Consider the following 49962-nt stretch of genomic DNA (forward strand, 5'->3'; position numbering starts at 1 on the left):
AGGACGACGGCCGGTCGGCACCAAACCCAGCCCATCCGACGACCAAGAACGCCGCCCGACCGACCCCACACTCAGCCCCATCCGACGGTCGAGGACAACGGCCGGTCGGCACCACACCCAGCCCGTCCGGCGATTGAGGACGAGGCCGTTCAGGCCGAAGTGGGGGGCGGGGGGCGGCAGCCCCCGAGTGGGGGGGCGAAGGGGGGTGCCCCCCTGGAGGATGGGACGGGTAGGGGCGGCGGGGGCGGGGAAAGCTACGCCGGTGGCGCGGCGTACGGGCCGTCCTCGTACGGGGGCTCCGGATCCCGTGGACCGAACAGCGCCATCAGCCCGAGGTGCACCACCAGCGCCGACAACGACCACGCCAGCAACGCCCCCTTCGCCCCGAGCTTCAGCGGCGCGGAGAACGTCACCCCCTTGCCCACCGCCTTCGCGTGAGCGATCACGTCGGACTCCGGCCCCAGCCACATCCCGAGCCGCCAGGCCAGCAACGACGCCAGCAGCCCCCCGGCCCCCAGCGCCACCACCAGCGGCACGCCCCCACGCCGCCGCCACAGAAACACCACCACCGCGCTCACGACCCCGAACGCCAGCGCCAGCAACGTGAACGTGCCGTCCACCCCGGCCGCCTGCTCCCCCTCGCTGTCCTTGAGGTAGACCGCCCAGTTCTTGCCGGACTGCTCCCCCACCAGCGGCACGTGCGGCGCCAGCCACAGCCACAGAAACCCGAGCAGCACCCCGCTCACGGCCACCGCGACGGCGATCACGGCGCCCTCCCGCAGCTCGGTCTTCATCCCTGGACCGTCCTGTCCGTACTCCCCCGCGGCCGCGCCGTCGGGCGGCGGAGCCTGCCAGGCCTGGTGCGGGGACTGGTCGTGCGGCGGCGGAGGCGGCGTCAACGGTGCGGTCACGATGCCATCGTGCCAGGTCGGCCTGTGGGGCGCGTCACCGGACGGCGGCCCTGCGGTACGCCCACGTGGCGACGGCCAGCGAGACGACTCCCACCCCGGCGCACACCCCCAGGTCAGCGAGGACGACGGCCCAGTCAGGCCGCGCCCCGAAGGTCCGGGCGTAGGCCTCGACGCCGTACGTCGACGGCAGCAGGTCGCGGGCGAACTGGATGATCCCCGGCATCCGGTCCGGCGGCAGCACGCCGAGCAGCAGCGCCGCCGACATGCCCAGCTGCCCGAGCAGCGTGGCGAGTTCGGGACGCGGCGCGAGCAGCCCGCAGGCCGCGCCCAGCCCCGCCAGGGCGGCCCCGGCGAGCGGGATCACCGCGACGAGGATCCACAGGTTCGCGAGCGGCAGCCCGAACAGCACGCATCCGAAGACGGCCGTGACCAGCGTCCCCGGCACGGTGAAGGAGGCGTACGCCGCGGCCGCCCCGAGCACCACCGAGGCCGGTGGCACGGGCAGCGTGGCGTAGTGGTCCAGTCCGCCGCTCGCCCGCAGCTGCCCGAAGTACTGCGCGAGCAGGTTCAGCGCCACGTAGGCGACGACGACCACCGACGAGCCCGCCACCACGGACTGGGCCTCGCCGCGGGAGTCCACCACCCCGCGCATCATGACCATGATGCCGACGGACTGGAAGGTCGCGACGAACAGCAGCGGGATCCGCGCCACCCTGGCCCGGGACAGCTGCGCGCGGTAGACGGCCACCAGCGACGGCCACAGCCGCGCCCGCGGGCCCAGCTCGGCCGCCGCGCCGCCCGGCGCGGTCTCCCCCACGGCCAGGGCACCGCCCGGCAGAACCTCAGCGGGTACGACACTCACGTCGCGCTGCTCCCTTTCCGTGCGGCACCTGCGGCCCGTACCGCCGCCGCGTCTTTCCGTACGCGCCCGGCCGCCGTCCTGTTCATCCTCACGCCCGCCGTCACGCCTTCACCAGCCCCTGCCGTGCGGCTCCGCCCAGCGCCAGGTAGACGTCCTCCAGGCTGGGCGTGGCGAGGGTGAAGTCGTCCAGGGCGGCGAAGGCGGCCCCGCCGGTCACCGTGGCGACGACGGCACGCGCCTCCTCGGGTGCGAGCCGCAGCGTCCAGCGCCGGCCGGACTCGGCCGCGCGCTCTCGCAGGACGGCCACCTCGGGGACCTCCAGCGGCGCGCGGTCGCGCCACACGAGCTCGACCCGCACCTCGCCGGCGACCCGCTCCTTGAGCCCGGCGGGGGTGTCGCAGGCGATGACCCGCCCCTGGTCGAGGACGGCGACCCGGTCGAGGACCGTCTCGGCCTCGATGACGTTGTGGGTGACGAGCACCACGGTGGCGCCCTGTTCGGCCCGCCGCCGGTCCACCGCGGCCCACACGGCCCGCCGGGCCACGGGGTCCATCCCGGTCGTCGGTTCGTCGAGCACGAGCAGCGGCCGCTCGCCGACCAGCGCGGCGGCGAAGCAGGCGAGCCGCCGCTGTCCGCCGGAGAGCTTCTTGAGCGCCCGTCCGGCGATCGGCGTCAGGCCCAGCTCGTCGAGGACGGCGTCGCGCTCGCGTCGCGCCTCGCGCACGTCCAGACCGCGCAGCCGCCCGGTGGTCTCGGCCGCGAGGGACACGGTCAGCTCGTCGAGGGCGCTGGACTCCTGCCCGAGGTAGGCGAGGATGCGCGCGGCCCGCTCCGGGTGCCGCACGATGTCGTGCCCGAGGATCTCGACACTGCCCGCGTCGGGCCGCAGCAGCCCGGTGAGCTGCCGTACGAGCGTCGACTTGCCGGCCCCGTTCGGTCCGAGCAGCCCGAAGATCTCCCCGCGCCGGACGTCCAGCTCCACCCCGTCGGTGGCCCGCACCTCGGGCACGGCGGGGGCGCCCCGCCGCCCTTTGACCGCGGCGTAGGTCTTGGTCAGCCCACGCACGGCACACACGACATCACCCTGCCGCCGAAGTGCCCGACCCACGCCCGTACTCACAAGGAACGAGACTACGGGGTCGGGCCCCTTTACTCACCGTTGGGGCAGCCGGCGCCCCGACGGGGCGCGGGGAACTGCGCGAACAACCCCCACCGGCCCGCAGCCGGAATCATCCCTCCGCGCCCCCTCGGTCACTCCGCCGACGCATGCTCCCCGGCCCCTGCCGGCACATCGAACTCTCTCCAGAACCCCGCCCGAATGGCGTACCGGTCGTGCTCGTCGATCTGGTCGTCCTTGTGGGCCAGCAGCCCGAACCGCGCCGCGTACCGCAGCAGCTCCCCGTCGATCCGGTGCGGAATCCGCGGATACATCCCGGACAGCTTGTGCAGATGGCTCTGGTCCCCGAGCCGTGACATCCACCGCTTGGCGAACACCTGCCCGACCTCGTACGGATCCCCGCCGACGGTCGTGATGTCCTCCTCCCGGTCGGCCCACCGCTGCTCCGCGGTGGTCAGCTGCGCCAGCGTCGGCATGGAGGCCGCCTCCGCCGGCTCCGCCGCCACCCCGGGCCGGTCCACCCACCCCTTGTCGGAGGACCACCGCAGGGTGGCCGTGGTCGCCGGGTGCTGGACCGGCTGCGCGCCCGGCGCCCGCAGCGCGGCGAGGTCCTTGGGCGTCGGCACCCCCTTCGGCGCCGGCACCCGTTCCACCGCCCCGTTCTCCACCGCGCTCACCGCGGGCGCCCGCTCCGTGTCCTCGGTCCCCGGGTCGGGGGCCGCCGCCAGCGACGACTCGGGCAGCGGCGCCGAGAGGATGGCGGCGATCTCCGGCCGCGGCACCGGCGGCGGCGCGCAGACCGCGGTCAGCTCCTTGGCCCGGACCGCCTGGGTGATCCACGCCCGGTCCAGCACCCGCCGCTCGTCGGCCTCGGCGACCAGGTCCTCGGACTGGTTGTAGTCGCCGTCGGCGGCCTGCACCGCCCACAGGTGCACGGCGACCCCGTGCTCCTTGGCGGCCATCATGCCCGGCAGCAGGTCCCCGTCGCCGGTCACGAGGACGACGTCGGAGCACGCCCTGTTCCTGGCCAGCTCGGTCAGCTCGGCGTGCATGGCCGCGTCCACGCCCTTCTGCGCCCAGCGCCCGTCGCTGCGGGTCAGCGCGCCGAGCCGGACGGTCACCCGGGGCATCACGCGCAGCCGTCGGTGTTCCGGCTGGGGGACGCGGTCGGGGGCGCCGTCGAACCAGTAGATGCGCAGCAGGGGACGCTCGGTGTCGGACTCCGCGCGGTCGCGCAGCGCCTGGATCAGCGCGGCGTGGTCGACGGTGATGCGGGATCGGGAGGGCTCACCGGCGAGGAGACTGGCGGCGGCACCCAGCAGATACCCGGCGTCCACCAGGACGATGCAGCGGTCCACGCGACTCACCCTCTTTCCGGGAGGTTTGCTTTCGGGGCTTCCTTCGAGTCTGCCCGACCACGCGGGGGTTAACGGCCCGAACTCGATCTTCGGCGTGGCGTTTCGGGCCCTTGCTCTCCGACAAGCCCTGTTACAGACGGTAATTATCCGAAATGCGTCCGTTGTCAGCCTATGTGAATCTGAATTCGGCCCCTAGATCCCCCACAGGAGGCAGATCACCATGGCCAAGAACAAGAATCGCAAGGGTGGCTCCCAGAACCGCACCCCGCAGAGCGAGCAGACCCACGAGCAGCACGGGCAGCGTACGTCGGGCGAGTCGCAGGACTCGCCGGTGTCGCACATCCAGGGCAGCCCGGCGGACGTCGCCCGCAAGAAGCAGAAGAGCTTCGGCCACAACTGAGCGGACCGACCAGGTCCCTGCGGTTGTTGAAGCCCAGGCACGCAGGAGGGGCGCACCCGTCGCGGGTGCGCCCCTTCCGCGTGTGTACCGGCGGGCGGGCCGGCAGCCGGGGCCTATCCGGCCAGGCAGGACGGGCCGAGCAGCACCTTGAGGTCGCCGAAGAGCGCCGGGTCCGGCTTCACCCGGTGCCGGTCCAGGCGGAGCACGGTCGTCTTGGTCGGGCCCTGGAGCTTGATCCGGACCTCGCTGTCGCCCTTGTGGTGGCTGAGGATCTCGCCGAGCCGGCTGACCATCGGCGGGGTGACCCTGGTGGCGGGGATGGTGAGGATCACGGGTGCGTTGGTGCCCGCGTTGGACAGGTCTGGGACCGCCAGCTCCATCGCCACCAGGCGCGGCACGTCCTCGCGCTTGTCGAGCCGGCCCTTGACGAACACGACGGCGTCCTCGACGAGTTGGGTCGAGATCAGCTGGTAGGTGGCCGGGAAGAACATGCACTCGATGGAGCCCGCGAGGTCCTCCACGGTGGCGATCGCCCAGGCGTTGCCCTGCTTGGTCATCTTGCGCTGGAGACCCGAGATGATGCCGCCGATGGTGACCACCGCGCCGTCCGCGTGCTCGCCGCCGGTGAGCTGGGCGATGCCCGCGTCGGCCTTGTCGGACAGCACGTGCTCCAGGCCGAAGAGCGGGTGGTCGGAGACGTACAGGCCGAGCATCTCCCGCTCCTGGGCGAGCAGGTAGGTCTTGTCCCACTCGTCCTCGGTGAACTGCACGTCGAGTCCGAAGCCGGGCTCGTTGCTCTCCTCCTCGCCCATCCCGCCGAAGAGGTCGAACTGGCCCTCGGCCTCCTTGCGCTTGACCGCGACCACGTTGTCGATCATCGGCTCGTACTGCGCGGTGAGGCCCTTGCGGGTGTGCCCCAGGGTGTCGAAGGCGCCCGCCTTGATCAGCGACTCCGTGGTGCGCTTGTTGCAGGCGACCGCCTCGACCTTGTCGAGGTAGTCGGGGAAGGAGGCGTACTTGCCCTTCGCCTTGCGGCTCTTGATGATCGACTCGACCACGTTGGTGCCGACGTTGCGGACGGCCTCCAGGCCGAACAGGATCACGTCGTCGCCCTGGGCGGCGAAGTTGTGCACCGACTCGTTGACGTTCGGCGGGAGCACCTTGATGCCCATGCGCCGGCATTCGTTGAGGTAGATCGCCGACTTGTCCTTGTCGTCCTTGACGGAGGTCAGCAGGGCGGCCATGTACTCGGCGGGGTAGTTGGCCTTGAGGTAGGCGGTCCAGTAGGAGACCAGGCCGTACGCGGCCGAGTGCGCCTTGTTGAACGCGTAGCCGGCGAACGGGACCAGCACGTCCCACAGGGCCTGGATCGCCTCGTCGCTGTAGCCGTTCTTCTTGGCGCCGGCCTGGAAGATGGTGAAGTTCTTGGCCAGTTCGTCGGGCTTCTTCTTGCCCATCACGCGCCGGAGGATGTCGGCCTCGCCGAGGGAGTAGCCGGCGATGATCTGGGCGGCCTTCTGCACCTGCTCCTGGTAGACGATCAGGCCGTAGGTGACCGCGAGGACCTCTTCGAGGGGCTCCTCCAGCTCCTTGTGGATCGGGGTGATCTCCTGGAGCTTGTTCTTGCGCAGCGCGTAGTTCGTGTGCGAGTCCATGCCCATCGGGCCCGGACGGTACAGCGCCGACACGGCGGAGATGTCCTCGAAGTTGTCGGGCTTCATCAGGCGCAGCAGGGAGCGCATGGGGCCGCCGTCGAACTGGAAGACGCCGAGGGTGTCGCCGCGCTGGAGCAGTTCGAAGGTCGTCGGGTCGTCCAGCGGGAGCGCCAGGAGGTCGATGTCGACGCCCTTGTTGGACTTCACCATCTTGACGGCGTCGTCCATGATCGTGAGGTTGCGCAGGCCCAGGAAGTCCATCTTCAGCAGGCCGAGCGACTCGCAGCTCGGGTAGTCCCACTGCGTGATGGTCACGCCGTCGGTGTGCCGCACCCACACCGGGACGTGCTCGGTGATGGTCTCGCTGGACATGATCACGCCGGCGGCGTGCACACCCATCTGCCGGACCAGGCCCTCGACGCCCTTGGCGGTGTCGATGACCTTCTTCACGTCCGGTTCGTTCTCGTACATCCCCCGGACCTCGCCCGCCTCGTTGTAGCGGGGGTGCGCGGAGTTGGTGATGCCGTCCAGGTCGATGCCCTTGCCGAGGACGTCGGCGGGCATGGCCTTGGTGATGCGGTCGCCCATCGCATACGGGTAGCCGAGCACGCGCGCGGAGTCCTTGATCGCGTTCTTGGCCTTGATCTTGCCGTAGGTGCCGATCATGGCGACCTTGTCGGCGCCGTACTTCTCGGTCACGTACCTGATCACCTCGACGCGCCGGCGCTCGTCGAAGTCGATGTCGACGTCGGGCATGGAGACGCGCTCGGGGTTGAGGAACCGCTCGAAGATCAGGCCGTGCGGGATCGGGTCGAGGTCGGTGATGCCCATGGCGTAGGCGACGATCGAGCCGGCCGCGGAGCCTCGGCCGGGGCCGACCGCGATGCCGTTGTTCTTGGCCCACATGATGAAGTCGGCGACGACGAGGAAGTAGCCCGGGAACCCCATCTGGATGATGACGTCCATCTCGTACTCGACCTGCTTCTGCCGGTCGTCCGGGACGCCGCCGGGGAAGCGGCGGTCCATGCCCCGGCGGACCTCCTCCTTGAACCAGGTGACCTCGGTGTAGCCGTCGGGGATGTCGAACTTCGGCATGAGGTTCCTGGCCTCGAACATGCCGGTGGTGTCGACCATCTCGGCGACCAGGAGGGTGTTGGCGCAGCCCTCCTGCCAGGCGTCCGAGGAGTCGATGGCGTACATCTCCTCCGTGGACTTCAGGTAGTAGCCGGTGCCGTCGAACTTGAAGCGGTCCGGGTCGGAGAGGTTCTTGCCGGTCTGGATGCACAGCAGGGCGTCGTGGGCGGTCGCCTCGTGCGCGTACGTGTAGTGCGAGTCGTTCGTCACCAGCGGCGGGATGCCGAGCTTCCTGCCGATCTCCAGCAGGCCGTCGCGGACCCGGTGCTCGATGTCGATGCCGTGGTCCATCAGCTCCAGGAAGTAGCGGTCCTTGCCGAAGATGTCCTGGTAGTCGGCGGCCGCCTTCAGTGCCTCGTCGTACTGGCCGAGGCGCAGCCGGGTCTGGAGCTCGCCGGAGGGGCAGCCGGTGGAGGCCACGATCCCCTCGGACCACTGGGCGATGGTCTCCTTGTCCATGCGGGGCCACTTCTGCAGCCAGCCCTCGGCGTACGCGTCCGAGGAGAGCCGGAAGAGGTTGTGCAGGCCCGTGCTGTTCACGGCCCACATCGTCTTGTGGGTGTAACCGCCGGAGCCGGAGACGTCGTCCCGCTTCTGGTGCGGCTGGCCCCACTGGATCTTGCGCTTGTTGCGCCGGGACTCGGGGGCCACATAGGCCTCGATCCCGATGATCGGGGTGACCCCGGCCTTCTTCGCGGTGTGGAAGAAGTCGTACGCCCCGTGCAGGTTGCCGTGGTCGGACATGGCGATGTGCGTCATGCCCATCTCGTTGCAGGCGTTGAACATGTCCTTGAGCCGCGCGGCACCGTCCAGGAGCGAGTACTGGGTGTGGACGTGCAGGTGCGTGAAGGGCGGCTTTGACACGGTTTCGGCCTCCGAATTGAAACAAGTGCGGCGCGAAGCGCCTCGTTGAGGGGCGGTGGTCGGGTGACGGGTGGGCGGGCGTCGACGATCTCCCCACCGGCTGCGGACAGTCTGGTGGGACAGCGGAATCCTATGCCTCGGCACTGACACCGGGCGGGCTGCCCCGCGTACCTTCATGCCGGGAGAGCGGGCACTCCCGGGGCCCCTCGCACGTTGGTCCGGGCGAGAGATCCGCGCCACATGTCAGGCATCACACGCACCAGGAGGCACCCAGCGATGTCGGTCCCCCAGCTCAACGACGAGCAGCGCGGCGAGGAGATCCTCGCCGTCTTCGACACCGCCTTCGGCGAGCTCCTGGCCGCCGACCCGGCCGCGTTCCGCGTGAAGTTCCGGAAGATGGCGGCCTCCGCCTTCGCCTTCTACCGGGGCACGGCCGCGCTCTTCTACCACGACCTGGACGCGGAGCACGCCGGCCCGGGCGGCGGGCGCGTGTTCACCGGGCCGTACCTGGACGAGCGCACCTCGCGCGTGTGGATCCACGGCGACCTGCACGCGGAGAACTTCGGCACGTACATGGACTCCAACGGCCGCCTGGTCTTCAACGTCAACGACTTCGACGAGGCCTACGTCGGCCCGTTCACCTGGGACCTGAAGCGCTTCGCCGCCTCCATCGCGCTCGTCGGCTACGCGAAGGCGCTCAGCGACGAGCAGATCACCGAGCTGGTCGAGGTGTACGCGGACGCGTACCGCGAGCGCATCCACGCGCTGGCGACGGGGGCGAAGAGCGACGAGGTGCCGCCGTTCACCCTGGACACCGCCGAGGGCCCGCTGCTCGGCGCGCTGCGCGCGGCCCGCTCGCTGACCCGTTTCGAGCTGCTGGACTCGATGACGGAGATCCGTGACTGGGAGCGCCGCTTCGCCTCCGGCGGCGGCTCCATAGAGCTGGACGCGGCCACCCGCTACAAGGTCCTCGCCGCCTTCGACGGCTACCTGGAGACGCTCCCGGAGGCCTCGCTGTCCCGTCCGGACTCCTACCGCGTCAAGGACGTCGTGGGCCGCCGCGGGATCGGCATCGGCTCGGCCGGCCTGCCGTCGTACAACATCCTCCTGGAGGGTGCCACGGACGCCCTGGAGAACGACGTCGTGATCTACATCAAGCAGGCCCAGACCCCGGCCGTCTCCCGGCACGTCACGGACCCGGCGATCCGGGACTACTTCCGGCACGAGGGCCACCGCACCGTGATCTCGCAGCGCGCCCTGCAGGCGCACGCCGACCCGTGGCTGGGCTGGACCGAGCTGGACGGCGCGGGTCAGCTCGTCGCCGAGGTGTCGCCGTACGCGGTGGACCTGGACTGGAGCGACATCGACGACCCGGAGGAGATCGCGGCGGTCGTCGCGGACCTCGGCCGGGCCACGGCCTCCATGCACTCGGCGGCCGACGACACCTCCGGCGAGTCCCTGGTGCCGTTCTCCACCGAGCGGGCCATCGACGCGGCGATCGCGGCCGACGAGGACGGTTTCGCGGGTCTGCTCACCGAGTTCGCGCACAGCTACGGCGCCCGCGCGCGTGCCGACCACCAGATCTTCGTCGACCTGTTCCGCAACGGCCGCATTCCAGGGCTGTAACCTTCGCCGATTCTCAGGTCCCTTTTAGGGGTCCCTTACATGAGTACGTGACAGACTCTCCACCGCTATGGACATATCCGGGACCCAGCTCAGAGCCGTGCGCGCGGCGCTGTTCACGGCCTTCGTCGTGACGCTCAGCACCGCGTCGCACGTGCTGCTGTCCCGGGCCCCGCTGCCGTTCACGACGGTGGCCGCGGTCGCCGCCGGCGTGTTCGGCACGGCGTACGCGCTGGCGGGCCGCGAGCGCGGCTTCGGCCGGATAGCGGCCCTGCTGATCCCGCTGGAACTGGCCGCCGACACGGTCTTCACCACCGGCCAGCACGCCTGCTACGGCCGGGCGGGCGGCCCCATCGCCGGTCCGCTGCGCGCGGTCGGCTTCGACGTGCTGTGCCACGGTGGCACGGTCGGTACCCCGCTGGCCCGGATGACCGGCGGGTCCCGCACCGCCGTGGCGCTCGCGCACGCCGACCCGGCCGCCGCCTGGCTGCTGCTCGCCGCGCACGTCGGCGTCGGCCTGCTCGCCGCCGCCTGGCTGCGCCGCGGCGAGCGCGCCCTGACCCAGCTGCTGCGCGCCGTGGCCGCCACCACCTTCCGCCCGCTGCTCCTCGCGGCCGCCGCGGGCACCGCCCGGCCGGCCCCGGTACGACGGCTGCCGCGCCCGGCACCGCGCCCGGCCGCCGTCCGCGACCTGCTGCTCGCGCACTCCCTGGGACGCCGCGGACCGCCGTGCTCCGGGGCGCTCGCCCTGTCCTGCGCCTGAGCGCCCCGCCCGCCCGAGCACGCCCCTCGTCCGAGTACCTCGAGCACTCCGAGTACGACGAGTCCCCCATACGTATCCCGCGTACGACATGTGCGCGTCCCCTATGGAGATCACCAACATGAGCAAGCGGAACAGCGCAGCTGCCAAGAACGCGGCCCGGGAACGGCTGCGCGCCGAGCGCGAGAAGCAGGCCAAGCGCGCCAAGGTCAGGCGGCAGCTCATCGTGGCCTGCTCGGTCGTGGCCGTGCTGGCCGCGGCGGGCGGCATAGGCTACGCCGTCGTCCAGGCCAACAAGCCCGGCCACTGGGAGGCCGTGAAGGACGAGAAGGTCGTCGCCCCGGCCAACACCACGGGCACCGACGGCACCACCGTCGTCATCGGCAAGTCCACGGCCAAGAAGACCCTCAAGGTCTACGAGGACCCGCGCTGCCCGGTGTGCGCCCAGTTCGAGCAGACCGTCGGTGCCACCTTCAAGAAGGACATCGCCGACGGCGAGTTCAAGTTCCAGTACGTCGGTGCCACGTTCATCGACAACAAGGACAACGGCGAGGGCTCCAAGAACGCACTGAGCGCGCTGGGCGCCGCGCTGAACGTCAGCGACCAGGCCTTCCTCGACTACAAGACCGCGCTGTACTCGACGAAGTGGCACCCGGACGAGACGACCGACAAGTTCAAGGACGACAGCTACCTCATCAAGGTCGCCCAGACCGTGCCGGCGCTGAAGGACAACACGAAGTTCCAGGACGCCGTCAAGAAGGGCACCTACGACGCCTGGGCGATGGCCATGTCGAAGCAGTTCGACGACAACAAGGACGGCGTGACGGGCACGCCGGGCTTCGTCATGGACGGCAAGCAGCTCAACGGCGGCTCCCCGCTCCTGACGGTGGCCGACTTCGACAAGGTGGTGGGCGAGGCGCTCAAGGCCTGACCCGAGGACCGGCCGCGAGCCCCGGCCGCCGGCCACGAGAAGAAGAGCGGGCGAACTTCACCGGTTCGCCCGCTCCTGTTCATACCGGTCAGTAACCTGGTCCTTCGTGACCAGTCGATTCCGAGCCGACGACGGCTCCAACTCGCTTACGCCCCGCCGCCGTACGGTCGTCAAGGCCGCGGCGGCGACCGCTGTCCTGGCGGCACCGCTGGCCGCCGCGCTGCCGGCCCGCGCCGCCTCGGACGCGCCCGCCTTCCTGCACGGCGTCGCCTCCGGCGACCCGCTGCCCGACGGCATCCTGCTGTGGACGCGGGTGACGCCGACCGCCGACGCGACGCCGGGCTCGGGGGTCGGCCCGGACACCGAGGTCAGCTGGGTGGTCGCCACCGACAAGGCGCTGACGAACGTCGTCTCCAGGGGCTCCACCACCGCGACCGCCGCCTCCGACCACACCGTCAAGGCCGACATACGCGGCCTCGCCCCGGCCACCGACTACTGGTTCCGCTTCTCGGCCGGCGGCACGGACTCCCCGGCGGCGCGCACCCGCACCGCGCCCGCCGCCGACGCCACCGTCTCCGGTCTGCGCTTCGGCGTGGTCTCCTGCGCCAACTGGGAGGCCGGCTATTTCGCCTCCTACCGGCACCTGGCCGCGCGCAGCGACCTCGACGCCTGGCTGCACCTCGGCGACTACATCTACGAGTACGGCACCGGCGAGTATGGCACCCGCGACACCGTGGTCCGGCAGCACGCGCCCACCCACGAGATCATCACGCTCGCCGACTACCGCACACGGCACGGCACATACAAGACCGACACCGACCTCCAGGCCCTGCACGCCAAGGCGCCGGTCATCGCCATCTGGGACGACCACGAGTTCGCCAACGACTCCTGGTCCGGCGGTGCCGAGAACCACACCGAGGGCGCCGAAGGCACCTGGACGGCCCGTCAGGCCGCCGCCAAGCAGGCCTACTTCGAGTGGATGCCGGTCCGCCCGGCCATCGCCGGCACCACCTACCGCCGGCTGCGCTTCGGCAAGCTCGCCGACCTCTCCCTCCTCGACCTGCGCTCCTTCCGCTCCCAGCAGGTGTCCACGGGCAGCGGCTCGGTCGACGACCCGGACCGGACCATCACGGGCCGCGCCCAGCTCGACTGGCTCAAGGCCGGCCTGAAGGCCTCCGACACCACCTGGCGGCTGGTCGGCAACTCGGTGATGATCTCGCCGTTCGCCATCGGGTCGCTCTCCGCCGACCTGTTCAAACCGCTCGCCAAGCTGCTCGGCCTGCCCCAGGACGGCATCGCCCTCAACACCGACCAGTGGGACGGCTACACCGACGACCGCCGGGAGCTGCTGGCCCACCTGCGCTCCAACGCGATCACCAACACGGTGTTCCTCACCGGCGACATCCACATGGCCTGGGCCAACGACGTCCCCGTGGACGCCGGGACCTACCCGCTCTCCGCCTCGGCCGCCACCGAGTTCGTCGTCACCTCGGTGACCTCCGACAACCTCGACGACATCCTCAAGGTCTCCCCCGGCGTCGTCTCCGCCGTCGCCGCCCCGGTCATCCAGCTGGCCAACCGCCACGTGCACTGGGTCGACACCGACCGGCACGGCTACGGCATCCTGGACATCACGGCCGCGCGGGCGCAGATGGACTACTACGTCCTCTCCGACAAGACGAAGGCCGACGCCACCTCGTCCTGGGAGCGGTCGTACCGCACCCGCACGGGCACGCAGAAGGTGGAGCGGACCTACGACCCGGTGTAGTTCCGGCGGGCGGCCACCCGTCAATAAATAGATCGATTGTTCGGTAACTCCTTGGTAGCTTGATCGAGTTGACGGGCCATCATGCCGGTGGCCCGTCAGAAACCGATCACGATTGGAGACACATGGCCACCCCCCAGCGCGCCATGAAGAAGTCCGCCGTACTCCTGGCCACCATGGCCCTCGCCGGTCTCGCGACCGTCGCTCAGGCACAGGAGGCATCGGCGGCACCGGCATTCGTCAACCTGACCGTGCTGGACACCCACGGGGCTCCCATCTACGCCCAGCCCACTTCCTCGTCGACCCGGTACCGCGTGGACGCGTTCAAGACGGTCGAGCGCATCCAGTGCTCGACCACCAAGACCCCCTCGGGGGAACGGTGGTTCCGGATATACGACTCCCAGCCGACGGCCTGGGTGTGGTCCGGGCACTTCGCGTCGCTGGTGAACCCGCCCAAGGAGTGCTTCCCCGGCTGAGTGAGGCCACCGGCACACCGCAACGACGGTAGACATGCCTGACGAACCGGCCCCGGTCGCGGCTTCATGCGAACAGGCGGCCGAGGCCGGTCACAGCGTGTCGAGGAAGCCGAGCGCCACCCGCCAGGTGGCCTCGGCGGCCTCCTCGTCGTAGTCCGGCAGACCGGGGTCGGTGTAGAGGTGGCCGGCCCCCGGGTACCGGTAGATCTCCACGTCGGCGCCGACCCGGCCCATCTGCAGGTACCAGGCGCTCAGCCAGTCGTCCGTCTCGAAGGCGTCCGGCTCGGCCACGTGCAGCTGCACCGGCAGCTCGTCCACCGAGGCGCTGGGCGCGATGTCCGACGTGCCGTGCAGGAGCAGCAGCCCCCGGGCCCGCTCGTCGCCCAGCGCCAGCGTCTGCGCGATCGAGGCCCCCAGCGAGAACCCCGCGTACACCAGCCCGCGCCCCGAGTACGGCGCCGCCGCCAGCACGGCCCGCTTCAGCAGCTCGTCCTTGCCGATCGACTCGTTGAACTCCATGCCCTCCTCGACCGTGTCGAACGTGCGGCCCTCGAAGAGGTCCGGCGTCCACACCTCGTGCCCCGCGGCACGCAGCCGGTCCGCGGCCTCGCGCACCGCGGGCCTGAGCCCATAGGTCGAGTGAAAGAGCATGATGTTCATGAACCCATGGTGCCAGCCCGCAGGGTGACGCCTGTCACCCCCTTCGCGTCGATCAGCATGTTCAGGATCCCGCCGGAGCGGTTACGTTCGGAGCCATGGAGATGGAGAACGTACTCCGCCCGCTGATCGTGGTCGGCGGCGCCGTCGTCCTCACCCTGCTGATCGGCTGGGCGACCGACCTGCTGCTGCGCAAGGCCGACGCACGGCACAGCGAGACACCCCTGTGGGGCCTGCTGCGGCGCGGCCGCATCCCCTATCAGCTGGTGCTGTGCACGGCCCTGCTCAGAGGCTCCTACAACCAGGCCGAGCTGATCCTGGAGCACCGGGTCGCCGTCGGCCAGATCCTGACCCTGGTCCTGATCGGGTCGGCCGCCTGGCTGGTGGTGCGGATCGCGGCGGCGATCGTCGACACGTCGTACACCCGCTACGCCCGCGGCCACACCGACGCGGCCCGGGTGCGCCGGGTGCGCACCCAGGTGTCGCTGATCATGCGGGTGGTGACGGCGGTCGTCGGCGTGGTGGCCGTGGCGGCGATGCTGCTGACCTTCCCGGCGATGCGCGCGGCCGGTGCCTCGCTGCTGGCCTCCGCCGGGATCCTCGGCATCGTCGCCGGTGTGGCCGCCCAGTCCACCCTGGCGAACATGTTCGCCGGCCTGCAGATCGCCTTCGGCGACATGGTGCGCCTCGGCGACACGGTCGTGGTCGACGGCGAGTGGGGCACGGTCGAGGAGATCACCCTGACCTTTCTGACGGTACGGACCTGGGACGAGCGCCGGATCACCATGCCGGTGTCGTACTTCACCTCCAAACCCTTCGAGAACTGGTCGCGGGGCACCCCGCAGATGACCGGGATCGTCTACTGGCACGTCGACCACTCGGCGCCGGTCGAGGCCATGCGGGACAAGCTCCAGGACATCCTGCGCGGGTGCCCGGCCTGGGACGGGCGGTCCTACGGCCTGGTGGTCACCGACTCCACGCCGAACACCATGCAGGTGCGGGCGCTGGTGACCGCCAAGGACGCGGACGACATCTGGACGGTCCGGGTGACCGTCCGGGAGCAGATGATCACCTGGCTGTGCGCGGAGCACCCGTACGCCCTGCCCCGGGTCAACACGGCCGACGCGGTCCTGCCACCCGGCGGGATCATCCCCTCCCAGGACGGCGCGGCAGCCGGCCGGCGCCTGCACGAGCCGCCCCGCACCGGCCGCGGCTGAGTCCTGAGTCCTCGGTCAGTGGCCGCGTTCGGCGCCGCCGTTGACCTGGATGACCTGCGAGGTGACGTGCCCGGCGGCGGGGGAGGCCAGCCAGTGCAGGGTCGCGGCGACGTCACCGGGTGTGCCGGCCCGCCCGGTGGACGTCTCGGCGACGAGCCGCTCCCGCCGGGCCTGCGCCACCGGGCCGCCGAAGAAGTCGGTGTCCTCGATGTACCCGGGCGCGACCACGTTCACGGTGACCCCGCGGGGGCCGAGCTCCCGGGCCAGGTCGTGGGCGTACGGGTGCAGGGCCGCCTTGGAGGCGGCGTAGGACCCGCTCCCCGAGCCCCGGTAGGCCGCTATGGAGCTGATGAACAGCACCCGGCCGCCGGGGTCGGCGAGCCGCTCCTTCAGCGCCTCCGTGAGCAGCACGGCGGTCAGCGTGTTCTGCCGGAAGTTGCCGGTCCAGACGCGGGCGGCGGCGTCGAGGGGGTCGCCGCTCTCCGCGTCGGGCGCGCGCGCCGCGTTCCCGCCGGCGCTGTGGACGAGCACGTCCACGGCCCCGAACTCCTCCGCGACGAACCGCGCGACCGCGCGCACCTGCCCGGGTTCGGCCAGATCGGCGGCGTACACCTCCGCCCCGGGCACCCCCGCCCTCTCCAGCACCTCCCTGCGCCGCCCGAGCAGCAGCACCCGATCCCCGTCCCCGGCGAACACCCGCGCCGCGGCGAGTCCGATCCCGGTTCCTCCACCACTGATCACAATGTTCCGAGCCATGATCCGAGACTACGAGCGCCGGGCCGACCGCGCCTGTGACTGTCCACAGGCGCCATGTACTTGTATGACCGCCACCGTCCGGTGTCCCCGACGGGGCGCTGGGGGTACCCCCGGCCGAAGGCTGGGGGAGGAACCGCGCGACCAGCCACGACCGAGCCGCAGACGAACGACGGCACATCACGGCACCCCCGGCGGAGCGTCAGCGCAGGCTGCGGACGTCCAGGTGCCGCAGCACCCGGTCCACGATCTCCGGATCCGCCCCCGGCTCGCTGCGCGCCGCCAGCACCTCGTGCCGTGCCGCGCTCAGCATCTCCTGCTGGATCCGCCGCAACCGCTTCGCCCGCCGCATCCGCTTGTCGTGGCCCTCGCGCCGCTCGTCCTCCACCACGTCGGGACTGATCCGGAACCCGATCTCGAAGGCGCGCCGCAGCATCTGCTCCGTCACGTCCTCCGGCAACTCCTCGACCTGCTCGATCTCCTTCAGGCGCCGCCGTGCCGCCTTCGCCGCCCGTACCGCCAGCTCCTTCTCGATCTCCTTCTCGCGGTCGGTGTCGGCCCGTACCCCCAGCCGTTTCACCAGCCACGGCAGGGTCAGCCCCTGGAGGACCAGCGTCGCCATGATCACCCCGAAGGCGATGAAGACGATCTCGTCACGGTCCGGGAAGGCGGAGCCGTCGTCCGTCTTCAGGGGGATGGCCAGGGCCAGCGCCACCGACGCCACCCCGCGCATCCCGGACCACCACATCACGATGGTCTCCCGCCAGCTGGTCGGGATCTCCTCGTCGTAGTCCCGCCGGGCGTGCAGCCGCTTGGTCAGCCAGGTGGCCGGCAGCAGCCAGACCAGCCGTACCACGACCACCACGCCGACGATCGCGGCCGCCCAGCCGAGCAGCTCGCCCCAGCGGCCGGACGCCGTGCGGATCGCGTTGTGCAGTTCCAGGCCGATCAGCCCGAACGCGACACCGGTGACGAGCGTGTCGACGATGTCCCAGAAGGTGTATCCGGCGAGCCGGGTCATGACGTCGTCGGCGTCGGTGGCGTACTCGGCGATGAACAGCGCGGTGGTGAGGACCGCGAGGACCCCGGAGCCGTGCAGTTCCTCGGCGATCACGTAGGAGGCGTAGGGAACGATCAGGGTCAGGCCGATCTGCAGGGTGGCGTCGCCGAGCACGTCCATCAGCTTGTTCGCGCCCCAGCCGAGCACCAGCCCCACCACGACCGCGACCACGGCGGACAGCAGGAAGTCCAGCCCGGCCCGCCACGGGGAGAAGGTGTGGCTGACCACGGCCGCGATGGCCACGTGGTAGAGCACGATGGCCGTGACGTCGTTGAAGAGCCCCTCGCCCTCCAGGATCGACACCAGCCGGCGCGGCAGCCCGAGCTGCCCGGCGACGGCGGTCGCGGCGACCGGGTCGGGCGGGGCGACCAGCGCGCCCAGGGCGATCGCGGCGGCGATCGGCAGCCCGGGCACGATCGCGTTGGCGACGACGGCCACGCACAGCGTGGTGACGAAGACCAGGGCCACGGCGAGCAGGAAGATCGGCCGTTTGTTGGCCGTGAACTGCCGCCAGGAGGTCCGTCGGACGGCGGCGTAGAGCAGCGGCGGCAGCAGGCCGGGCAGGATCAGCTCGGGCGGGATGTTCACGTTCGGCACGAAGTCGGCGACCGCGAGGACGATCCCGAACAACGTCATCAGAACGGGCGCCGGCAGTCCGAACCGGTCCCCCACCGGAACACTGACGAGGGCCCCGAGCAGCAGCACGAACAACAGGGCCAACTGATCCACGGCCAGCGCTCCGGGTGTAGACGATCACACAGCGGGACACCAGCGTGCCATGCCGGCTACAGAACCCTGCGCATCCCCCGGTGCGGGATGCCGGCCTCCTCGTACTCCACGCCGTACGGCTCGTAGCCCAGCCGCTCGTAGAAGCCCAGCGCGTGGGCCTGCGCGTGCAGGTCCACCGCGGCCAGGCCACGCGCGCGTGCGGCCTCCTCGATGGCGCGCACCAGGGCGACGCCGATGCCCAGGCCGCGGGCCTCCGCGGAGACCGCGAGCCGGCCCAGGGAGCCGAGGGCCGGGTCACCGCCGGTCTTGGCCGCGGCCACCGCGCCGTACAGCAGCCGGCCGGTGCCGAGCGGTACGCCGTCCTCGCGGACCGCCAGGACGTGCACGGCGACGGGGTCGTACGCGTCGTACTCCAGGTCCTCGGGGACGCCCTGCTCGGCCACGAAGACCTGCTTGCGCACCGCGAAGCACGCCTCCAGGTCGGCGGGATCCTCGGCGACCCGCACCGTGTACGCGCGTGTGCTCATCCGTAGGTCTCCTCACGGACCTGGTCGAGCGCCTGCTGCAGGTCGGCCGGGTAGTCGCTGGCGAACTCGACCCACTCGCCGTCCCCCGGGTGCTCGAAGCCGAGGCGGACGGCGTGCAGCCACTGGCGGGTCAGGCGCAGCCGCTTGGCGAGCGTCGGGTCGGCACCGTACGTCAGGTCGCCGACGCAGGGGTGGCGGTGGGCGGCCATGTGGACGCGGATCTGGTGGGTGCGGCCGGTCTCCAGCTTCACGTCGAGCAGGGAGGCCGCGCGGAACGCCTCGATGAGGTCGTAGTGGGTCACGGAGGGCTTGCCCTCGGCCGTGACCGCCCACTTGTAGTCATGCTGCGGGTGGCGGCCGATCGGGGCGTCGATGGTGCCGCTGGTCGGGTCGGGGTGGCCCTGCACGAGGGTGTGGTAGCGCTTGTCGACCGTGCGCTCCTTGAACTGGCGCTTCAGCGACGTGTACGCCCGCTCCGACTTGGCGACCACCATCAGGCCCGAGGTGCCGACGTCGAGGCGGTGCACGATGCCCTGGCGCTCGGCGGCGCCGGAGGTGGAGATGCGGTAGCCGGCGGCGGCGAGACCGCCGATCACGGTCGGGCCGGTCCAGCCCGGCGAGGGGTGCGCGGCCACACCGACCGGCTTGACGATCACGACCACGTCCTCGTCGTCGTGCACGATCTCCATGCCCTCGACGGGCTCCGCGACGATCTGCACGGGGGCGGGCGCCCCCGGCATCTCGACCTCCAGCCAGGCCCCGCCGTGCACCCGCTCGGACTTGCCGACCACCGAGCCGTCGACCTGCACCTTGCCCGCCGCGGCCAGCTCGGCCGCCTTGGTGCGGGAGAAGCCGAACATGCGGGAGATGGCGGCGTCGACGCGCTCGCCCTCCAGGCCGTCCGGCACGGGCAGGGTTCGGATCTCGGGAATCGTGCTCACCCGTCGAGTATGCCGGACACCGCCGACACCCCCGTACGCAAGCCCCCGCGGACCCCGGTGGGCCCCTGCCGCCCCCGTCAGTCCTTGTGGACGGTCCCGTCCGGGTCCAGGCCTCGGAAGGAGAGCAGCACGATCAGGATGCCGCCGCAGACGATCGCGGAGTCGGCCAGGTTGAACACCGCGAAGTCCCTGGGCGCGATGAAGTCGACGACCTGGCCCTCGAAGATCCCGGGCGAGCGGAAGATCCGGTCGGTGAGGTTGCCGAGCGCGCCGCCGAGCAGCAGGCCGAGCGCGACCGCCCAGGGGAAGCTGTACAGCTTGCGCGCCAGCCGGAAGATCACGACGATCACGGCCGCCGCGATCAGCGTGAAGATGATCGTGAAGGCGCCGCCGAATCCGAAGGCCGCGCCCGGGTTGCGGATCGCGTGGAACTCCAGCCAGTCGCCGATGACCTCGATCGGGGCGTGGTGCTCCAGCTTCGCGACCACGATCATCTTGCTGACCAGGTCGAGGGCGTACGCGAAGGCGGCCACCGCGAACAGCACGGCGATCCGGCGCCCGCGGCCGGGCCGCGGGTCCGCGGTGGACTGCTGATCCGCACCGGACGCGTCGGACGCGCCGGGCGCCGCCGTCCGCTCGCCGCCGTCGTCCGGGGTGCCCGGCGTACCGATGATGCGTTCCGCCTCTGCCACGTGAGTCCCTCAACCTAGGTGCCTGCCTCGGGACGAGACTACGGCACGCCCCAGGAGACCCCGATGCTCAGTAGCGGCGTTCCTGCTTCTGCTTGCACTCCACGCACAGGGTGGCCCTCGGGAAGGCCTGCATCCGGGCCTTGCCGATGGGGTTCCCGCAGTTCTCGCAGAGGCCGTAGGTGCCCGCGTCGAGCTTCTGCAGGGCGCGCTCGGTCTGCTCGAGCATCTCGCGCGCGTTGGCGGCCAGCGCCAGTTCGTGCTCGCGGGTGATGTTCTTGGTGCCGGTGTCGGCCTGGTCGTCACCCGCGCCGTCCCCGGAGTCGCGCATCAGCCCGGCCAGGGCGCTCTCGGACGCGTCGAGCTCCGCGCGCAGCCGCTTCGCCTCGGCCGTCAGCTCGGTGCGCGCCTCCTCGACCTCCTCCGGTGTCCACGGGTCCTCGCCGGGACGCACCGCGAGTTCACCCGGAACCGCCGTGGCGATCCGCGCCTTGGGGAGGGCGGTGTCCGCCGCCGTGGAAGTGCCAGGAGTCTTCTTCGCAACCACCGTCGTGGCTCCCGTCTGCTTCGCGGCCCGCGCCGCGCCCGCTTTCTTGGCCGTGCTCTTCTTGGCCGTGCTCTTCGCCGCCGCGGTCCCCGTCGCCGCGGCCCTGGACGCGCTCTTCTCCGCCTTCGCCGACTTCGCCCCGTCGGCCTTCTTCGCGACGGCCTTCTTCGCCGCCGTCTTCCTCACGGGCGTCTTCTTCGCGGCCTCTTTCCCGACGGAGGCCTCTTCACCCCGCGTGTTCCCGGCGGACGCCTCTTCACCCCGCGCCTTCCCGGAAGGGGCCGCCGCTGTCGCGTCCGTGCCCTGCTTTCCGCGGCCCCCTTCGGTGTCGCCGCCGGAGGCGGCCGCGCCCCTGGACCGGCCGGACACCGGCTGCTGTACGGCGGTCTTCTTCGCCACCATGGCCGCAGCCCCTTCACATATTGTGATTTTGCACGCGAATCGTGCTGGGACGATAAATCGACTCGAGTCCCGCGGCAACGGGGCACGCCGCCCGATCCACCTGCCCCGCACCCCCCTCGCAGCAGGTATGCATGCGTTGTGCCCAGCTCCCCGCGCGGTAATCCGCCGAGCCGGACATCCCAGGATGCGAACACGCGTACCGCGCCATTCGGGTCATCTCGGCGGGCGGGCCACCCGGGCCCGGCGGCCTCCGGAAAACGGGTCGGCCGCTGTCCGTGCGGCGCCGTACACTGGGCGGAGCGAGAAGCGTGGATGGGGACGAGTAGCGGCGTACGCAGCCCAGAGCGACCCGGGGACGGTGGGAGCCCGGGGGTGAGCGCGACGTGAAGATCACCCCGGAGCCGCCGGAAGAAAGCCCTGCAAGGGTCGGTAGAGCCGGCATCGCGACCCCAATGAGGGGGCTCACCGGCGCGCACGGCGTCCGGAGGGCCAAGGAGGGTGGTACCGCGGGAGCGCGCCGCACACGGCGTAGGCAGGACAAGGCTCTCGTCCCTCCGACGGAAGGCAGCAAGTCCGTTGGAGGAAGCTCGCAGATGACAGCGCCGACGTACCGCCAGGTGCCCGCACAGGTCGACCTGCCCGCCCTCGAGCACGCCGTGCTCGACTTCTGGCGCGAGCAGAAGATCTTCGCCAAGACCCTGGAGCAGTCCGAGGGCCGCCCCGAGTGGGTGTTCTACGAGGGCCCGCCCACCGCCAACGGCATGCCCGGCGCCCACCACATCGAGGCGCGCGTCTTCAAGGACGTCTTCCCCCGCTTCCGCACCATGCGCGGCTACCACGTGGCCCGCAAGGCCGGCTGGGACTGTCACGGCCTGCCCGTCGAGCTGGCGGTCGAGAAGGAGCTCGGCTTCAGCGGCAAGCCGGACATCGAGAAGTACGGCATCGCCGAGTTCAACGCCAGGTGCCGGGAGTCGGTGACCCGCCACACCGATGCCTTCGAGGCGCTGACGACCCGCATGGGGTACTGGACCGACCTGGACGACGCCTACCGCACGATGGACCCCGAGTACATCGAGTCGGTCTGGTGGTCGCTGAAGACGATCTTCGACAAGGGCCTGCTGGTCCAGGACCACCGCGTCGCCCCCTGGTGTCCGCGCTGCGGCACCGGCCTGTCCGACCACGAGCTGGCGCAGGGCTACGAGACGGTCGTCGACCCCTCCGTGTACGTCCGTTTCCCGCTCACCTCCGGTCCGCTCGCCGGCCAGGCCGCGCTCCTGGTGTGGACGACCACCCCGTGGACCCTGGTGTCCAACACGGCGGTCGCCGCGCACCCGGAGGTCACCTACGTCGTCGCGACCGACGGCGCGGAGAAGGTCGTCGTCGCCGAGCCGCTCGTCGCCAAGGCGCTCGGCGAGGGCTGGGAGACCACGGGCCAGTCCTTCACCGGCGCCGAGATGGAGCGCTGGACCTATCAACGTCCGTTCGAGCTGGTGGAGTTCCCGGAACCGGCGCATTACGTCGTGAACGCGGAGTACGTCACGACCGAGGACGGTACGGGCCTGGTCCACCAGTCCCCCGCCTTCGGCGAGGACGACCTCAAGGTCTGCCGCGCCTACGGCCTGCCGGTGGTCAACCCGGTCCGCCCGGACGGCACCTTCGAGGAGGAGGTGCCCCTGGTCGGTGGCGTCTTCTTCAAGAAGGCCGACGAACGGCTCACCGAGGACCTCAAGCAGCGCGGCCTCCTCTTCAAGCACCTGCCGTACGAACACAGCTACCCGCACTGCTGGCGTTGCCACACCGCGCTGCTCTACTACGCGCAGCCGTCCTGGTACATCCGCACGACGGCGATCAAGGACCGCCTGCTCGCGGAGAACGAGGGGACGAACTGGTTCCCCGAGACGGTCAAGCACGGCCGCTACGGGGACTGGCTGAACAACAACATCGACTGGGCGCTGTCCCGGAACCGCTACTGGGGCACTCCGCTGCCGATCTGGCGCTGCGAGGACGACCACCTCACCGTGGTCGGCTCCCGCGCGGAGCTGACCGAGCTGACCGGCACCGACCAGTCGGAGCTGGACCCGCACCGCCCGTTCATCGACGAGGTCACCTTCGCGTGCCCGCAGTGCGCGCAGACGGCCACGCGCGTGCCGGAGGTCATCGACGCCTGGTACGACTCGGGCTCGATGCCGTTCGCGCAGTGGGGATACCCGTACAAGAACAAGGACCTGTTCGAGGCCCGCTACCCGGCCCAGTTCATCTCCGAGGCGATCGACCAGACCCGAGGCTGGTTCTACACCCTCATGGCCGTCGGCACCCTGGTCTTCGACAAGTCGTCGTACGAGAACGTGGTCTGCCTGGGGCACATCCTCGCCGAGGACGGCCGCAAGATGTCCAAGCACCTGGGCAACATCCTGCAGCCGATCCCGTTGATGGACCAGCACGGCGCGGACGCGGTGCGCTGGTTCATGGCGGCCGGCGGCTCCCCGTGGGCGGCCCGCCGGGTCGGGCACGGCACGATCCAGGAGGTCGTCCGCAAGACGCTGCTGACCTACTGGAACACGGTCGCCTTCCAGGCGCTGTACGCCCGTACGTCGAACTGGGCGCCGTCCGCGGCGGACCCGGCCCCGGCCGACCGCCCGGTCCTGGACCGCTGGCTGCTCTCCGAGCTGCACGCGCTCACCGACCAGGTGACGCAGGCGCTGGAGGCGTACGACACCCAGCGCGCCGGCAAGCTGCTCTCCGCGTTCGTCGACGACCTGTCCAACTGGTACGTCCGCCGTTCGCGGCGCCGGTTCTGGCAGGGCGACAAGGCCGCGCTGCGCACGCTGCACGAGGTCGTGGAGACCGTCACCAAGCTGATGGCCCCGCTGACCCCGTTCATCACCGAGCGGGTGTGGCAGGACCTGGTGGCGCCGGTGACCCCGGGAGCGCCGGAGTCGGTGCACCTGGCGTCGTGGCCGGAGGCCGACCTGTCGGCGATCGACCCGGAGCTGTCGAAGCAGATGGTCCTGGTACGGCGGCTCGTGGAGCTCGGCCGGGCCACGCGCGCGGAGTCGGGTGTCAAGACGCGGCAGCCGCTGTCCCGGGCCCTGGTGGCGGCGGTCGGCTTCGACGCGCTCGACCGGGAGCTGCACGGGCAGATCACCGACGAGCTGAACGTGTCGTCGCTGGCGTCCCTCTCCGAGGTGGGCGGCTCGTTGGTCGACACGACCGCGAAGGCGAACTTCCGGGCGCTCGGCAAGCGGTTCGGCAAGCGGGTCCAGGAGGTCGCCAAGGCGGTCGCCGCGGCGGACGCGGCCGCGCTGTCGCTGGCGCTGCGCGAGGGCACGGCGTCGGTCGAGGTCGAGGGCGAGACGGTGACGCTGGCGCCGGACGAGGTGATCATCACGGAGACGCCGCGTGAGGGCTGGTCGGTGGCGTCGGACTCCGGTGCGACCGTGGCGCTCGACCTGGAGATCACGGAGGAGCTGCGTCAGGCGGGCCTCGCCCGGGACGCGATCCGGCTGATCCAGGAGGCGCGCAAGAACAGCGGGCTGGACGTGGCCGACCGGATCGCGCTGCGGTGGGTGTCGACCGACCCGGCGGTGATCGCGGCGCTGGCGGAGCATGCTGTGCTGATCGCCGACGAGGTGCTGGCGACCGACTTCTCCCAGGGCGAGGGGGATGACGGTTACGGCGCTCCCTTCACCGACGAGGGGCTCTCGCTGACGTTCCGCCTCCGCAAGGCGTAGCCGCCGGCCTGTTCGAGAAGGGGCCCGGTCTCCACGGTGGGGACCGGGCCCCCTCGCATGTGCGGGCCGGAACCCCGACCGTGCGCGGTTCCCCGCACCCCTCCAGGCCACACCCCCTCACGCGTGCGGGCCGGAACCGTGACCGTGCGCGGTTCCCCGCGCCCCTCCAGGCCACACCCCCTCACAGGTGCAGGCCCGAACCCCGACCGTGCGCGGTTCCCCGCGCCCCTCCAGGCCACACCCCCTCACACGTGCGGGCCCGAACCCCGACCGTGCGCGGTTCCCCGCACCCCTCCAGGCAGGGGACCTGGCCCCCACGTGCCCCTGGGGGGCGGGGGATGCAACACGCGTAAAAAGGGCGGGGCCCCGGATCGGAATCCGGGGCCCCGCCCTTTGGTGCTCTGCCGACGGCTACGCGCGCTACGCGCCCGCCGTCAGTTGTCGTCCTCGTCGATGAGGAAGCCGCGCATCGGGGACGGCGCCTGGCCCATCGGGGAGGGGCCCTGCGGGCGTACCGGTGCCATCGGCTGGGTCATCGCCGGCGTCATCTGCTGCTGGCCGCCGTAGGACGGGGCAGCGGGGGACGGGCCACCCATCGACGGGTTGCCGCCGTAGGACGGGGCGCTCGCGCCGGCCGGGGCCATGGAGGGCGCCGGGGACGGCGGGAGGGAGGCCGCGGCCGGGGTACGCGGGGGCGCCAGGGAGTCGTCGGCCTGGGTCTCCAGCTGACGCAGCTGCGACTCCAGGTACGACTTCAGACGCGTGCGGTACTCGCGCTCGAAGCCGCGCAGGTCCTCGACCTTGCGCTCCAGCGTGGCGCGCGCGGACTCCAGGGAGCCCATGGCGACGCGGTGCTTCTCCTGCGCGTCCCGCTCCAGCGCGTCGGCCTTGGCACGGGCGTCCCGCTCCAGACCCTCGGCGCGGCTGCGGGCCTCACCGACGATCTTGTTGGCCTCGGAGCGGGCCTCGGCGATCGCCTGGTCGGCGGTCTGCTGGGCCAGCGAGAGGACACGGGCGGCGCTGTCGCCACCGGGGCCCTGACCGGGGCCGCCCATCGGACCGCCCATGGGGCCGCCCATCGGGCCACCCATCTGCTGCTGCATGGGGGGCTGGCCACCCATCGGGCCCATGCCCTGCCCCATCGGGCCGGGACCCTGCATGCCCTGACCCATCGGACCGGGACCCTGGCCCATCGGACCCTGGCCCATCGGGCCGGGACCCTGCGGACCGCCCTGGCCACTGGGACCGGCCGGCAGCTGCGGGGCGCCGCTCGGCAGCTGCGGGGGACCGCCCATGGGGCCACCCATCTGCTGCTGCGGCGGGCCCGATATGCCGGCGGGCACCGGAGCGCCGGGACCTCGCATGCCCTGCTGCGGCATCCCCTGGGGCATGCCCTGCTGCGGCATGCCCTGAGGCATCCCGCCCTGCTGCGGCATCCCGCCCTGCTGGGGCATCCCGCCCTGCGGCATCCCGCCCTGCTGGTCCTGGGGCTCCGGAGGCTTGCGCATGTTCTGCTGGTTCTGGGCAGCAGCGCGCGTGGCCGCGGCGAGCTTGGCGCGCAGGTCCTCGTTCTCGCGGAGCAGGCGCGTCAGCTCGGCTTCGACCTCGTCGAGGAAGGCATCGACCTCGTCCTCGTCATAGCCTTCTCGGAGGCGGACGGTCGTGAACTGCTTGTTCCGCACGTCCTCGGGGGTCAACGGCATCTCTTCACCTCAACGTAGTCGTCGGCATCGGCAAGACGGTAGGTCACATCGCTCATCACAGCCGACCAACGATCGCGATCAGGATGTAGACGATGATCATCAGTACGAAGAAGGACAGGTCGAGCGCCACGCCCCCGAGACGCAGCGGCGGAATGAACCGCCGCAGAAGCTTGAGCGGTGGATCGGTGACAGTGTAGGTGGCCTCAAGTACGACCACCATCGCCTTGCCGGGTTGCCATGAGCGGGCGAACTGGAACACGTAGTCCATGACCAACCGGAAGATGAGCACGATGAGGAAGCACATCAGCGCGATGTAGATCACATCCAGGAACACGCTCATGGTCCGTGCTTTCCCTCTCCCCTGTTTCCGTGCCTGGTACCGGTCTTGCGTCTCAGCTCTGGTTGAAGAACCCGCCCTCTGCGATGCGGGCCTTGTCCTCCGCCGTGACATCGACGTTAGCAGGCGACAACAGGAACACCTTCTGCGTCACCCGCTCGATGCTGCCGTGAAGACCAAACACCAAACCGGCCGCAAAGTCGACAAGTCGCTTCGCGTCTGTGTCATCCATCTCAGTCAGATTCATGATCACCGGGGTGCCCTCACGGAAGTGTTCCCCGATGGTACGGGCCTCGTTGTAGGTCCGGGGGTGAAGCGTGGTGATCCGGTAAGGCTCTCGTTCCGACACGACCTTGGGCATGATCACCGGTGCGTTCTTCTCCAGGCTCGCGCGTTCTTGTGTGATGGACGCCACGGGGGCGATGCGCGCCGGGCGACCCGATTCCGCGGGGAGCGCGACGGAATGCGACACCGGCTCGCGCGGGGGCGGCGGCTGCACCACTCGTACCGAATCGTCCCTTTGGGACTGGTGTGACCCGTGGGACTGGTGTGACGGCTCGTGCCGTCGGTGATCCCGCTCGGGCTCCGGGTCCAGTTCGGGCTCGAAGTCGTCATCTGGGTCGAATCCGCGGCCGTCGTACCCATCGTCCTCCACGAGGCCGAGGTAGACCGCCATCTTGCGCATCGCGCCGGCCATGCTCTGAGTCCTCCGCTCTGTGGTGGATCGGTGACGACTGCCAAGTCCCGCGATCCACACGGCCGTTGTGCCCGTCTTGGGCGGCATTGACCATATTTTCTGCTGTGGTCCGACTTCCTGGCGACGTTACCCGAGCCTGGGGCGGACTCCGAGTACCGCGGTGCCGACGCGTACATGTGTCGCCCCGGCGGCCACGGCTTCCTCAAGGTCCGCACTCATCCCTGCGGAGACCATGTTCGCAGCCGGATGGGCTCGGCGCAGGTCGGTCGACAAATCCATCAACCGCTCGAACGCCGCCCGTTGGCGCCCCGCGTACTCCCCGGTGAGCGGAGCGACGGTCATGAGGCCGTCGAGCCGCAGACCCGGTGAGCCGGCGACGAGGGCGGCCAACTCTTCGATTCCGCTCGGCGCCACGCCGCCGCGCTCCCCCCTGCCGCCCGCGCCCGCGTCGAGCGCGACCTGGAGGAGGCACCCGACCTCGCGCCCGGCCCGCATCGCCTCCCTGGACAGCGCGTCCACGAGCCGGGCCCGGTCGACGGACTGCACGAGGTCCGCATACCCCACTACCGATCGCACTTTATTGGTCTGCAATTGACCGACAAAGTGCCAAATCAAGGGCAGATCCGAACATTCGGCGGCCTTGGGGGCCGCGTCCTGGTCCCGGTTCTCGGCGACGTGACGCACCCCGAGCCCCGACAGGATCCGCACGTCGCTCGCCGGGTAGGTCTTGGTGACCACGATCAGGGTCACCTCTTCCCGCTTGCGCCCGGCCGCCGCACAGGCGGCGGCGATACGCTCTTCCACTTTCGCCAGGTTTGCGGCGAGTTCGGTCTTACGGTCCGTCATGCCCCATCAGTCCAGCCACACATAGCCGGCGAGCCGCCCCGTGGTGCGGTCCCGCCGGTACGAGAAGTGATCACCCGACTCCAGCGTGCACGCCGGCGACTGCGCCCGGTCGAGCACTCCGGCGCGCGCGAGCTGTGCGTGCACTCCGGCGCTCACGTCCACCGCCGGAGTGCCCCAGCTGGTCTCGGCGTGCGCCGCTGGCTCGACGGCGGCCACCTCGGCGCGCATCGCCTCCGGCACCTCGTAGCAGCGGCCGCAGACGGCGGGTCCGGTGCGGGCGACGATCCGGGCCGGGTCGGCACCGAGCGACTCCATGGCGTCGATCGCGGCCGGCACGATCCCCTTGACCATGCCCGGCCTCCCGGCGTGGGCGGCGGCGGCCACTCCGGCCACCGGGTCGGCCAGCAGGACCGGCACGCAGTCGGCGGTCAGCACGGCGAGGGCGAGCCCGCGGACCGCGGTCACCAGCCCGTCGACCTCCGGGGTGAGCCGGGTGGTCCACGGTCCCTCGACCTCGGCCACGTCGTTCCCGTGCACCTGGTTCATCCAGACCACCCGGCCGGGGTCCAGTCCGAGCGACTTGGCGGCGAGTTCCCGGTTGGTCCGTACCACGCCGGGGTCGTCGCCGACCGCCCCGCCCAGGTTGAGCTCCTCGTACGGAGCGGCGCTCACCCCGCCCCACCTGTCGGTGAAGGCGAAGTGCGCGCCGCTCACGGTCTCGCGCTGTCCTATCACGTCGTAAGGATCACTTGAGGAAGTCCGGTACGTCCAGTTCCTCGGCCGCGCTGTCCGTGTAGGAACGGGACGGCGGGACCGGCGGGGCGACCGGGATGTCGGCGACCGGCTCGGGCGCCGGCTCCGGCTCCTCCTTCGGCGTCACGCTGCCGAGTGAGCCGAAGGACGGGCGTTCGGGCTCGCGCCGGGCCGGAGCGGGCTCCTCGCGGCGGGCGGAGGCGGAGGACGAGCCGAGGACGGTGTCCCGGCGGGCCGGGGGCTGGCCCCCGTCGAAGCCGGCCGCGATGACGGTGACGCGGACCTCGTCGCCGAGGGCGTCGTCGATGACCGCACCGAAGATGATGTTGGCCTCGGGGTGGGCGGCCTCGCTGACCAGCTGGGCGGCCTCGTTGATCTCGAACAGGCCGAGGTCGGAGCCGCCGGAGATGGAGAGCAGCACGCCCCGGGCGCCGTCGATGGAGGCCTCCAGGAGCGGCGAGGAGATCGCCATCTCGGCGGCGGCCACCGCGCGGTCGTCGCCCCGGGCCGAGCCGATGCCCATGAGGGCGGAGCCGGCCTCGGACATGACCGACTTGACGTCGGCGAAGTCGAGGTTGATCAGGCCGGGGGTGGTGATGAGGTCGGTGATGCCCTGGACACCGGAGAGCAGGACCTGGTCGGCCGACTTGAAGGCGTCGAGCACCGAGACCTGGCGGTCCGAGATGGACAGCAGCCGGTCGTTCGGGATGACGATGAGGGTGTCGACCTCTTCGCGGAGTTCGGCGATGCCGTCCTCGGCCTGGTTCGCGCGGCGCCGGCCCTCGAAGGTGAACGGGCGGGTGACCACGCCGATGGTGAGGGCGCCCAGCGAGCGCGCGATGTTGGCCACGACGGGCGCGCCGCCGGTGCCGGTGCCGCCGCCTTCACCGGCCGTCACGAAGACCATGTCGGCCCCCTTGAGGACCTCCTCGATCTCCTCGCGGTGGTCCTCGGCGGCCTTGCGGCCGACGGCCGGGTTGGCGCCGGCGCCGAGTCCGCGGGTGAGTTCACGGCCGACGTCGAGCTTGACGTCGGCGTCGCTCATCAACAGCGCCTGTGCGTCGGTGTTGATGGCGATGAACTCGACGCCCTTGAGACCGACCTCGATCATCCGGTTGATGGCATTGACACCACCGCCGCCGACACCGATGACCTTGATGACTGCGAGGTAGTTCTGCGGTGCTGCCACGTCGAAGGCCTCTCGCCTCGAATTACGTTGCCGTCCACGTGCGGTGCCCCGTGCGGGACGGCAGATGCCGATTGGGACGGTCCGTAGCGCCGACCCGAACCCTAACGTTGAAGTTTAGGGTTACCAGTGTGTCCGTTCCTTGAAGTCTTCTGAACAGGACACTAAGTCGACAAGTGGCGCCCGTTCAACGAACACGCCGAACCTCCCGTTTTTCTTTTCACCCTATGTGATCAGCCGTAGCAGTGCCCAACCAGGGTGCTGGCCTGCGCTGATGTGCGTCAACTCGCCGATGACGCAGGGGCGGTGGGAACACTCACGTCGAAGTGCCGGGCCCCCGAGGCGGCTTTCAGGAGTGCCGTGAGGGTGCGCGCCTTCGCGGCCCCGTTCTCGGAACTGCCCCACTCCACGACGCGGCCGCCGCCCAACTCCAGCGAGATGTCGTCGTAGGAACGGACCTTGAGGGTCCGGGTGTCCCGGCGGACGGCGGCCGGAACGGCGCGTGCGACGTCGACCGCCTCCCGCACCAGCCGGTCGGTGCCGAACCGGCGCAGGCTGGCGGTCGCCGAGCCGGACCGGGCCAGGCTCAATTCCAGTTGCGGAACGCCTTTCGGCGCCTGTGAAACCGTGGCGAACCGGACGCCTTCCCTGTCCACTTCGGTGAAATTTCCGCCCTTTGCGATGAGCAGCACGGGGGTGCGCTCGGTCACTTTCAGCCCGATTCCGCGGGGCCAGGAGCGGACCACGTCCACCGTGTCGATGCGGGGCAGTCTCCGGCGCAGCCGGGCCTCGATCCCGTCGGTGTCGACGGAGACCAGCGGCGCCCCGACCGGCACGTCGGCCGCCTCCAGGACGTCCTCGGGGGTCAGAACGGCCGTACCGGAGACGGAGACATGGCGTACCCGCAGCCACGGGGAGCCGTACAGCAGCCACGCGGAGCCGGAGCCGAGGAGCACCACGGAGAGCACCAGGACGACCGTCCTGCGAAAGCGGCGGTTCCTCAGCCGCCGGATGAGCGGCGGGCCGGACGACTCCTGCTGGCGCTCACCGCGTTCCGCGGTGGTGGTCGGTCCGGCCACGCTGCTCACTTGCCTTTCGTCATACGGTCCTACCGGCTAGCGGCGATCGCCTCGTACACCATGCCGACGAGCAGGTCGTCGGCGTCCCGGCGGCCGAACTCGCTTGCCGCGCGCGACATCTCGTACAGCCGGTGCGGGTCGGCGAGCACCGGCAGGACGTTCTGCTGCACCCACTCCGGGGTGAGTTCGGCGTCGTCGACCAGCAGGCCGCCGCCGGCCTTGACCACCGGCTGGGCGTTGAGCCGCTGTTCGCCGTTGCCGATGGGCAGCGGGACGTAGGCGGCCGGGAGCCCGACGGCGGAGAGTTCGGCGACGGTCATCGCGCCCGCGCGGCAGAGCATCATGTCGGCCGCGGCGTACGCGAGGTCCATCCGGTCCAGGTAACTTACCGGGATATAGGGCGGCATCCCCGGCATCTGGTGCACTCGCGGCAGTTCGTTCTTCGGGCCGACGGCGTGCAGGATCTGGATGCCGGCCTGCTGCAGCCAGGGCGCGACCTGCTGGACGACCTCGTTGAGGCGGCGGGCGCCCTGGGAGCCGCCGGAGACCAGCAGCGTGGGCAGGTTGGGGTCGAGGCCGAACCGGTGCCGGGCCTCGGGGCGGGCGGCGGCCCGGTCCAGGGTGGCGATGGAGCGGCGCAGCGGGATGCCGATGTAGCGGGCGTCACGCAGCTTGCTGTCCGGGGTGGAGACGGCGACCCTGGCGGCGTACCGCGAGCCGATCTTGTTGGCGAGGCCGGGGCGGGCGTTGGCCTCGTGGATCACGATCGGCACGCCGAGGCGCTTGGCGGCGAGGTAGCCGGGCAGCGCGACGTAACCGCCGAAGCCGACGACGCAGTCCGCCTTGGTGCGCTCCATGATCTGCTCGGCGGCCTTGATGGTGCCACGCAGCCGGCCGGGCACGGTGATCAGCTCGGGAGTGGGCCTGCGGGGCAGCGGCACCGCCGGGATCAGGGCGAGCTCGTAGCCGCGCTGCGGGACGAGCGTGGTCTCCAGGCCGCGTTCCGTGCCCAGGGCCGTGATCCCCACGGTGGGGTCCTGCCTGCGCAGGGCGTCCGCGAGGGCGAGCGCGGGCTCGATGTGGCCGGCGGTCCCCCCACCAGCGAGTACGACATGCACCGAAATTCACCGCTCTCCGGACGAGCGCGCCACCGAGGCACGCCGTCGCATCGTGTTCCATCTCCGAGACCCCTGAGGGCCCCCGCCTCCCCGCTTTCTACCAAAGCGAGGTTGCCGCATCGCAAGCGCCGCCCGCGCAGCGGGCTCGTCGCGCGCGAAGGCGATCAGCAGCCCGATGGCGAACATGGTCGGCAGCAGGGCGGAGCCTCCGTAGGAGAACAGCGGGAGCGGGACGCCGGCGATCGGCAGCAGGCCGAGCACCGCACCGATGTTGATCACCGCCTGGGCGGTGATCCAGGTGGTCACGCCTCCCGCGGCGTACCTCACGAAGGGGTCCTCCGTGCGTCCGGCCACGCGGATACCCGCATAGCCTAGAGCCGCGAAGAGGGCCAGGACCGACAGCGTCCCCGCCAGGCCCAGTTCCTCACCGGTGACGGCGAAGATGAAGTCGGTGTGGGCCTCGGGGAGTTGTCCCCATTTCTCCACACTCGCCCCGAGACCGGATCCGAAGAGCCCGCCGGAGGCCAGGGCGTAGATGCCATGAACCGCCTGCCAGCAGTCGGCGACGCCGCTCCTCGGCTCGGTGGCCCCGATGCAGGCGAGCCGGGCCATGCGGTTGGGGCTGGTCTTGATGAGGATCACACCGAGCACACCCGCGATGGACAGCACACCGGCGAACAGCCGGGTCGGCGCCCCCGCCAGCCACAGCACGCCGAACAGGATCGCGGTCAGGATGATCGCGGTGCCCATGTCGCCGCCGAGCATGATCAGCCCTAGCAGCAGGAAGCTCACCGGAACGAGCGGCACCAGCATGTGCTTCCACTGGGCCAGCAGCCGCCTCTCCTGTTTGCGCGCCATCAGGTCGGCGCCCCACAGCACCAGGGCGAGCTTGCCGAACTCGCTGGGCTGGATCTGGAAGGACCCGCCCAGGGAGATCCAGTTCTGGTTGCCGTTGACGGACATCCCTATCCCCGGCACCTGCACCAGCGCCATCATGAAGACCGCCCCGGCGAGGATCGGGTAGGCGAGCGCCCGGTGCAGCTTCACCGGCATGCGGGACGCCACGAGCAGCAGCACGCCGCCGATACAGGCGGCCAGGAACTGCTTCCGGAAGAAGAACGAGCCCGGCAGCGACATCTGCAGCGCGGTGATCTGGGAGGCCGAGTAGACCATCACCAGGCCCAGCACGATGATGAGCAGACTGCCGCCGAGGATCAGGTAGTACGCGGTGAGCGGTCGGTCCCAGGCCCGGTGGGCGCGCGTGTGCAGACGCCGCAGCGGGTTGTCGCGCGAGGCGCCGGGCGCGGCAGGCCGGCGGACCGCCCGCTGTACGGGCGGCCGCCCGGTGCGGCTACCGGACATCAACGCCTCCGCTGCACGTCGACCGTCCCACGCGTCCCTCCCAAGGTCGCCCGGCAGGCGGCCGGGTCAGGCGCCGAGTTCGCGAACCGCCTGGGCGAACGCGTCACCGCGCTTGTTGTAGTTGGCGAACATGTCCATGGAGGCGCAGGCGGGGGCGAGGAGCACCGTGTCGCCTTCGACCGCAAGCCGCCGGGCCTCCTGGACCGCCGCGAGCATCGCCCCAGTGTCGGTCCGGTCGAGGTCGACGACCGGGACTTCCGGCGCGTGTCGCGCGAGGGCCTCCCGGATGAGGGCGCGATCGGCGCCGATGAGCACCGCACCGCGAAGTCGCTTTGCCGACTTGGCGACCAGTTCGTCGAAGGTCGCCCCCTTCGCCAGACCGCCCGCAATCCATACAATCGACTCATATGATGCCAACGAGGCTTCCGCCGCGTGGGTGTTGGTCGCCTTGGAGTCGTCGACATAGGCGACCCCGTCCACGTCGGCGACGTGCGCGATGCGGTGGGCGTCCGGCGTGAAGGCCCGCAGCCCGTCCCGTACGGCCGTGGGGGGTACCCCGAAGGCCCGCGCGAGGGCGGCGGCGGCAAGGGCGTTGGCGATGTTGTGCGGGGCCGGCGGGTTGACGTCGGACACCTCGGCCAGCTCCTGGGCGTTCTTCTGCCGGTTCTCGACGAAGGCACGGTCGACCAGGATGCCGTCCACGACGCCGAGTTGCGAGGGGCCCGGGGTGCCGAGGGTGAAGCCGATGGCCCGGCAGCCCTCCTCGACGTCGGCCTCGCGGACCAGGTCCTCGGTGAGCTTGTCGGCGACGTTGTAGACACAGGCGACCCGGTTGCCCTCGTAGATGCGGCCCTTGTCGGCCGCGTAGGCCTCCATCGAGCCGTGCCAGTCGAGGTGGTCGGGGGCGAGGTTCAGCACGGCCGCCGAGTGGGCGCGCAGCGAGGGCGCCCAGTGCAGCTGGTAACTGGACAGCTCCACCGCGAGGACGTCGTACTCCTCGTCGCCGAGGACCGCGTCGAGCAGCGAGACGCCGATGTTGCCGACGGCGGCCGTGCGCAGGCCCGCGGCCCTGAGGATCGACGCCAGCATCTGGACCGTGGTGGTCTTGCCGTTGGTGCCGGTGACGGCCAGCCAGGGGGCCGCCTCTCTGCCGTCCCGGCCCCGCAGCCGCCAGGCCAGCTCGACGTCGCCCCAGATCTCGATCCCGGCCGCGCGGGCCGCCTGGAACAGCGGCTTGTCCGGCTTCCAGCCGGGCGTGGTGACGATCAGTTCGGTGCCCTCCGGCAGGGTCGCGCCGTCGCCGAGCCGTACCGTGACCCCCAGGGCCTCCAGTTCGGCGGCCTGTTCACGCGCGCGTGCGTCGTCGCCGTCGTTGACGACCGTGACGACCGCCCCGCGCGCGTGCAGCACCTTGGCCGCCGGGACACCGGAGACGCCGAGCCCGGCGACGGTGACGTGCTTGCCCTGCCAGTCGGTCACTTGTCCGCTGCCCATCCTGCGTAGAAGAGTCCGAGTCCGACAATCACACAGATGCCCTGGATGATCCAGAAGCGGACCACCACAAGGACTTCGGACCAGCCCTTGAGTTCGAAGTGGTGCTGGAGCGGTGCCATCCGGAAGACGCGCTTGCCGGTGAGCCGGAAGGAGCCGACCTGGATGACGACCGACATGGTGATGAGGACGAACAGGCCGCCCATGATGGCGACGAGCAGCTCGGTGCGGGAGAGGATCGCCAGGCCCGTGAGGACACCGCCGAGGGCGAGCGAACCGGTGTCGCCCATGAAGATCTTGGCCGGCGAGGTGTTCCACCACAGAAAGCCGAGGCAGGAGCCCATCAGCGCGGAGGCGATGACCGCGAGGTCCAGCGGGTCGCGCACCTCGTAGCAGGCGTTGGGGTTGGTCAGGGTCGTCGCGTTGGCGCAGGACTCCTGGAACTGCCAGACGCCGATGAACGTGTAGGCGCCGAAGACGAGCACGGAGGCGCCGGTGGCCAGACCGTCCAGACCGTCCGTCAGGTTCACGCCGTTGGACATCGCGAGGATCATGAACAGCGCCCAGACCACGAACAGCACCGGACCGATGGTCCAGCCGAAGTCCGTGATGAACGACAGCTTGGTGGAGGCCGGGGTGTTGCCGCGGGCGTCGGCGAACTGCAGCGACAGCACCGCGAAGGAGATGCCGACGATCAGCTGCCCGGCCATCTTCGCCTTGGCCCGCAGACCGAGCGAGCGCCGCTTGACGATCTTGATGTAGTCGTCCAGGAAACCGACCAGGCCCATCCCGCACATCAGGCCGAGCACCAGCAGGCCCGAGTAGGTCGGGGTGTAGCCGGTGATCACCTTGGACAGGAAGTAGGCGGCGACCGTCGACAGGATGAAGGCGATACCGCCCATCGTCGGCGTACCGCGCTTGCTGGCGTGCTCGCGCGGGCCGTCGTCACGGATGTACTGGCCGTAGCCCTTGCGGGCGAGGAGCTTGATCAGCAGCGGGGTGCCGATCAGGGTCAGGAAGAGACCGATGACGCCCGAGAAGAGGATCTGCTTCATCATCGGGCATCAACACCCTCGGCACCGGACTCCAGGAGCGCCTGCGCAACGCTCTCCAGGCCCACCGACCGTGACGCCTTCACGAGTACGACGTCCCCCGGGCGCAACTCGCTGCGCAACAGGTCGACCGCCGCCTGTGCGTCGGACACGTGCACCGACTCCTCACCCCACGAACCCTCGTTATATGCGCCCAGTTGCAGCCAGGAGGCTTCTACTCCCCCGACGGCGACGAGCTTGCCGACATTGAGCCGGACGGCGAGCCGTCCGACCGCGTCGTGCTCGGCGAGCGCCTCGTCCCCGAGCTCGGCCATCTTGCCGAGCACCGCCCACGTGCGGCGCCCCGTGCCCATGGCCGCGAGCGCGCGCAGCGCGGCTCGCATGGACTCGGGGTTGGCGTTGTAGGCGTCGTTGACGATGGTCACGCCGTCCGGGCGCTCGGTGACCTCCATACGCCAGCGGGAGAGGGAGCCCGCCTCGGAGAGCGCGAGGGCGATCTCTTCCGCGGACATGCCCAGCTCATGGGCGACGGCGGCCGCGGCGAGCGCGTTCGACACGTGGTGCTCACCGTACAGGCGCATGGTCACATCGCTTGCACCGGAGGGTGTGTGAAGGCTGAACGCGGGCTGTCCCGTGTCCGTGAGTCGTACGTTCTCGGCCCGTACGTCCGCTTCGGCCGACTCTCCGAAAAGGACCACCTTCGCCTTGGTACGGGAGGCCATGGCCCGCACCAGCGGGTCGTCCGCGTTGAGGACGGCGACCCCGCCGTCCTCGGCCGCGGGCAGTGCCTCCACCAACTCGCCCTTCGCCTGGGCGATCTGCTCCCGGCCGCCGAACTCGCCGATGTGGGCGGTGCCGACGTTCAGGACCAGACCGACCTTCGGGGGCGTCAGACCGGTGAGGTAGCGGATGTGGCCGATGCCGCGGGCGCCCATCTCCAGCACCAGGAACCGGGTCTCCTCGGTGGCCGACAGGGCGGTCAGCGGCAGCCCGATCTCGTTGTTGAGCGAGCCGGGCGTGAAGACGGTCGGCGCCTTGGTGCGCAGCACCTGGGCGATGAGGTCCTTGGTGCTGGTCTTGCCGGCCGAGCCGGTCAGCGCCACGAGGGTCGCGCCGAGCCGTCGTACGACATGACGCGCGAGGGCGCCGAGGGCGGTCTGGACGTCGTCCACGACGATCGCGGGCACGCCGACGGGGCGCGACGCCAGGACGGCGACCGCGCCGGCGGCCACGACCTGCCGGGCGTAGTCGTGGCCGTCCACGCGTTCGCCCACGAAGGCCGCGAACAGGCTGCCCGGCCCCGCTTCGCGGGAGTCCCGGACGACCTCCCCGGTGACCTGGACGGACGGATCCGGTATGTCGTGCGTCTGCCCGCCGACGACTTCTGCGATCTCGGCGAGAGAGAGGGCGATCACAAGTTCATCCCCTGGGTCTTCTGGATTTTCATCCCTGGGTTTTCCGGATGGCTTCGCGGAGGACCTGGCGGTCGTCGAAGGGACGGATCACGCCGGCGATGTCCTGGCCCTGCTCGTGGCCCTTGCCCGCGACCAGCACGGTGTCGCCGGGGTGCGCGCGGGCGACGGCGGCCTCGATCGCGGCGGCCCGGTCCTCGAAGAGGAGCACCTCGCCGCGCTCGTGGGCGGGCACCGAGGCGGCGCCCTCGAGCATGGTCGCGAGGATGGCGAGAGGGTCCTCGGAGCGGGGGTTGTCCGAGGTCAGCACGGCGATGTCGGCGAGCCGGGCCGCGGCGGCGCCCATCGGGGCCCGTTTGGTCCGGTCGCGGTCCCCGCCGCATCCGAGGACGATGTGCAGCCGGCCCTTGGTGACCTTGCGCAGCGCCCTGAGGACCGACTCGACGGCGTCCGTCTTGTGGGCGTAGTCGACGACCGCGAGGTAGGGCTGCCCGGCGTCCACGCGTTCGAGGCGGCCCGGCACGCCCGGCACGGCGGCGATGCCGTCGGCGGCGGCCTGCGGGTCGAGCCCGGCCGCGGCGAGGGCGGCGATCGCGGCGAGGGTGTTCGCCACGTTGAAGGGGCCCGGCAGCGGCGACTTGGCGGCGATCCGGACGCCCTCGGGCCCGACGACGGTGAACGTCGAGTCCATCGGGCCGACGTGCACGTCCGCGGCGCGCCAGTCGGCGTCGGGGTGGCCCTCCGCGGAGTAGGTGACGACCGGGACGGTGGCCTCCCTGGCGAGCCGGCGGCCGTACTCGTCGTCGACGTTGACCACACCCCGTCTGCTGCGCGCCGGGGTGAACAGCTGTGCCTTGGCCCGGAAGTAGTCCTCCATGTCGGAGTGGAACTCCATGTGTTCCGGGCTGAGGTTGGTGAAGACGGCGATGTCGAAGACGCAGCCGTCGACCCGGCCGAGGACCAGCGCGTGGCTGGAGACCTCCATGGCGACCGCCTCGACCTCGCGCTCGCGCATCACGGCGAACAGGGCCTGGAGGTCGGTGGCCTCGGGGGTGGTGCGCTCGGACTTGATGCGCTCGTCGCCGATGCGCATCTCGACGGTGCCGATGAGACCGGTGCTGTGCGCGGTCCTCAGGCCGCCCTCGACCAGGTAGGCCGTGGTGGTCTTGCCCGAGGTGCCGGTGATGCCGATCTGGAGCAGGTCGCGGCCCGGCCGACCGTAGATGGTGGCCGCCAGCTCGCCCATCCGCCCGCGCGGGTCGTCGACGACCAGGACCGGCAGGCCGGTCTCGGCGGCGCGCTCGGCGCCGGCCGGGTCGGTCAGCACGGCGACTGCGCCGAGACCGGCGGCCTGCGCGGCGAAGTCCGCGCCGTGCAGCCGGGCGCCCGGCAGGGCGGCGTACAGGTCGCCGGGGCGGACCGCGCGCGAGTCATGGGTGATGCCCGTGACCTCGACGGCGCCGGCCGCGGGTTCCGGCGTGGCGGCACCCAGCTGATCGGCGAGCTCCGCGAGGGGTGTTGCGGAGACATGAACCGGCCTGGGCGGCCCCGGATATGTCACGGAAGCGCCCTTCTGGGTGGTTTGGGAGTGATCGGCGTGTGGCACGGCGGTGAGCGTACCGGGCGCACCTGCCTGTGGGCTAAAAAGGGGCCCGCTCGCAGCGCGGTCCTGCGCGGGTGGTGGCGGGCTGTGGGCACCTCCCAGCGACAGCTCGGGGAGGGTGGGCGAGGGACTCGGCATCCCGTGGTTCCCGGGATCGGGGGTGATCGTTGTCACGAGCTCGTTCCTGGTGGTCTGTGCGAGGTGCTGAGGTCCTGAGGTGCGGTGCTGATCAGGGCTTGTAGTCGACGGGCAGGTTCGCCGCCTTGGCGCCGGTCGGCGGGATCTGCAGGGTCTTGAGGGCGAACTCCATCACCTGCTTGTAGATCGGGCCGCAGATCTGGCCGCCGAAGTAGCTGCCGGCGGTGGCGTTCTGGATGGCGCAGTAGACCGTGATGCGGGGCTTGTCGGCGGGTGCGAAGCCGGCGAACGACGAGGTGTAGCCGCGGTACCTGCCGGTGGCCGGATCCACTCGGTTGGCGGTACCGGTCTTACCCGCGACGTTGTACCCCGGAATGGCCGCCTTGGCGCCGGTGCCCTGCTCGTCGTCCACGACGGACTCCAGCATCTCGGCCAGGGTCTTCGCCGTCTTCTGACTGATCACACGGGTCTTCCTGGGCTGGCCGACCGGGGTGAAGCGGCCGTCGGCACCCTTGGCGCCGCGCACCAGGGTCGGCTCGACGCGGACTCCGCCGTTGGCGATCGTCGAGTAGACGGAGGCCGCCTGCATGGCGTTGATGGAGAAGCCCTGGCCGAAAGGAATCGTGTACTGCTGCGAGGTCGACCACTTGGCCGGGGCGGCCAGGATGCCCCTGGTCTCGCCGGGGAAGCCCAGCCCGGAGTAGCTGCCGATGCCGAACTTGCGCAGGTACGAGTAGAGGACCTGGTTGGCCTGTTCCTGGGTCCTGCCCAGCTGGCCGGTGGCGAGGATGGTGCCGATGTTGCTGGACTTGGCGAGCACGCCGTTGAGCGTGAGGTACCAGGTGGCGTGGTCGACGTCGTCCTTGAAGAGCCGGTCGCCGCGGTGCAGCCGGTTGGGCACCACCACGTGCGTGAGCGGGGTGGCGGCGTTCTCCTCCAGGACGGCCGCCATCGACATCACCTTGGCGGTGGAGCCGGGCTCGTAGGCGTCCTGGACGGCCGCGTTGCCCATCGCGTCGGCGTCGGCCGTCGACAGGTCGTTCGGGTCGAAGCCGGGCGAGTCGGCCATCGCCAGGATCTGCCCGGTCTGCGTGTCCTGGACGACCACGTAGCCCCGGTCCGCCTTGGACTTCTTGACCTGCTCGGTGATGGCGTTCTGCGCGGCCCACTGGATGTCCCGGTCGATGGTCAGCTCGACGTCGGAGCCGGGCACGGCCGGGGTCTCGGTGGAGCCCGCGGTGGGCACCTCGCGGCCGCCGGACTGGGCGTAGCGGATCTTGCCGTCCTTGCCGGTCAGCTCCTTGTCGAGCTGCTGCTCGATGCCGCCGCCGCCCTTGCCGTCGGCGTTGACCCAGCCCAGTATCCCGGCGGCCAGGTCGCCGTTGGGGTACACGCGCTGGCTGCTCGGGTCGGCGAAGACGCCGGCCAGCACGTTGACGGTGTTGCCGTCGGTCGTGGCCTTGGCGGTGAGCGCGGCCTTCAGATCCTTGATCTGCTTCCAGACCTGCGGGGTCTGCCGGGTGGCGAGCCGGACGTAGCGCAGGTCCTTGTTCGCGGGCCGCAGCAGCTTGACGAGGTCGGCCTGGCTCCGGCCGAGGATCGGGGCGAGCAGCGCGGCGGCCTGCTCGGGTCCGTCGGACACCTTGAGCTGCTTGCTCGTGAACATCGTGGGGTCGGCGGTGATGTCGTACGCGTCCTCGCTGATCGCCAGCGCCACGCCGTTGCGGTCGGTGATCCCGCCGCGCTCGGCGGCCAGGGTGTGCACGACGTACCGGTTCTGCTCGGCCTTGGCCGCGTACGCGCTGGCGTCGACGGCCTGGACCTGGAGCAGGCGGCCGACGAAGACCATCAGCACCAGGGTCAGGGCGAGGCCGACCATGCGCAGCCGGGGGCGGGGGCTGCCGAGCCGCAGAGCGGGTGCGGCGGGGGGGCGGGGTCCGCCCGGGCGGCGGACGGGGCGGGCGCCGGGACCGGGAGCGGACCGGCTCCGGACGGCGCCCCGGGGGTCCCGGGGGCGGGGCGGCTTGGCGGGGCCGGGCACGCGGCGGCGCGGCGGCTGCCTGTTTCCAGAAGTGTCGGGCACTTCCGTCACCTGCCGGGGGTCGTGGTCGGGGCCGTACCGGGCGTGAGGGCCGGGGTGGGCGTCGGTTCGGCCGGCGTCACCGGCGCGGAGGCCGCGGAAGCCGTCACCGGCACGGAGTCGGTGGGTGCCGTCACCGGCACGGAGCCGGTGGGCGGCGGGGCGGGTGCGCCGGCGGACCGGGTGCCGAGCGCCTCGGGGGCGGGCGGCACGGTGGTCTGCCGGAGGGCGGCGGGGCTGGGGACGCCCTGCACGGTGCCGTCCGGGCCGAGGAAGACCGGGTCGCCGCCGGGGACCATGCCGAGCTCGCGGGCGCGGCGCTGCAGGGCGTCGGGGGCGGAGTAGGCGTCGATGTCCCGCTGCAGCGCCTGTTCCTCGTCGGTGAGGTTCTTCGTCCGCTTCTGCAGGTCGTCGAGTTTGAACGAGCCTTCGCTGAGCGCCGAGTTCAGCACCAGCAGGCCGATCAGGCCGCCGCCGAGGAGCAGGACGACGAGCAGGACGAACGGGGTGCGGGCGGCCTGGCGGGCACGGCCGGCCGGCAAGAGCCGGGCGAGCCGGGCCGCCCGCCCACGCAACTCGGGTTTCCTACTCACGTGTCCTCCGGTGGGTCCGGAAACCCCGCTCGCTCACTCGGCTTCCTCCCTGATGCGCTGGGCTCCCCGAAGACGCGCCGGGGCGGCCCGGCGGTTCTCGGCGACCTCTTCCTCGGTGGGAAGTTCGGCACCGCGCGTGAGCAGCTTGAGCCGGGGCTGGTACTGCTCGGGCACGACCGGCAGCCCGGGCGGCGCGGTGGTGGCGGCGCCGGCCGCGAACACCTGCTTGACGAGGCGGTCCTCGAGCGAGTGGTACGACAGCACGGCGATCCGGCCGCCGACCGCGAGGGCCTTCACGGCGGCCGGGATCGCCCTTTCCAGGACGGCGAGTTCGCCGTTGACCTCGATGCGCAGCGCCTGGAAGGTGCGCTTGGCCGGGTTGCCGCCGGTGCGCTTGGCGGCCTGCGGCAGCGCGTCGCGGATCAGCTCGACGAGCCGGGCGCTGTTGCTGAACGGCTCCTTCTCGCGCTCCCGGACGATCGCCGAGACGATCCGCTTGGCCTGCTTCTCCTCGCCGTACTGGAACAGCACGCGGACGAGGTCGCCGGCCGGGTAGGTGTTGAGGACCTCCGCGGCGCTGATGCCGGTCGACTGGTCCATGCGCATGTCCAGGGGCGCGTCCTGGGCGTAGGCGAAGCCCCGGTCGGCCTCGTCGAGTTGCATGGAGGAGACGCCGAGGTCGAAGAGGACGCCCTGCACGCGCGCGATGCCGAGGCGTTCGAGTACGGCGGGCAGCTCGTCGTAGACGGCGTGCACGAGGGTGGCGCGGTCGCCGAAGGGGGCGAGCCGCTCACCGGACAGGCGCAGGGCCTCCTTGTCGCGGTCCAGGGCGACCAGGCGGGCCTCGGGGAAGCGGGTCAGCAGCGCCTCGCTGTGGCCGCCGAGGCCGAGGGTGCAGTCGACGACCACGCTGCCCGGCCGCTCCAGGGCGGGTGCCAGCAGATCCAGGCACCGCTGGAGCATCACCGGGACGTGTCGACTCTGGCTCAAGGGGGCCTCTCAGGTCCGGCACGGGGACGCACCGCCGGGTCCCCGCCCGCTCGGTACGCGCACCGCGCACGTGGGGAGACGGCCCGGGTGTGCCGGGGTCTCCAGGGGATTTCACCAGCGGGGAGAGCCTCGCCTCCCGCTTCGCGTCACTTTAGTCCACCGTGTCGCGCGGTCAATCAACCGGCCTGCGCGGCGCGTACGGCGTCCGGGCCGGGGCGGGGATTCACCGGGAATCACCCGTGCGGACGCGCTTTGCCCTCCGTGTGGGTTAGCTCACAACAAGCCACGATGACGTTCTTTGTCACCTCTCACAGGAGGCCGTGACCACACGTGACCAGTAACGTCATGACTATGACGACTTCCGCAGCAGTTCCCACTGGATCCGAAGGCGCCATAACCACGGACGGCACCGTGACGGACCGCCTGGTCGACGCCAACCGGACCTACGCGTCCGCCTTCACCGACCCCGGCATGGACGCCCGGCCCGTGCTGCACGTGGCCGTGGTGGCCTGCATGGACGCCCGCCTCGACCTGCACAAGGCGCTCGGCCTGCAGCTCGGCGACTGCCACACCATCCGCAACGCCGGTGGCGTGGTCACCGACGACGTGATCCGCTCCCTCACCATCAGCCAGCGCAAGCTCGGCACCCGCAGCATCGTGCTGATCCATCACACCGGCTGCGGTCTGGAGGCCCTCACCGAGGACTTCCGGTCCGAGCTGGAGATGGAGGTCGGCCAGCGCCCGGCCTGGGCGGTGGAGTCCTTCCGGGACGTCGACCAGGACGTACGGCAGTCCATGCAGCGGGTGCGCACCTCGCCGTTCCTGCAGCACACCGACGACGTGCGCGGCTTCGTCTTCGACGTCCGCACCGGCCTGCTCCGCGAGATAGACCCGGCCTGACCGGGACCCCACCGGGCCGACCGCCTCGGCCCGGCCACCGCGGACCACCGGCGGCGCGGGCCGTCCGCGCCGCCTCGTCACCGGGCCGACGGGCCGTGGCGATCCGCTCCGGCCCGGTCCCCCGGCCCGGCCGGCCCGCTCGTCGCGGGGCCGGCGGTCCGCGTCACCCCGCGCCGCCCGACCGCTTCGGCACGGTCGCCTCGGCCGCCCCGCCCCGGTCACCTGGCGGCGCGACCGGCCGCGCCGCCACCCGCAGATCCGGTCGCCCCACCCCCTCCGGACCGACCGTGCTCCCCGGAACGCGACCGCCGTAAGCTGTCGGCTCCCTGTCGAATAGGCGGCCGAAAGGCCGCAAGACCGACATACTGCGGGCAGTTGTCCACAGGCGAGTGACACGAATCGGTAACGGCAGCAAGAATGCGGTGTGAGACGTCGCGCGGAACCATTCACGCGTGGTGTCCGTGATTCGGGGTGGGCCGGTTGTGCGAGACGACGCGCCGGCCGGGCAATGACGGGCCGAGGAGGGCCGGGTGACGACCTATGACGATCGAGCGAGCCTCACTGATCTGACCGCAACTGTGGAGCGGGTCCGCAGTTCGGTGGAGGGTGTGATCGAGGGCAAGCCCGAGGTCGTACGGCTTTCGCTGACCGTGCTGCTCGCCGAGGGGCATCTTCTGATCGAGGACGTCCCGGGCGTGGGCAAGACGATGCTGGCGAAGGCGTTGGCGCGGTCCATCGACTGCACGGTGCGGCGTATCCAGTTCACGCCCGACCTGCTGCCGTCGGACATCACCGGCGTGTCCATCTGGGACCAGCAGCGCCGGGACTTCGAGTTCAAGCCGGGCGCGATCTTCGCGCAGATCGTGATCGGCGACGAGATCAACCGCGCCTCGCCCAAGACCCAGTCCGCGCTGCTGGAGTCGATGGAGGAGCGGCAGGTCACCATCGACGGGCAGACCTACGAACTGCCCAGCCCCTTCATGGTCGTGGCGACCCAGAACCCGGTCGAGATGGAGGGCACCTACCCGCTGCCCGAGGCGCAGCGCGACCGCTTCATGGCCCGTGTCTCGGTGGGCTACCCCAGTGTGGAGGCCGAGTTGCAGATGCTCGACATCCACGGCGCGGTCAACCCGCTCGACGACCTCCAGCCGGTGGCGCACGCCCATGACGTCGTGAAGCTGATCGAGGCCGTGCGCGGGGTGCACGTCGCCGAGCCGGTCCGCAGGTACGCGGTGGACCTGGTCGCCGCCACCCGCACCCACCCCGACCTCAGACTCGGCGCCTCACCGCGGGCGACGCTGCACCTGCTGCGCGCGGCGAAGGCGTCCGCCGCCCTGAGCGGCCGGGAGTACGCGCTGCCGGACGACGTGCAGGCGCTCGCCGTGGCGGTCCTGGCGCACCGGCTGCTGCCCACCGCGCAGGCCCAGCTCAACCGGCGCACCGCGGAGCAGGTCGTGCAGGAGATCCTGCAGTCCACCCCGGTGCCCGCGGCCCCCCAGCAGCAGCCCGGCCTCGGCGGTCTGGGCCGGGGCGTGCCGGCCTATCCCCAGCAGCCCCCGCGGAGTCTGTGATGGGTGCTCCGGCGGAGGCCGACCGCGGGGAGACGGGCGGGTTCCGCACGGCCCTGGCCGGGCTGACCACCCGCGGCCGCTCCTTCCTCGCGGCCGGCATCGCGGCGGTGATCTGCGCGTACATCCTCGGCCAGGGGGACCTGCGCCGGGTCGGGCTGCTGCTCGCCGTGCTGCCGCTGCTCTGCGCGGCCGTGCTGCACCGCACCCGCTACCGGGTGGCGGGCAGCCGCCGGCTCTCCCCCGGGCGGGTGCCGGCCGGCAGCGAGGCCCGGGTGCACCTGCGGATGGACAACGTCTCGCGGCTGCCGACCGGCCTGCTGATGCTCCAGGACCGGGTGCCCTACGTCCTCGGCCCGCGCCCCCGCTTCGTCCTGGACCGGGTGGAGCCGGGCGGCCGCCGCGAGGTGTCCTACCGGGTCCGCTCGGACCTGCGCGGCCGCTATCCGCTGGGCCCGCTCCAGCTGCGCCTGACCGACCCGTTCGGCATGTGCGAACTGACCCGCTCCTTCTCCGCCTTCGACACCCTGACCGTCATCCCGAAGGTCGAGCCGCTGCCGCCGATCCGGCTCAGCGGCGAGGCGAAGGGGTACGGCGACGGGCGGCAGCGTTCGCTGGCCCTGGCGGGCGAGGACGACGTGATCCCGCGCGGTTACCGCCACGGCGACGACCTGCGCCGGGTGCACTGGCGCTCCACCGCCCGCTACGGCGAGCTGATGGTGCGCCGCGAGGAGCAGCCGCAGCGCGCCCGCTGCACGGTCCTCCTCGACACCCGGGGCGGCGCCTACGAAGGAGCGGGCCCGGACTCGGCGTTCGAGTGGGCGGTGTCCGGTGCCGCCTCGGTCCTGGTGCACATGCTCGAACGCGGCTTCTCCGTCCGGCTGTTGACGGACACCGGCAGTTCGGTGCCCGGCGAGGGAGCCGAGGGTTTCGCGGGCACCGGTCAGGAGTCGGCGGAGGCGGCCGGGCTGATGATGGACACCCTGGCGGTGATCGACCACTCCGACGGCACGGGCCTGTCCCGCGCCTACGACGTGCTGCGCGGCGGGAACGAGGGGCTGCTGGTGGCCTTCCTCGGCGACCTCGACGAGGAACAGGCGACGGTGGCCGCGAGGATGCGCCGGCGCAGCGGCGGTGCCGTGGCCTTCGTGCTGGACCCGGACACCTGGGTCAGGGAGCCGACCGACGTGCCCGCCCCCGGCAACGCCCACGAGGAGCGGCTGCGGATGCTGCGCGAGGCCGGCTGGACGGCCGTCAGCGTGCCACGCGGCGCCGGTGTGGCCGAGCTGTGGCGGCAGGCCGACCGGGAGCGCACCGGATCGGCCGCGCTGAGCGGGGAGGCATGGCGATGAGCGGACGCGCCCGGCTCGCCCTCACCGCGGCGGCGGCGACGCTGATGGCGTCCTGCGCGCTGCTGCCCCTGGTCTCCCCGGTGACCTGGCTGTTCCAGGCGGCGTTCCTGCTGGCGGTCCAGACGGGCGTGGGCGCGGCCGCCCGGCGGGTGCCGCTGGCCCGGCCGCTGACCGTGGCCGCGCAGGCCCTGGCCACGCTGCTGATGCTGACCGTGGTCTGCGCCCGGAGCCACGCGATCGCCGGGGTGGTCCCCGGCCCTGACACCTTCCGGTACCTCGGCGACCTGCTTCAGCAGGGCTCGGACGACGTCAGCCGGTACGCGATACCCGCGCCGCTGACGCCCGGCATCCGGCTGATGGTGATCGGCGGGGTCCTGGTCGTCGGGCTGGTCGTGGACACCCTCGCGGTGACCTTCCGCAGCGCGGCCCCGGCGGGGCTGCCGCTGCTCGCGCTCTACTCCGTGGCGGCGGGCCTGTCCGACGGGCCGACCGACTGGCTGTGGTTCCTGGTGGCGGCGGCCGGTTATCTGATGCTGCTGCTCGCCGAGGGCCGCGACCGGCTCTCGCAGTGGGGCCGGGTGTTCGGCGGGGGCGCGCGCACCGCGGGCGTCATGGAGAGCAGCGCGGTGGCCCCGGTGCGCACCGGGCGCCGGATCGGTTTCGCCGTGCTGGGCCTCGCCCTGTTCGTGCCGTTCGTGATGCCCTCCATCGAGGGCGGCCTGCTGGACGGCGCCGGGACCGGGGTCGGCGTGGGCAACGGGAACGGCGGCACGATCTCCGCGGTCAACCCGCTGGTGTCGCTGCGGGACAGCCTCAACGTGGACGAGGACCGCCAGGTGCTGTCCGTGCGGACCAGCAACGACGACGTCTCCGACCTGTACCTGCGGATCGTCTCCCTGGACGACTTCGACGGCACCACCTGGAAGCCGGCCCAGCGGCACATCACCGGCGTGCCGGACAGGTTCCCGACCCCGGCGGGGCTGGGCGCCGACGTCAGGCGGACGACGGTGAGGTCGACGATCGCGGCCGCCGACTGGTACGCGCAGGACTGGCTGCCGATGCCGTACCCGCCGAGCGGGGTGAAGGTGGCCGGCACCTGGCGCTACGAGCCGGTCGGGATGACCCTCGTCGGCGACCACGGGCAGAGCACGCGCGGTGAGACCTACCAGGTCACCAGCCTGGACGTGCAGCCGACGGCGGAGCAGCTGGCCGCGGCGCCCGAGGCCTCGGCGGCGATGAAGAAGGAGTACACCAAGGTGCCCTCCTCGCTGCCGTCGGTGGTGGCGCAGACGGCGAAGGAGGTCACCGCGGGCTCGTCGAACCACTACGAGGAGGCGGTCAAGCTCCAGGACTACTTCGCGGTGACGGGCGGCTTCCAGTACGACACCCAGGTGGAGGTCGGCCGGGGGGAGGGCGCGATCGCGAACTTCCTGAAGCAGAAGCGCGGTTTCTGCGTGCACTTCTCCTTCGCGATGGCCGCGATGGCCCGGACGCTGGGCATCCCGGCCCGGGTCGCGGTGGGCTTCGCACCGGGCACCCCGCAGGCCGACGGCACGGTGTCGGTGGGCCTGAAGGACGCGCACGCCTGGCCGGAGCTGTACTTCGAGGGCGTGGGCTGGACCCGCTTCGAGCCGACCCCGACCCGGGGTACGACCCCGTCGTACACGGTGTCGCAGACGCCCGGCTCCTCGGTGCCGGACGAGACGCTGCCCTCCAAGGGCGCCTCGGCGGCGCCGTCGGCCTCGGCCTCGCAGAGCGAGAGCTGCCCGCCGCAGCTGCGCAGGCAGGACGCCTGCGCCGGCCCGTCGGCGGCGGCCGTGGTGCAGAGCGGCGACGGCGGCCCGCCGTGGTGGCAGCTGGCGCTGTGGGCGCTCGGTGGTCTCGCCGTCCTGGCGGTGCCGCTGTCACCGATGCTGTACCGGCTGCGGGCGCGGGCGGTCCGGCTCGGGGCGCACGACCGCACGCCCTCGGGCATGGCGGCGCACACGCTGGCGGTCTGGCTGGAACTGACCGACACGGCCTGGGACTTCGGCATCCTTCCGGACGAGTCGCAGACCCCGCGCAACGCGGCCGCCCGGATCGTCCGGCTCGGCCGTCTCGATCCGGCCACCGCGGCCTCGGTGCACCGGGTGGCGGACGCGGTCGAACAGGTGCTGTACGCGCCACGGCCGCGTCCGGCGGCGGGTCTCGCGGACGAGGTCCGGCGGGTGTCGGCCGCGTTCAACGGCACGGCCGGGGCCTCCGCGCGCCTGCGGGCCCTGTTCGCTCCGCGGTCGAGCGTGCGCGCGGTGTGGGCGGCGTCGGCGGCCCGGTCCCGGCTGCGGGAGCGGTTGGCCGCGGCCAGGCCGACCCTGCGCAAGCCGTCGGAGCAGGAAGGCTGAGGTAGGCCGGAGCAGGGTGGGGACGCTTACCGGCGCTCGCAGGGTGCCTCCCCCAGCCTTCGGGCCGGGGGACCCCCAGCGGCACGACTGCCCGCAGCGATGTGGCTGGTCGCGCGGTTCCCCGCGCCCCTGAGTCTGGAAGTCCAGGTCGGTGTTGGCGAACCCGCTCTGCGCCCAGTGCTCCGCGACGACGACGTCCGCCGCCTGCGGCT

General features: G+C 71.4%; 40 protein-coding genes. 12 read left to right on the plus strand and 28 right to left on the minus strand.

What is annotated here, in order from left to right; genetic code table 11:
- Positions 1-254: 254 nt before the first annotated feature.
- The 4 genes from AB0472_RS21445 to AB0472_RS21460 all read right to left on the minus strand — a co-directional run bounded on the left by AB0472_RS21445 (position 255) and on the right by AB0472_RS21460 (position 4248).
- On the minus strand, positions 255-911 hold the full coding sequence (locus tag AB0472_RS21445; RefSeq protein WP_366358055.1) for an AAA family ATPase: 657 nt from the start codon (positions 909-911) through the stop codon (positions 255-257).
- 34 nt (positions 912-945) lie between these two features.
- The gene (locus tag AB0472_RS21450; protein WP_366358056.1) at positions 946-1773 is read right to left on the minus strand and encodes an ABC transporter permease; all 828 of its coding nucleotides are present in this window, start codon (positions 1771-1773) and stop codon (positions 946-948) included.
- A 100-nt stretch (positions 1774-1873) separates the two neighbouring features.
- Complete coding sequence (locus AB0472_RS21455) at positions 1874-2848, minus strand: ABC transporter ATP-binding protein (RefSeq protein ID WP_366358057.1); 975 nt, start codon at positions 2846-2848, stop codon at positions 1874-1876.
- Between the two features lie 176 nt (positions 2849-3024).
- Positions 3025-4248: an NYN domain-containing protein gene (locus AB0472_RS21460; RefSeq protein WP_366358058.1), complete on the minus strand. Its 1224-nt coding sequence runs from the start codon at positions 4246-4248 to the stop codon at positions 3025-3027.
- Positions 4249-4468: 220 nt separating this feature from the next.
- Between AB0472_RS21460 and AB0472_RS21465 the strand changes: the two genes are divergently transcribed.
- Positions 4469-4648, plus strand: coding sequence for a hypothetical protein (locus AB0472_RS21465; protein WP_366358059.1), 180 nt, complete (start codon positions 4469-4471; stop codon positions 4646-4648).
- Between the two features lie 113 nt (positions 4649-4761).
- On the opposite strand, the gene dnaE is transcribed toward AB0472_RS21465, so the two are convergent.
- Positions 4762-8301: a DNA polymerase III subunit alpha gene (gene dnaE / locus AB0472_RS21470; RefSeq protein WP_366358060.1), complete on the minus strand. Its 3540-nt coding sequence runs from the start codon at positions 8299-8301 to the stop codon at positions 4762-4764.
- Between the two features lie 276 nt (positions 8302-8577).
- Between dnaE and AB0472_RS21475 the strand changes: the two genes are divergently transcribed.
- The 5 genes from AB0472_RS21475 to AB0472_RS21495 all read left to right on the plus strand — a co-directional run bounded on the left by AB0472_RS21475 (position 8578) and on the right by AB0472_RS21495 (position 13856).
- The gene (locus AB0472_RS21475) at positions 8578-9927 is read left to right on the plus strand and encodes a DUF2252 domain-containing protein (protein ID WP_366358061.1); all 1350 of its coding nucleotides are present in this window, start codon (positions 8578-8580) and stop codon (positions 9925-9927) included.
- A gap of 67 nt (positions 9928-9994) precedes the next feature.
- Entirely contained in the window at positions 9995-10687 is a 693-nt protein-coding gene (locus tag AB0472_RS21480; RefSeq protein WP_366358062.1) for a hypothetical protein, read from the plus strand.
- A gap of 118 nt (positions 10688-10805) precedes the next feature.
- Positions 10806-11615, plus strand: coding sequence for a thioredoxin domain-containing protein (locus tag AB0472_RS21485; protein WP_366358063.1), 810 nt, complete (start codon positions 10806-10808; stop codon positions 11613-11615).
- Between the two features lie 106 nt (positions 11616-11721).
- The gene (locus tag AB0472_RS21490; RefSeq protein ID WP_366358064.1) at positions 11722-13383 is read left to right on the plus strand and encodes an alkaline phosphatase D family protein; all 1662 of its coding nucleotides are present in this window, start codon (positions 11722-11724) and stop codon (positions 13381-13383) included.
- Between the two features lie 122 nt (positions 13384-13505).
- The gene (locus AB0472_RS21495) at positions 13506-13856 is read left to right on the plus strand and encodes a hypothetical protein (protein ID WP_366358065.1); all 351 of its coding nucleotides are present in this window, start codon (positions 13506-13508) and stop codon (positions 13854-13856) included.
- 90 nt (positions 13857-13946) lie between these two features.
- On the opposite strand, the gene AB0472_RS21500 is transcribed toward AB0472_RS21495, so the two are convergent.
- Entirely contained in the window at positions 13947-14516 is a 570-nt protein-coding gene (locus AB0472_RS21500; protein WP_366358066.1) for a dienelactone hydrolase family protein, read from the minus strand.
- A gap of 101 nt (positions 14517-14617) precedes the next feature.
- Here AB0472_RS21500 and AB0472_RS21505 point away from each other — a divergent pair, with 101 nt between their 5' ends.
- Positions 14618-15730 carry a mechanosensitive ion channel domain-containing protein gene (locus AB0472_RS21505; RefSeq protein WP_366358099.1) on the plus strand — a complete coding sequence of 371 codons (1113 nt, stop codon included), beginning with the start codon at positions 14618-14620 and terminating at the stop codon, positions 15728-15730.
- 15 nt (positions 15731-15745) lie between these two features.
- On the opposite strand, the gene AB0472_RS21510 is transcribed toward AB0472_RS21505, so the two are convergent.
- From AB0472_RS21510 to AB0472_RS21535, 6 genes are all read right to left on the minus strand, one after another.
- Positions 15746-16486, minus strand: a complete 741-nt coding sequence (locus AB0472_RS21510; RefSeq protein WP_366358067.1) for an SDR family oxidoreductase — start codon at positions 16484-16486, stop codon at positions 15746-15748.
- 199 nt (positions 16487-16685) lie between these two features.
- On the minus strand, positions 16686-18272 hold the full coding sequence (locus tag AB0472_RS21515) for a Na+/H+ antiporter (RefSeq protein ID WP_366358068.1): 1587 nt from the start codon (positions 18270-18272) through the stop codon (positions 16686-16688).
- A gap of 56 nt (positions 18273-18328) precedes the next feature.
- Entirely contained in the window at positions 18329-18799 is a 471-nt protein-coding gene (locus tag AB0472_RS21520; RefSeq protein ID WP_366358069.1) for a GNAT family N-acetyltransferase, read from the minus strand.
- Positions 18796-19740, minus strand: coding sequence for an RluA family pseudouridine synthase (locus tag AB0472_RS21525; RefSeq protein WP_366358070.1), 945 nt, complete (start codon positions 19738-19740; stop codon positions 18796-18798). Before AB0472_RS21525 ends, AB0472_RS21520 begins: the two co-directional genes overlap by 4 nt.
- 77 nt (positions 19741-19817) lie before the next feature.
- Entirely contained in the window at positions 19818-20432 is a 615-nt protein-coding gene (gene lspA / locus AB0472_RS21530; RefSeq protein WP_366358071.1) for a signal peptidase II, read from the minus strand.
- Between the two features lie 67 nt (positions 20433-20499).
- Positions 20500-21378: a TraR/DksA family transcriptional regulator gene (locus tag AB0472_RS21535; protein ID WP_366358072.1), complete on the minus strand. Its 879-nt coding sequence runs from the start codon at positions 21376-21378 to the stop codon at positions 20500-20502.
- Positions 21379-21971: 593 nt separating this feature from the next.
- On the opposite strand from AB0472_RS21535, the gene ileS reads away from it, so the two are divergent.
- The gene (gene ileS / locus AB0472_RS21540) at positions 21972-25109 is read left to right on the plus strand and encodes an isoleucine--tRNA ligase (protein ID WP_366358073.1); all 3138 of its coding nucleotides are present in this window, start codon (positions 21972-21974) and stop codon (positions 25107-25109) included.
- Between the two features lie 434 nt (positions 25110-25543).
- Here ileS and AB0472_RS21545 read toward each other — a convergent pair whose 3' ends face one another.
- The 16 genes from AB0472_RS21545 to rsmH all read right to left on the minus strand — a co-directional run bounded on the left by AB0472_RS21545 (position 25544) and on the right by rsmH (position 43549).
- Positions 25544-26812: a DivIVA domain-containing protein gene (locus AB0472_RS21545; protein WP_366358074.1), complete on the minus strand. Its 1269-nt coding sequence runs from the start codon at positions 26810-26812 to the stop codon at positions 25544-25546.
- A gap of 55 nt (positions 26813-26867) precedes the next feature.
- Positions 26868-27152: a YggT family protein gene (locus tag AB0472_RS21550; protein WP_046729537.1), complete on the minus strand. Its 285-nt coding sequence runs from the start codon at positions 27150-27152 to the stop codon at positions 26868-26870.
- Positions 27153-27204: 52 nt separating this feature from the next.
- Positions 27205-27846 (minus strand): cell division protein SepF, encoded by a 642-nt coding sequence (gene sepF / locus AB0472_RS21555; RefSeq protein WP_366358075.1) that lies wholly within the window; start codon positions 27844-27846, stop codon positions 27205-27207.
- Positions 27847-27972: 126 nt separating this feature from the next.
- Positions 27973-28692 (minus strand): YggS family pyridoxal phosphate-dependent enzyme, encoded by a 720-nt coding sequence (locus tag AB0472_RS21560; protein WP_366358076.1) that lies wholly within the window; start codon positions 28690-28692, stop codon positions 27973-27975.
- Positions 28693-28698: 6 nt separating this feature from the next.
- A complete protein-coding gene (pgeF, locus tag AB0472_RS21565; RefSeq protein ID WP_366358077.1) occupies positions 28699-29427 on the minus strand; it encodes a peptidoglycan editing factor PgeF in 729 nt (242 codons plus the stop codon).
- A gap of 10 nt (positions 29428-29437) precedes the next feature.
- Positions 29438-30634, minus strand: a complete 1197-nt coding sequence (gene ftsZ / locus AB0472_RS21570) for a cell division protein FtsZ (protein WP_366358078.1) — start codon at positions 30632-30634, stop codon at positions 29438-29440.
- 278 nt (positions 30635-30912) lie between these two features.
- The gene (locus AB0472_RS21575; protein ID WP_366358100.1) at positions 30913-31710 is read right to left on the minus strand and encodes an FtsQ-type POTRA domain-containing protein; all 798 of its coding nucleotides are present in this window, start codon (positions 31708-31710) and stop codon (positions 30913-30915) included.
- A 29-nt stretch (positions 31711-31739) separates the two neighbouring features.
- Positions 31740-32828: an undecaprenyldiphospho-muramoylpentapeptide beta-N-acetylglucosaminyltransferase gene (gene murG / locus AB0472_RS21580; protein WP_366358079.1), complete on the minus strand. Its 1089-nt coding sequence runs from the start codon at positions 32826-32828 to the stop codon at positions 31740-31742.
- 6 nt (positions 32829-32834) lie between these two features.
- Positions 32835-34190, minus strand: a complete 1356-nt coding sequence (ftsW, locus tag AB0472_RS21585; RefSeq protein WP_366358080.1) for a putative lipid II flippase FtsW — start codon at positions 34188-34190, stop codon at positions 32835-32837.
- A gap of 66 nt (positions 34191-34256) precedes the next feature.
- Positions 34257-35684, minus strand: coding sequence for a UDP-N-acetylmuramoyl-L-alanine--D-glutamate ligase (murD, locus tag AB0472_RS21590; protein ID WP_366358081.1), 1428 nt, complete (start codon positions 35682-35684; stop codon positions 34257-34259).
- Positions 35666-36736, minus strand: a complete 1071-nt coding sequence (gene mraY, locus AB0472_RS21595) for a phospho-N-acetylmuramoyl-pentapeptide-transferase (RefSeq protein WP_093504086.1) — start codon at positions 36734-36736, stop codon at positions 35666-35668. Before mraY ends, murD begins: the two co-directional genes overlap by 19 nt.
- Positions 36736-38148, minus strand: a complete 1413-nt coding sequence (murF, locus tag AB0472_RS21600) for a UDP-N-acetylmuramoyl-tripeptide--D-alanyl-D-alanine ligase (protein WP_366358082.1) — start codon at positions 38146-38148, stop codon at positions 36736-36738. The genes mraY and murF overlap by 1 nt, the downstream gene beginning before the upstream one ends.
- A 28-nt stretch (positions 38149-38176) precedes the next feature.
- Positions 38177-39706, minus strand: coding sequence for a UDP-N-acetylmuramoyl-L-alanyl-D-glutamate--2,6-diaminopimelate ligase (locus AB0472_RS21605; protein ID WP_366358101.1), 1530 nt, complete (start codon positions 39704-39706; stop codon positions 38177-38179).
- A 271-nt stretch (positions 39707-39977) separates the two neighbouring features.
- Positions 39978-41969, minus strand: a complete 1992-nt coding sequence (locus tag AB0472_RS21610; RefSeq protein ID WP_366358083.1) for a penicillin-binding protein 2 — start codon at positions 41967-41969, stop codon at positions 39978-39980.
- Between the two features lie 5 nt (positions 41970-41974).
- Positions 41975-42559 (minus strand): septum formation initiator family protein, encoded by a 585-nt coding sequence (locus AB0472_RS21615; protein ID WP_366358084.1) that lies wholly within the window; start codon positions 42557-42559, stop codon positions 41975-41977.
- Between the two features lie 33 nt (positions 42560-42592).
- Positions 42593-43549 (minus strand): 16S rRNA (cytosine(1402)-N(4))-methyltransferase RsmH, encoded by a 957-nt coding sequence (gene rsmH / locus AB0472_RS21620; RefSeq protein ID WP_352365974.1) that lies wholly within the window; start codon positions 43547-43549, stop codon positions 42593-42595.
- 351 nt (positions 43550-43900) lie between these two features.
- On the opposite strand from rsmH, the gene AB0472_RS21625 reads away from it, so the two are divergent.
- The 4 genes from AB0472_RS21625 (at position 43901) to AB0472_RS21640 (ending at position 49750) form a co-directional block, all read left to right on the plus strand.
- Positions 43901-44449 carry a carbonic anhydrase gene (locus AB0472_RS21625; RefSeq protein WP_366358085.1) on the plus strand — a complete coding sequence of 183 codons (549 nt, stop codon included), beginning with the start codon at positions 43901-43903 and terminating at the stop codon, positions 44447-44449.
- A gap of 530 nt (positions 44450-44979) precedes the next feature.
- The gene (locus AB0472_RS21630; protein WP_366358086.1) at positions 44980-46020 is read left to right on the plus strand and encodes a MoxR family ATPase; all 1041 of its coding nucleotides are present in this window, start codon (positions 44980-44982) and stop codon (positions 46018-46020) included.
- Positions 46020-47369 carry a DUF58 domain-containing protein gene (locus AB0472_RS21635; RefSeq protein ID WP_366358087.1) on the plus strand — a complete coding sequence of 450 codons (1350 nt, stop codon included), beginning with the start codon at positions 46020-46022 and terminating at the stop codon, positions 47367-47369. The genes AB0472_RS21630 and AB0472_RS21635 overlap by 1 nt, the downstream gene beginning before the upstream one ends.
- Positions 47366-49750, plus strand: a complete 2385-nt coding sequence (locus AB0472_RS21640) for a DUF3488 and transglutaminase-like domain-containing protein (protein WP_366358088.1) — start codon at positions 47366-47368, stop codon at positions 49748-49750. The genes AB0472_RS21635 and AB0472_RS21640 overlap by 4 nt, the downstream gene beginning before the upstream one ends.
- Positions 49751-49962 lie beyond the last annotated feature (212 nt).

Source organism: Streptomyces sp. NPDC086777, assembly GCF_040702065.1.
Taxonomy (GTDB): Bacteria; Actinomycetota; Actinomycetes; order Streptomycetales; family Streptomycetaceae; genus Streptomyces.

Bases quoted from the DNA above. Each gene is read 5' to 3' on its own strand.
- AB0472_RS21465 (WP_366358059.1), top strand. From the start codon at position 4,469: ATGGCCAAGAACAAGAATCGCAAGGGTGGCTCCCAGAACCGCACCCCG.
- AB0472_RS21475 (WP_366358061.1), top strand. From the start codon at position 8,578: ATGTCGGTCCCCCAGCTCAACGACGAGCAGCGCGGCGAGGAGATCCTC.
- AB0472_RS21480 (WP_366358062.1), top strand. From the start codon at position 9,995: ATGGACATATCCGGGACCCAGCTCAGAGCCGTGCGCGCGGCGCTGTTC.
- AB0472_RS21485 (WP_366358063.1), top strand. From the start codon at position 10,806: ATGAGCAAGCGGAACAGCGCAGCTGCCAAGAACGCGGCCCGGGAACGG.
- AB0472_RS21495 (WP_366358065.1), top strand. From the start codon at position 13,506: ATGGCCACCCCCCAGCGCGCCATGAAGAAGTCCGCCGTACTCCTGGCC.
- AB0472_RS21500 (WP_366358066.1), bottom strand. From the start codon at position 14,516: ATGAACATCATGCTCTTTCACTCGACCTATGGGCTCAGGCCCGCGGTG.
- AB0472_RS21505 (WP_366358099.1), top strand. From the start codon at position 14,618: ATGGAGAACGTACTCCGCCCGCTGATCGTGGTCGGCGGCGCCGTCGTC.
- AB0472_RS21510 (WP_366358067.1), bottom strand. From the start codon at position 16,486: ATGGCTCGGAACATTGTGATCAGTGGTGGAGGAACCGGGATCGGACTC.
- AB0472_RS21520 (WP_366358069.1), bottom strand. From the start codon at position 18,799: ATGAGCACACGCGCGTACACGGTGCGGGTCGCCGAGGATCCCGCCGAC.
- AB0472_RS21535 (WP_366358072.1), bottom strand. From the start codon at position 21,378: ATGGTGGCGAAGAAGACCGCCGTACAGCAGCCGGTGTCCGGCCGGTCC.
- ileS (WP_366358073.1), top strand. From the start codon at position 21,972: ATGACAGCGCCGACGTACCGCCAGGTGCCCGCACAGGTCGACCTGCCC.
- AB0472_RS21545 (WP_366358074.1), bottom strand. From the start codon at position 26,812: ATGCCGTTGACCCCCGAGGACGTGCGGAACAAGCAGTTCACGACCGTC.
- AB0472_RS21550 (WP_046729537.1), bottom strand. From the start codon at position 27,152: ATGAGCGTGTTCCTGGATGTGATCTACATCGCGCTGATGTGCTTCCTC.
- sepF (WP_366358075.1), bottom strand. From the start codon at position 27,846: ATGGCCGGCGCGATGCGCAAGATGGCGGTCTACCTCGGCCTCGTGGAG.
- AB0472_RS21560 (WP_366358076.1), bottom strand. From the start codon at position 28,692: ATGACGGACCGTAAGACCGAACTCGCCGCAAACCTGGCGAAAGTGGAA.
- ftsW (WP_366358080.1), bottom strand. From the start codon at position 34,190: ATGTCCGGTAGCCGCACCGGGCGGCCGCCCGTACAGCGGGCGGTCCGC.
- murD (WP_366358081.1), bottom strand. From the start codon at position 35,684: ATGGGCAGCGGACAAGTGACCGACTGGCAGGGCAAGCACGTCACCGTC.
- mraY (WP_093504086.1), bottom strand. From the start codon at position 36,736: ATGAAGCAGATCCTCTTCTCGGGCGTCATCGGTCTCTTCCTGACCCTG.
- AB0472_RS21625 (WP_366358085.1), top strand. From the start codon at position 43,901: ATGACGACTTCCGCAGCAGTTCCCACTGGATCCGAAGGCGCCATAACC.
- AB0472_RS21635 (WP_366358087.1), top strand. From the start codon at position 46,020: ATGGGTGCTCCGGCGGAGGCCGACCGCGGGGAGACGGGCGGGTTCCGC.
- AB0472_RS21640 (WP_366358088.1), top strand. From the start codon at position 47,366: ATGAGCGGACGCGCCCGGCTCGCCCTCACCGCGGCGGCGGCGACGCTG.